General features: G+C 58.4%; 57 protein-coding genes and 1 tRNA gene (1 of these 58 running past the window's edge). 34 read left to right on the forward strand and 24 right to left on the reverse strand.

The window, feature by feature from the left end; genetic code table 11:
• Positions 1–73: 73 nt before the first annotated feature.
• From GHO42_RS13810 to pmbA, 6 genes are all read right to left on the reverse strand, one after another.
• Positions 74–967: a ZIP family metal transporter gene (locus GHO42_RS13810; protein ID WP_095001136.1), complete on the reverse strand. Its 894-nt coding sequence runs from the start codon at positions 965–967 to the stop codon at positions 74–76.
• A gap of 26 nt (positions 968–993) precedes the next feature.
• Positions 994–1,605 carry a superoxide dismutase gene (locus GHO42_RS13815; RefSeq protein ID WP_153326378.1) on the reverse strand — a complete coding sequence of 204 codons (612 nt, stop codon included), beginning with the start codon at positions 1,603–1,605 and terminating at the stop codon, positions 994–996.
• A gap of 1 nt (position 1,606) precedes the next feature.
• Entirely contained in the window at positions 1,607–2,056 is a 450-nt protein-coding gene (locus tag GHO42_RS13820) for a hypothetical protein (RefSeq protein ID WP_095001134.1), read from the reverse strand.
• 27 nt (positions 2,057–2,083) lie between these two features.
• Positions 2,084–3,460, reverse strand: a complete 1,377-nt coding sequence (locus tag GHO42_RS13825) for an aspartate ammonia-lyase (protein ID WP_153326376.1) — start codon at positions 3,458–3,460, stop codon at positions 2,084–2,086.
• On the reverse strand, positions 3,453–3,848 hold the full coding sequence (locus GHO42_RS13830) for a FagA protein (RefSeq protein WP_095001132.1): 396 nt from the start codon (positions 3,846–3,848) through the stop codon (positions 3,453–3,455). Before GHO42_RS13830 ends, GHO42_RS13825 begins: the two co-directional genes overlap by 8 nt.
• A gap of 141 nt (positions 3,849–3,989) precedes the next feature.
• Positions 3,990–5,336 carry a metalloprotease PmbA gene (gene pmbA / locus GHO42_RS13835; protein ID WP_095018242.1) on the reverse strand — a complete coding sequence of 449 codons (1,347 nt, stop codon included), beginning with the start codon at positions 5,334–5,336 and terminating at the stop codon, positions 3,990–3,992.
• A 107-nt stretch (positions 5,337–5,443) separates the two neighbouring features.
• On the opposite strand from pmbA, the gene yjgA reads away from it, so the two are divergent.
• Positions 5,444–5,965 (forward strand): ribosome biogenesis factor YjgA, encoded by a 522-nt coding sequence (gene yjgA, locus GHO42_RS13840; RefSeq protein WP_016781786.1) that lies wholly within the window; start codon positions 5,444–5,446, stop codon positions 5,963–5,965.
• A gap of 47 nt (positions 5,966–6,012) precedes the next feature.
• Here the strand turns inward: yjgA and tldD are convergent, their stop codons facing one another.
• From tldD to mreB, 8 genes are all read right to left on the reverse strand, one after another.
• A complete protein-coding gene (gene tldD, locus GHO42_RS13845; RefSeq protein WP_095001130.1) occupies positions 6,013–7,455 on the reverse strand; it encodes a metalloprotease TldD in 1,443 nt (480 codons plus the stop codon).
• A 155-nt stretch (positions 7,456–7,610) separates the two neighbouring features.
• Positions 7,611–8,438, reverse strand: a complete 828-nt coding sequence (locus GHO42_RS13850) for a carbon-nitrogen hydrolase family protein (RefSeq protein WP_153326374.1) — start codon at positions 8,436–8,438, stop codon at positions 7,611–7,613.
• A gap of 9 nt (positions 8,439–8,447) precedes the next feature.
• A complete protein-coding gene (locus GHO42_RS13855; protein WP_095026598.1) occupies positions 8,448–12,260 on the reverse strand; it encodes a YhdP family protein in 3,813 nt (1,270 codons plus the stop codon).
• A gap of 75 nt (positions 12,261–12,335) precedes the next feature.
• Positions 12,336–13,793 (reverse strand): ribonuclease G, encoded by a 1,458-nt coding sequence (gene rng, locus GHO42_RS13860; RefSeq protein ID WP_095001127.1) that lies wholly within the window; start codon positions 13,791–13,793, stop codon positions 12,336–12,338.
• Positions 13,794–13,849: 56 nt separating this feature from the next.
• Positions 13,850–14,455 carry a nucleoside triphosphate pyrophosphatase gene (locus GHO42_RS13865; protein ID WP_095018244.1) on the reverse strand — a complete coding sequence of 202 codons (606 nt, stop codon included), beginning with the start codon at positions 14,453–14,455 and terminating at the stop codon, positions 13,850–13,852.
• A 51-nt stretch (positions 14,456–14,506) separates the two neighbouring features.
• A complete protein-coding gene (gene mreD, locus GHO42_RS13870) occupies positions 14,507–14,995 on the reverse strand; it encodes a rod shape-determining protein MreD (RefSeq protein ID WP_095001125.1) in 489 nt (162 codons plus the stop codon).
• The gene (gene mreC, locus GHO42_RS13875; RefSeq protein WP_095001124.1) at positions 14,996–16,066 is read right to left on the reverse strand and encodes a rod shape-determining protein MreC; all 1,071 of its coding nucleotides are present in this window, start codon (positions 16,064–16,066) and stop codon (positions 14,996–14,998) included.
• A gap of 143 nt (positions 16,067–16,209) precedes the next feature.
• Entirely contained in the window at positions 16,210–17,247 is a 1,038-nt protein-coding gene (gene mreB / locus GHO42_RS13880) for a rod shape-determining protein MreB (protein WP_002555108.1), read from the reverse strand.
• 210 nt (positions 17,248–17,457) lie between these two features.
• Here mreB and gatC point away from each other — a divergent pair, with 210 nt between their 5' ends.
• The 6 genes from gatC to GHO42_RS13910 all read left to right on the forward strand — a co-directional run bounded on the left by gatC (position 17,458) and on the right by GHO42_RS13910 (position 23,816).
• On the forward strand, positions 17,458–17,745 hold the full coding sequence (gene gatC / locus GHO42_RS13885; RefSeq protein ID WP_016781778.1) for an Asp-tRNA(Asn)/Glu-tRNA(Gln) amidotransferase subunit GatC: 288 nt from the start codon (positions 17,458–17,460) through the stop codon (positions 17,743–17,745).
• 15 nt (positions 17,746–17,760) lie between these two features.
• The gene (gene gatA, locus GHO42_RS13890; RefSeq protein WP_095001123.1) at positions 17,761–19,212 is read left to right on the forward strand and encodes an Asp-tRNA(Asn)/Glu-tRNA(Gln) amidotransferase subunit GatA; all 1,452 of its coding nucleotides are present in this window, start codon (positions 17,761–17,763) and stop codon (positions 19,210–19,212) included.
• Positions 19,213–19,222: 10 nt separating this feature from the next.
• A complete protein-coding gene (gatB, locus tag GHO42_RS13895) occupies positions 19,223–20,668 on the forward strand; it encodes an Asp-tRNA(Asn)/Glu-tRNA(Gln) amidotransferase subunit GatB (RefSeq protein ID WP_153326369.1) in 1,446 nt (481 codons plus the stop codon).
• Between the two features lie 77 nt (positions 20,669–20,745).
• Positions 20,746–21,117 (forward strand): septal ring lytic transglycosylase RlpA family protein, encoded by a 372-nt coding sequence (locus GHO42_RS13900; RefSeq protein WP_095018247.1) that lies wholly within the window; start codon positions 20,746–20,748, stop codon positions 21,115–21,117.
• Positions 21,118–21,164: 47 nt separating this feature from the next.
• On the forward strand, positions 21,165–22,205 hold the full coding sequence (locus GHO42_RS13905; protein ID WP_095001120.1) for a calcium/sodium antiporter: 1,041 nt from the start codon (positions 21,165–21,167) through the stop codon (positions 22,203–22,205).
• Between the two features lie 138 nt (positions 22,206–22,343).
• Complete coding sequence (locus tag GHO42_RS13910) at positions 22,344–23,816, forward strand: PhoPQ-activated pathogenicity-related family protein (protein WP_153326367.1); 1,473 nt, start codon at positions 22,344–22,346, stop codon at positions 23,814–23,816.
• A 2-nt stretch (positions 23,817–23,818) separates the two neighbouring features.
• Here GHO42_RS13910 and GHO42_RS13915 read toward each other — a convergent pair whose 3' ends face one another.
• Together GHO42_RS13915 and GHO42_RS13920 are read right to left on the reverse strand one after the other, a co-directional pair.
• On the reverse strand, positions 23,819–24,760 hold the full coding sequence (locus tag GHO42_RS13915; RefSeq protein ID WP_095023081.1) for an AEC family transporter: 942 nt from the start codon (positions 24,758–24,760) through the stop codon (positions 23,819–23,821).
• Positions 24,761–24,824: 64 nt separating this feature from the next.
• Complete coding sequence (locus GHO42_RS13920) at positions 24,825–25,382, reverse strand: hypoxanthine-guanine phosphoribosyltransferase (RefSeq protein ID WP_095001118.1); 558 nt, start codon at positions 25,380–25,382, stop codon at positions 24,825–24,827.
• A gap of 164 nt (positions 25,383–25,546) precedes the next feature.
• Here GHO42_RS13920 and upp point away from each other — a divergent pair, with 164 nt between their 5' ends.
• Both upp and GHO42_RS13930 read left to right on the forward strand, forming a co-directional pair.
• Positions 25,547–26,185 (forward strand): uracil phosphoribosyltransferase, encoded by a 639-nt coding sequence (gene upp, locus GHO42_RS13925; protein WP_095001117.1) that lies wholly within the window; start codon positions 25,547–25,549, stop codon positions 26,183–26,185.
• 1 nt (position 26,186) lies between these two features.
• A complete protein-coding gene (locus tag GHO42_RS13930; protein ID WP_095001116.1) occupies positions 26,187–27,464 on the forward strand; it encodes a uracil-xanthine permease family protein in 1,278 nt (425 codons plus the stop codon).
• A gap of 106 nt (positions 27,465–27,570) precedes the next feature.
• On the opposite strand, the gene hemH is transcribed toward GHO42_RS13930, so the two are convergent.
• Positions 27,571–28,596, reverse strand: a complete 1,026-nt coding sequence (gene hemH / locus GHO42_RS13935) for a ferrochelatase (RefSeq protein WP_153326365.1) — start codon at positions 28,594–28,596, stop codon at positions 27,571–27,573.
• Between the two features lie 13 nt (positions 28,597–28,609).
• Positions 28,610–29,512 (reverse strand): TIGR01777 family oxidoreductase, encoded by a 903-nt coding sequence (locus tag GHO42_RS13940; protein WP_153326363.1) that lies wholly within the window; start codon positions 29,510–29,512, stop codon positions 28,610–28,612.
• A 192-nt stretch (positions 29,513–29,704) separates the two neighbouring features.
• Between GHO42_RS13940 and GHO42_RS13945 the strand changes: the two genes are divergently transcribed.
• The 10 genes from GHO42_RS13945 (at position 29,705) to GHO42_RS13990 (ending at position 39,334) form a co-directional block, all read left to right on the forward strand.
• Positions 29,705–30,691 (forward strand): NAD(P)/FAD-dependent oxidoreductase, encoded by a 987-nt coding sequence (locus GHO42_RS13945; RefSeq protein WP_095001113.1) that lies wholly within the window; start codon positions 29,705–29,707, stop codon positions 30,689–30,691.
• A gap of 172 nt (positions 30,692–30,863) precedes the next feature.
• Positions 30,864–31,832: a DUF523 and DUF1722 domain-containing protein gene (locus GHO42_RS13950; protein WP_153326361.1), complete on the forward strand. Its 969-nt coding sequence runs from the start codon at positions 30,864–30,866 to the stop codon at positions 31,830–31,832.
• A gap of 2 nt (positions 31,833–31,834) precedes the next feature.
• Positions 31,835–32,773 carry a MerR family transcriptional regulator gene (locus GHO42_RS13955; protein WP_095024931.1) on the forward strand — a complete coding sequence of 313 codons (939 nt, stop codon included), beginning with the start codon at positions 31,835–31,837 and terminating at the stop codon, positions 32,771–32,773.
• 8 nt (positions 32,774–32,781) lie between these two features.
• Positions 32,782–34,227, forward strand: a complete 1,446-nt coding sequence (gene phrB, locus GHO42_RS13960; protein WP_095018250.1) for a deoxyribodipyrimidine photo-lyase — start codon at positions 32,782–32,784, stop codon at positions 34,225–34,227.
• The gene (locus tag GHO42_RS13965) at positions 34,220–34,990 is read left to right on the forward strand and encodes an SDR family oxidoreductase (RefSeq protein ID WP_095018251.1); all 771 of its coding nucleotides are present in this window, start codon (positions 34,220–34,222) and stop codon (positions 34,988–34,990) included. The genes phrB and GHO42_RS13965 overlap by 8 nt, the downstream gene beginning before the upstream one ends.
• The gene (locus GHO42_RS13970; RefSeq protein WP_153326359.1) at positions 34,987–36,234 is read left to right on the forward strand and encodes an NAD(P)/FAD-dependent oxidoreductase; all 1,248 of its coding nucleotides are present in this window, start codon (positions 34,987–34,989) and stop codon (positions 36,232–36,234) included. The genes GHO42_RS13965 and GHO42_RS13970 overlap by 4 nt, the downstream gene beginning before the upstream one ends.
• On the forward strand, positions 36,231–37,031 hold the full coding sequence (locus tag GHO42_RS13975) for a DUF1365 domain-containing protein (RefSeq protein ID WP_095020519.1): 801 nt from the start codon (positions 36,231–36,233) through the stop codon (positions 37,029–37,031). The genes GHO42_RS13970 and GHO42_RS13975 overlap by 4 nt, the downstream gene beginning before the upstream one ends.
• Positions 37,018–38,289, forward strand: coding sequence for a cyclopropane-fatty-acyl-phospholipid synthase family protein (locus tag GHO42_RS13980; RefSeq protein ID WP_153326357.1), 1,272 nt, complete (start codon positions 37,018–37,020; stop codon positions 38,287–38,289). Before GHO42_RS13975 ends, GHO42_RS13980 begins: the two co-directional genes overlap by 14 nt.
• Positions 38,282–38,788: a DUF2878 domain-containing protein gene (locus GHO42_RS13985; protein WP_095018254.1), complete on the forward strand. Its 507-nt coding sequence runs from the start codon at positions 38,282–38,284 to the stop codon at positions 38,786–38,788. Before GHO42_RS13980 ends, GHO42_RS13985 begins: the two co-directional genes overlap by 8 nt.
• A 240-nt stretch (positions 38,789–39,028) precedes the next feature.
• On the forward strand, positions 39,029–39,334 hold the full coding sequence (locus GHO42_RS13990; protein WP_095001104.1) for a YkgJ family cysteine cluster protein: 306 nt from the start codon (positions 39,029–39,031) through the stop codon (positions 39,332–39,334).
• 10 nt (positions 39,335–39,344) lie between these two features.
• Here the strand turns inward: GHO42_RS13990 and GHO42_RS13995 are convergent, their stop codons facing one another.
• The 6 genes from GHO42_RS13995 to hemA all read right to left on the reverse strand — a co-directional run bounded on the left by GHO42_RS13995 (position 39,345) and on the right by hemA (position 44,678).
• Positions 39,345–39,863 carry an acyloxyacyl hydrolase gene (locus GHO42_RS13995; RefSeq protein WP_095001103.1) on the reverse strand — a complete coding sequence of 173 codons (519 nt, stop codon included), beginning with the start codon at positions 39,861–39,863 and terminating at the stop codon, positions 39,345–39,347.
• An 82-nt stretch (positions 39,864–39,945) separates the two neighbouring features.
• Entirely contained in the window at positions 39,946–40,737 is a 792-nt protein-coding gene (gene murI / locus GHO42_RS14000; RefSeq protein ID WP_153326355.1) for a glutamate racemase, read from the reverse strand.
• The gene (locus GHO42_RS14005; protein ID WP_095023086.1) at positions 40,730–41,485 is read right to left on the reverse strand and encodes a molybdopterin-synthase adenylyltransferase MoeB; all 756 of its coding nucleotides are present in this window, start codon (positions 41,483–41,485) and stop codon (positions 40,730–40,732) included. Before GHO42_RS14005 ends, murI begins: the two co-directional genes overlap by 8 nt.
• Positions 41,479–42,309 carry a peptide chain release factor N(5)-glutamine methyltransferase gene (prmC, locus tag GHO42_RS14010; RefSeq protein ID WP_095003172.1) on the reverse strand — a complete coding sequence of 277 codons (831 nt, stop codon included), beginning with the start codon at positions 42,307–42,309 and terminating at the stop codon, positions 41,479–41,481. Before prmC ends, GHO42_RS14005 begins: the two co-directional genes overlap by 7 nt.
• The gene (gene prfA, locus GHO42_RS14015) at positions 42,310–43,392 is read right to left on the reverse strand and encodes a peptide chain release factor 1 (protein WP_095003173.1); all 1,083 of its coding nucleotides are present in this window, start codon (positions 43,390–43,392) and stop codon (positions 42,310–42,312) included. It lies immediately after the preceding gene.
• A 2-nt stretch (positions 43,393–43,394) separates the two neighbouring features.
• Positions 43,395–44,678, reverse strand: coding sequence for a glutamyl-tRNA reductase (hemA, locus tag GHO42_RS14020; RefSeq protein WP_095003174.1), 1,284 nt, complete (start codon positions 44,676–44,678; stop codon positions 43,395–43,397).
• Between the two features lie 201 nt (positions 44,679–44,879).
• Here hemA and GHO42_RS14025 point away from each other — a divergent pair, with 201 nt between their 5' ends.
• The 15 genes from GHO42_RS14025 to sctL form a co-directional block, all read left to right on the forward strand.
• Positions 44,880–46,604: a tetratricopeptide repeat protein gene (locus GHO42_RS14025; protein WP_153326353.1), complete on the forward strand. Its 1,725-nt coding sequence runs from the start codon at positions 44,880–44,882 to the stop codon at positions 46,602–46,604.
• 3 nt (positions 46,605–46,607) lie between these two features.
• The gene (lolB, locus tag GHO42_RS14030; RefSeq protein ID WP_095023089.1) at positions 46,608–47,234 is read left to right on the forward strand and encodes a lipoprotein insertase outer membrane protein LolB; all 627 of its coding nucleotides are present in this window, start codon (positions 46,608–46,610) and stop codon (positions 47,232–47,234) included.
• Between the two features lies 1 nt (position 47,235).
• Complete coding sequence (gene ispE, locus GHO42_RS14035) at positions 47,236–48,096, forward strand: 4-(cytidine 5'-diphospho)-2-C-methyl-D-erythritol kinase (protein WP_371926134.1); 861 nt, start codon at positions 47,236–47,238, stop codon at positions 48,094–48,096.
• A gap of 37 nt (positions 48,097–48,133) precedes the next feature.
• A tRNA-Gln gene (locus tag GHO42_RS14040) sits at positions 48,134–48,208 on the forward strand.
• A 45-nt stretch (positions 48,209–48,253) separates the two neighbouring features.
• Positions 48,254–49,195, forward strand: coding sequence for a ribose-phosphate pyrophosphokinase (locus GHO42_RS14045; protein WP_019825119.1), 942 nt, complete (start codon positions 48,254–48,256; stop codon positions 49,193–49,195).
• A gap of 139 nt (positions 49,196–49,334) precedes the next feature.
• Positions 49,335–49,922, forward strand: coding sequence for a 50S ribosomal protein L25/general stress protein Ctc (locus tag GHO42_RS14050; protein WP_095003177.1), 588 nt, complete (start codon positions 49,335–49,337; stop codon positions 49,920–49,922).
• Between the two features lie 166 nt (positions 49,923–50,088).
• A complete protein-coding gene (gene pth / locus GHO42_RS14055; RefSeq protein WP_016781749.1) occupies positions 50,089–50,673 on the forward strand; it encodes an aminoacyl-tRNA hydrolase in 585 nt (194 codons plus the stop codon).
• A gap of 23 nt (positions 50,674–50,696) precedes the next feature.
• Positions 50,697–51,797, forward strand: a complete 1,101-nt coding sequence (ychF, locus tag GHO42_RS14060) for a redox-regulated ATPase YchF (protein WP_086798695.1) — start codon at positions 50,697–50,699, stop codon at positions 51,795–51,797.
• A 124-nt stretch (positions 51,798–51,921) separates the two neighbouring features.
• Positions 51,922–52,986: an aromatic acid exporter family protein gene (locus GHO42_RS14065; RefSeq protein WP_095003178.1), complete on the forward strand. Its 1,065-nt coding sequence runs from the start codon at positions 51,922–51,924 to the stop codon at positions 52,984–52,986.
• A gap of 250 nt (positions 52,987–53,236) precedes the next feature.
• Complete coding sequence (locus tag GHO42_RS14070; protein WP_095021222.1) at positions 53,237–54,154, forward strand: sigma 54-interacting transcriptional regulator; 918 nt, start codon at positions 53,237–53,239, stop codon at positions 54,152–54,154.
• Between the two features lie 296 nt (positions 54,155–54,450).
• Entirely contained in the window at positions 54,451–54,678 is a 228-nt protein-coding gene (locus GHO42_RS14075) for a hypothetical protein (protein WP_095019655.1), read from the forward strand.
• 97 nt (positions 54,679–54,775) lie between these two features.
• Positions 54,776–55,144 carry an EscI/YscI/HrpB family type III secretion system inner rod protein gene (locus tag GHO42_RS14080; protein WP_095003181.1) on the forward strand — a complete coding sequence of 123 codons (369 nt, stop codon included), beginning with the start codon at positions 54,776–54,778 and terminating at the stop codon, positions 55,142–55,144.
• Positions 55,145–55,152: 8 nt separating this feature from the next.
• On the forward strand, positions 55,153–55,908 hold the full coding sequence (sctJ, locus tag GHO42_RS14085) for a type III secretion system inner membrane ring lipoprotein SctJ (protein ID WP_153326351.1): 756 nt from the start codon (positions 55,153–55,155) through the stop codon (positions 55,906–55,908).
• Positions 55,905–56,450 carry a type III secretion protein gene (locus GHO42_RS14090; protein WP_095021243.1) on the forward strand — a complete coding sequence of 182 codons (546 nt, stop codon included), beginning with the start codon at positions 55,905–55,907 and terminating at the stop codon, positions 56,448–56,450. The genes sctJ and GHO42_RS14090 overlap by 4 nt, the downstream gene beginning before the upstream one ends.
• On the forward strand, positions 56,428–56,848 hold the 5' portion of the coding sequence (gene sctL, locus GHO42_RS14095) for a type III secretion system stator protein SctL (RefSeq protein WP_095021224.1). It continues 194 nt past the right edge of the window; 421 of the gene's 615 nt are visible here — the first part of the coding sequence; its start codon is at positions 56,428–56,430; its stop codon lies off the right edge, out of view. Before GHO42_RS14090 ends, sctL begins: the two co-directional genes overlap by 23 nt.

The following is a 56,848-nucleotide window of genomic DNA, read 5'->3' on the forward strand; positions in this document are numbered from 1 at the left end:
CGAAGGTTGTTCGCGAGCAGGCTCGCTCCCACGGCAGGAATTGATCGACTAAAGAGTATCTGCAGAGATCGATTCAACCAAGCGCCGTATCCATCACCATCATCAAACAAAAGCCGACACACAGCCCCAGGCTCGCCAGCTTTTCGTGGCCATTGCGCCGCGACTCGGGGATGACTTCCTGGGTGACCACCAGCAGCATCGCCCCGGCCGCCAATGCCAGACCCAACGGCAACAGCACCTCGGCCAAGTTGACCAGCCAGGCACAGAGCACCGCAAAGACCGGCTCAACCAGACCTGATGCCGCACCAATCAGGAACGCCTTGACCCGCGACATGCCCGCCCCTGCCAATACAAGGGCAATCACCAGGCCTTCCGGCACATCCTGCAACGCAATGCCCATCGCCAGGCTATCGGCATCCGGCATGCCGCCACCCGCCGACACCCCGACCGCCATGCCTTCAGGAATGTTGTGCGCCACAATGGCAATCACAAACAACCAGATGCGCGGCGCGATGACCGGCTCACCGGGGCGACTGACAAATACCTCCGGCCCGGCGCCCGAGACCTTGCGATCCACCAGAAACAGGCAGAATGCGCCCAGCAGGATCCCTGCACTTATAAGCCCGCTGGCGGGCCAGGGTGACAACCCCAGGCTTTGCGCTGCCGCAATGCCCGGCACAATCAGCGAAAAGGCCGTGGCCGCCAGCATCACACCGGCCCCAAAGCCCAGCAGAGTGTCACTGACCGCCACCGGCATTTTTCGAATAACCAGGACAGGCACGGCGCCTAACGCCGTGCCCAGTGCACACAACGCACCGCCCTGCAGCGCCCGCAGCAGCCGGGGCTCCAGATCCAGCCAGACCAGCCCCTTGGCAACCAACAGGGCCGTACCCGCCAACAGCAAAAGCGTACCGAAGGCATAGCGAAACATTCGAACGCCACCGACCGCTAAAATTTGCGTGCCCATAATCCGCCTGAATCCTTTCGTTGCGCTTAGCCAATCGCCGCTTGATAGCGTCGCGCCACTTCCGGCCAGTTGATCACGTTGTAAAACGCGTTGATATATTCCGGGCGGCGGTTTTGATAGCGCAGGTAATACGCGTGCTCCCACACATCAAGCCCCAGGATCGGCGTATTGCCGTTCATCAGCGGGCTGTCCTGGTTGCCGCTGCTTTCGATTACCAGCGTTTTTTGCGGGGTCACGCTCAACCATGCCCAGCCACTGCCAAAACGCGTCAGCGCGGCTTTGGTAAAGTTTTCCTTGAACACCTCCAGACCACCCAACTGCTCGTCAATCGCCTTGGCCAGCGCACCTTCGGGCTTGCCCCCGCCTTTAGGGCTCATGACTTCCCAGAACAACGAGTGGTTGGCATGCCCGCCACCCTGGTTGATCACTGCAGCGCGCAGCTTTTCGGGCAACTGATGAACACTGGCCACCAGTTTTTCCACCGGCCACTTGGCCCATTCGGTGCCCTCTACGGCCGCATTGAGGTTATTGATGTAGGTCTGGTGATGCTTGGTGTAGTGAATTTCCATGGTTTGCGCATCAATATGCGGTTCAAGCGCGTCATAGGCATAAGGCAATGCAGGCAAAGTGTAAGTCATTTCAATGTGCTCCTAAGTGATGGCCGCTAACTGTCGAGAACTCATGGCTGCTCTGAGCCACATTGCTTTTGAGCAACAGGTTGGAACGCGGGTACTCGCCGTACTCACTGATAAAATTCAAAAGCTCTACGTAGGTCTTGCTGCTCTGACGCAGCGCCGCTTCACGCAATGCTGTCGGCAGACGCGCGTTCTGCATGGTTTGCAACAATCGCTGATGAATCGCACAGAGGTACTCCACGCTCTCCTCCGGTTGATTGAGGCGCAAATGCAGGTCCGCCAGGTTGTGGTGTGAAATGACGCAGGCGGCCACTGCTTCGTCGGCATCACTCCAGCGCTCGAACAGCACCTGGGCCAGGGCCAGCGCCTGCAGATAATGCTCGCGGGCATCGACCAGTTCGCCTTCGGCGAAACAGCGGTTGGCTCTTTCGATCGTGCGTTTCCAGTGATCCATGTGAACCTCCAAAGCAGTGTCGATGGATTAAACGCCGCCGGCGGTGAGTTTCTCGGGGTCGAGAAGGACCTCAAGCTGGCTGCGTGACAAATCCGTGTATTCAAGTGCCACATCGATTACCGGGCGCCCTTGCTGGTAAGCGGTCTTGGCAATTTCGGCGGCTTTTTGATAACCGATGATCGGGTTCAGTGCCGTTACCAGGATCGGGTTGCGCGACAGCGCTTCCTTGAGCTTGGCTTCATTGACCTTGAAGCTGGCGATGGCCTTGTCAGCCAACAGGCGGCTTGAGTTGGCCATGAGTTCGATGCTGCTCAACAGGTTGTGCGCAATCACCGGCAGCATGACGTTCAGTTCGAAATTGCCGGACTGACCTGCCACGGTGATCGCCGCGTCGTTGCCGATGACCTGGGCCGCGACCATCGCCGTGGCTTCCGGAATCACCGGATTGACCTTGCCCGGCATGATCGACGAGCCCGGCTGTAACGCCTCAAGTTCGATTTCGCCCAGACCGGCCAGGGGGCCGGAGTTCATCCAGCGCAGGTCGTTGGCGATTTTCATCAGTGACACTGCCGTGGCCTTCAACTGACCAGAAACAGCCACTGCGGTGTCTTGCGAACCAATCAAGGCAAACAGGTCCTTGCCCGGCGTGAAGGCCACCCCGGTCAGCTCGCTGAGTTGCTGACTGAATAACGCAGCAAACTGCGGGTGGGCGTTAATCCCGGTGCCCACCGCGGTACCGCCCTGGGCCAGGGCTTGCAGAGCTGGCTGCAGGTTATGCAAATGCTCGATATTGGCCTTGAGCTGCTGCGCCCAGCCATTGAGCACCTGGCTCATGCGTACCGGCATCGCGTCCATCAAGTGGGTGCGCCCGGTTTTGACGTAGGCGTGAACCTCGATCGCCTTGCGCTCGATCACCTGCACCAGATGGCTCAGCGCCGGCAGCAACTGCTCGTGCAGGCCCAGTGCAGCGCTGACATGGATGGTGGTCGGGATAATGTCGTTGCTGCTTTGCCCGCAGTTGACGTGATCGTTGGGGTTCACCGGCTCGCCCAGCAGCCGCGTGGCCAGGGTTGCAATCACTTCGTTGGCATTCATGTTGGAGCTGGTGCCCGAACCGGTCTGGAAAATATCCACCGGGAAGTGCTCCATGAAATCACCGGTCAACAGGATCTGGGTGGCCTCGACAATCGCCTCGCCCTGGGCCGTGCTGATCTGCTTGAGTTCAACGTTGGCCAGGGCCGCTGCGCCCTTGGCCAGGATCAGGGCGCGAATGAATTGCGCAGGCATGCGTTGATGGCTGATGGGGAAGTTGTCGACTGCACGCTGGGTTTGCGCACCGTACAACGCGGATTCAGGCACACGCAACTCACCCATGCTGTCACGTTCGATACGAGTGTTACTCATCGGGAAATCCTTGCACCAGTTCTGTTAAAGAAATTGAAGGTTCGAGCTCGCAGGTTGCCAACTGCCAGGCAAAGCTTTGCCAGCGCTTGAGTCGGCAATTGCACAAGGCTTGGGTTTCGAGGTCGCGCAGCGGACGCCACGCGTTGTCCAGGCACAGATTGCGCCAGTGCCAAGGCAGCGCGGTGTCAGTGGCTGTATCTAGCATCAGGCGGAAGGTGGTGACCGCAATCAACCACGGGGAAGTGGCTGTACAGCCGGCAAGATAGCGGCCTTCAGCCAGGTAATGCTCGATCAGGCGCGGCTCGTCCGGCGCCAGCCCGCAGCGGATCTGGCGGCTCATCCAGCGCCAGCTTTCTAGATACGGCCCTTCACGCAACGCAGAACTCATGACCCAGGCTCACTCGATAATGAGATTCATTATTAAGCGATATTGATTATCAAAACAAGTCTGCTAAAGGACAGGATGCACAAACACAAAAAAGGCGTATCACCGCTGCAGTGATACGCCTTGGCATGGAACCGGCCAGTCTTAGCTGCCCGCCACCATCATGCGTTCAATCAGCACCGAACCGGTGCGGATGTTGCTGCGCAGCTCCAGATCGTTGCCCACGGCCACGATCTGTTTAAACATATCGCGCATATTGCCGGCGATGGTCACTTCCTGCACCGGGAACTGGATTTCGCCATTCTCGACCCAGAAACCCGCCGCGCCACGGGAATAGTCACCGGTGACCATGTTCAGGCCGCTGCCCATTAACTCGGTGACAAACAGACCACGCCCCATTTTGCGAATCAAGGCTGCCTGGTCTTCATCACCGTGTGTCACAAAGAGGTTATGCACGCCGCCGGCGTTGGCAGTGCTCGGCATGCCCAGTTTGCGCCCCGAGTAAGTGCTCAGGATGTACGAAACCAACTCGCCGTCCTTGATAAACGGTTTGGCGTAAGTGGCCAGGCCATCATTGTCGAACGACGAGCTGCCCATGGCGCGCATCAGGTGCGGGCGCTCATCCAGGGTCAACCATTCAGGGAAAATCTGCTGCCCCATTGCATCGAGCAGGAACGACGATTTACGGTACAGGTTGCCACCCGAGATTGCCCCCAGGAAGCTGCCGAACAGGCCGCCAGCCAGTTCGGCCGAGAACAGCACCGGCACCTCGCACGTCGGTACCGGGCGCGAGCCCAGTCGCCGGGCAGCGCGCTCGGCGGCGCGCTGGCCAATGCTCACGGCGTCCATCAACAACTCGCCCTGGCAATTGACGTCATACCAGTAGTCACGCTGCATCTGGCCATCGCCTTCGGCAATCATTACGCAGCTGAGGCTGTGACGGGTCGAAGCCGAGCCGCCGATAAAACCATGGCTATTGCCGTACACGCGGCAGCCCTGATGGGTGCTGAGGGTGGTGCCATCGGCATTTTTGATCCGGCTGTCGGCCTCAAATGCAGCGGCTTCGCAGGCCAGGGCCTTTTCAATGGCCTGCTCGGGGGTGATGTCCCAGGTGTGGAACACATCAAAGTCTTTCAGTTCACGCGCCATCAGGCTGGCATCGGCCAAACCCGAGCTTTCGTCTTCCGAGGTGTGTTTGGCAATCGCCAGGGCGGCGGCGACGGTTTCGCGGATGGCATCCGGACCGGTGGCCGAGGTGCTGGCCGAGCCTTTGCGCTGGCCTACATAGAGGGTGATGCCAAAACCCTGGTCACGGTTGAACTCTACGGTTTCAACTTCGCGCTGACGTACCGAGGTCGACAACCCCTGCTCCAGCGACACGGCGACTTCACAGGCGCTGGCACCCTGGCGCCTGGCTTCGGCGATGATTTGCTCGACCTGTTCCTGCAGTGCCGGCAAGGCCTGCGGGCCGACGCTTTGAACTGCACTCATGGTTTTCTCCACTCAAATTCTGTTTTCGGCAGGGCCGCCGAGCGACCGGGCCGGACAAGCGGCCCCCGACTGGTTATCATGGCGGCGTTTCTTTGCGGACTGCCACCATGGTTGATTCTTACGACGACGCCTTCGACGGCGAAAAAAGCAAATCGCAGGTCAAACGCGAGCTTCATGCTCTGGTTGATCTGGGCGAGCGTCTCACGACACTCAAGCCTGACTTGCTGAACAAAATGCCCCTGACTGACGCTATGCGTAAGGCTTTGGCAGATGCTCCAAAACACACGGCTCATATTGCGCGCAAGCGCCATATGATGTTCATCGGCAAACTGATGCGCGATCAACCGCTTGACGAAATTCTTGCCTTGATCGATCAAGTCGATGCCTCTTCTCGCCAGTACAACGAACGTTTTCACAACCTCGAGCGCTGGCGTGATCGCCTGATCGAGGGTGATGACGCTGTACTGGAAAAGTTTGTTGCCGAGTTCCCTGAAGCCGACCGCCAGCAAATGCGTTCGGTGATACGTCAGGCCAAACACGAGCTGGCTCATAACAAGGCACCGGCTTCAAGCCGCAAATTGTTCAAGTACATCCGTGGGTTGGACGAGACTCAACGCGGTCTGCGTTAAGCCTCGTACCCGTGAAGGTTGCCTGGCAACCTTCACGGGACCTCCCCTCAACCGCCCGTACCGCCTACAGTGATCGCGTCAATCTTCAGGGTTGGCTGGCCGACACCTACCGGCACCGACTGCCCATCCTTGCCACACGTGCCTACGCCGCTGTCCAGCGACAGATCGTTACCGACCATCGACACCTTGCTCATTGCTTCCGGCCCGTTGCCAATCAGGGTCGCGCCTTTGACTGGGCGAGTGATTTTGCCGTCTTCAATCAGATAGGCTTCGCTGGTGGAGAACACAAACTTGCCGCTGGTGATATCGACCTGACCACCACCCAGATTGGCGCAGTAGATGCCCTTTTTCACCGAAGCGATGATTTCGGCAGGATCGCTTTCGCCGCCCAGCATGTAGGTGTTGGTCATGCGCGGCATCGGCAAGTGCGCATAGGATTCGCGACGGCCGTTGCCGGTGCGCGCCACGCCCATCAGACGGGCATTGAGCTTGTCCTGCATATAGCCCTTGAGCACGCCGTTTTCAATCAGGGTGGTGCACTCGGTCGGGGTGCCTTCGTCATCCACGCTCAGCGAGCCACGGCGGCCCGCCAGGGTACCGTCATCGACGATGGTGCACAGTTTGGAAGCAACCATTTCGCCCATGCGTCCGCTGTAGGCAGAACTGCCCTTGCGGTTGAAGTCCCCTTCCAGACCGTGACCCACCGCTTCATGCAACAGTACGCCGGACCAACCCGAGCCCAGAACCACCGGCATGGTGCCTGCCGGAGCCGGTACCGCTTCGAGGTTGACCAGGGCCTGGCGCAACGCTTCACGGGCGTAACCCATGGCACGATCGTCAGTGAGGAAATAGCGGTAGTCGGTACGCCCGCCACCACCATGACCGCCGCGCTCGCGACGGCCATTCTGCTCAACGATGACGCTGACGTTGAAACGCACCAGCGGCCGGATATCTGCCGCCAGCCCGCCATCGGTGGAGGCCACCAGAATCCGCTCCCAGACCCCGGCCATGCTCACGGTGACTTGCTGGATACGCGGATCTAGGGCGCGGGTGGCGGCATCGACACGCTTGAGCAGCTCGACCTTTTCTGCGCGGCTGATGACTTCCAGCGGGTTGTCCGGGCCATACAGCTGAGCCACGTCCTGAGTGGTGAACGCCTGCACCGTGCCGTTTTGCCCGGCGCGGGAGATCGAGCGGGCGGCGCGGGCAGCCTGACCCAATGCTTCCAGGGTAATGGCATTGCTGTAGGCAAAGCCGGTCTTCTCGCCAGACTGGGCGCGAACACCTACACCCTGGTCGAGGTTAAAGCTGCCTTCTTTGACGATGCCGTCTTCCAGCGCCCAGGATTCGGAAATCTGGCCCTGGAAATACAGGTCTGCCGCGTCGATACCCGGCCCGGCCAGGTCGCCCAATACGCTTTGCAGGCTTTCGATGGTGACACCTCCGGGTGCCAACAGGTGTTCGCTGACTGAGGTCAACAACTCGCTCATAATCACTCCGTCTTGGCCCCTGCTTCAGCATCTTTAAGTGCTGAACCCTCGGGCCTGAAAAATCTGTTCTGTGGGAGCGGGCTTGCTCGCGATGGCATCGATGCGGGGCAACGGTTACACCCTGTCGCCTGCATCGCGAGCAAGCCCGCTCCCACTTAAATTAGATGGGCGTTGAACCGCCGATGGCTCACCACCGGCATGCGCGCCCTGATATCCGCCTGCTCAAGCGCATCGCGGCGGGCCAGCAACACCCCCTCGCCCTGCGCCTGCTCGGCCAGCACCCGCCCCCAGGGATCGATAATGGCTGCATGCCCCCAGGTTTCTCGCGGGCCCGGATGCACGCCGCCCTGGGCCGCTGCAAGGATATAGCACTGGGTTTCAATGGCGCGGGCGCGTATCAGTATCTCCCAATGGGCCGTACCCGTGACAGCGGTAAAGGCCGAGGGCGCGGTAATCAGTTCAGCGCCCGCAGTACGCAGCTCACTGTACAGCTCCGGGAAGCGCAGGTCATAACATACGCTCAGGCCCAGCTTGCCGACCGGGGTATCCGCCACGACCACACGCCTTCCATGAGCATAGTCATCAGACTCACGGTAGCGGCCACGGTTATCGGACACATCCACGTCAAACAAGTGCAATTTGTCGTAACGGGCCGCTTGCTCGCCCTCGGCGTCGATCAGCAATGAACAAGCATTGACCTTGGCTTCAGGCTGCCCCTCGGGGGGCAGAGGCAAAGTACCAGCCACTACCCATAACTTGAGGTCGCGGGCGGTCTGTTTCAACCAGGGCAGGATCGGGCCCTCACCCAACGCCTCGGCGCGGCCGATGGCGGCAGTATCGCGACGGCCCATCGCGGCAAAGTTCTCGGGCAACACGGCCAGTTGCGCACCGCCTTGGGCAGCCTCCTCCAGCAGGCGACGGGCCTGGGCCAGATTGGCCAGGACATCGCTCTGGCTGACCATTTGAATCACTGCCAGGGTCATGCTGCGCTCCTAGTGTTTCTCGAAAGGCTTGTCGAAGGTGATTTTCGGATCGTTCCACGGGCCCTGGATGCTGTATTGCACGCTGGCGAAGCGCGACACCTGGTCACCGATCAGCTTGTTGAGCAGGAACATCGCCCCGCCCGCTGCCGGCCCGCCCACCAACAGCGCTGCAAGGGGCAGGTTATTGGTCACGGGCAAGGTCACCAGCAGCTTGGCGTCGACCCGGTCGGTGACCATGTTCAATGTACCGTTAAGTTCCAGATTGGTGGACGGCCCGGTCATCAGGATCGGCTTGCCTGTGCTGTACACGCCGCTGCGGGCATTGAGCACGCCCTTGACCCGGTCATAGCTCAGGCCCTTGCCGAACAGGTCGGAGAAGTCCAGGCGCAGACGACGGCCAATGGCGTTGAAGTTGAGCAAGCCAAAAATGCGCAGCACCTGGGCGCTGCCGTCGACTTCCACAAACTGCCCCTTGTTGAGCGAGGCGTCCAGTGTGCCGGAGAAACGCTTGAGGCCAATCCACGCAGGCGAACCGGGCCAGTTGCCATCGATGTCCACATGAAAGTTGTCGCTGGTGACGCTGGGGGCAAAGCCCCAGTTCTTCAGCACCGTGGCCAGGTTGCCGCCGCCCAGGCGCCCCTGGTACCAGCTCTTGCTGTTACCCGCCACGCCTTCCCAGCCGCCCGAACCTTCAAGCAGCATGCCCTTGAGCCCCAGATTGAGACTGGTAAGGCTGATGCCACGGCTGTTGGGTCGAATGTTGAGTGACCAGGCACCAAGCAGGTCCGCCCCCTGGTAGAGCTGGCGAATAATGATGTCCAGAGCCGGTATTTTGCGCGGGTCGACCGCAGCCAGCGGGTCGGGGGCATTCTCGTCTGCCACCGTCTTGGGATCAGGCGCAGGCAGGCGAATGGTCTGCATGTTGACCACAATCGGCGCGTTGTTCGCATCCGGCAGGGTCACGGCGCCGATGGCCTGCTTGCTGTCGATTTGCAGCGCCCAGGAGGCGGCGACGCGCTTCATGACCAGGCGCACCTGATCCAATTGGGTGCCGAAGGCAATCAACTTGCCGACTTTAAAGTCCGCACTGCTGAGCAGTTGCTTGGCGCTGCCGCCGGGGTCATTGCCGGCATATCGTTCGACCAGCGCCTGCCAGGGGGCGACGTCCAGCTCCGACAGCACGCCGCGAATGCGCAGGCCCTTGGTCGTGGGCAAAACGGGTTTGCCATCGCCCAGGAACAACTCGCCACGCCCGTCTTCAAACTTGCCATTGGGGGCAGCAAAGGTCAGGTTGACCAGGTCGCCGTAGTCAAACCAGTACCGCCGCTCGGCGCCTTGCAGAGTCATGCGAAACACGCTGTTGCGGCTTTCATTGGCCGCCAGCCCGAAGGGTGCCGGCAAATCCACCACCGCGCCCTTGAGGCTGGAGCTGACGCGTAACTGGCTGTCGGCACCGTCCAGGGTCAGTTGCAACTGATAGGGCAAGTCACCGCTTACCGGGATCGGTTGATTGAACTTGAGCCAGTCCGTGAGTTTTTTCACCCCCACCTGACCGCTGGCCACCACCCGGGTGCTGATGCGGCCAGGCTTGCCGTCGGCAAAGATCTGCGCGGTGATCGGGCGATCGAACGCCCGGGCGCTGATGCCCTTGCCGCTCAGGCCCTTGGCACTGTCAAAGCGCAGGTCACCCTTGAGCTGGGTCAGTTCAAGCTCGGGTTCGCTGATTTTCAGGCGCGCCTTGTCGACGTTGAAGTCCACCAGGATTTTTGGCTCCACACCCTTTTCCAGCGGGATGTCCAGATCAACACGGCCCTTCAGCGAACCTTCACCCTGCCAGCCAGCGAACGTTTCTGCGGTACCTATCGGTGCTTCCTGAAGAATTTTCAGACCGTCCCCCAGCCCGCCCTCAAAGTCGCCATCCAGAAACAGATGGCTGACCTTGCCGGCAGGCACATGCGGGATGCTGACAGCCACGTTACGCACACGGGTGTCGAGTAGCTGACCTTTGCTGGCCATGATCCGCACACCGCTATCTTCAATAAACACATCGCCCGACACGTTACGCACATGGGGCCAGCCAGGCTGGAACGCCAGTTCTGCGCCATGCACCTTGAAAAACAGGCTGATATTGCGCGCCGCCGCAACGGCGTCATGGCTCAGCGAACCTTGATACTGGAAGAAGCCCTCTTCGACTGCGCCTTTGATAATCGCCGTGCTCAGCCACTCCGAAAGCGCCGGACTCAGTACTTCAGGCAGGTACTTGGGGGTAAAACGGCCGTCGCCATCTGTCAGGCCCACCCGCAGGTCCATGTAATCTTCCTGGGAATGGTCAAGGTGAATGCGGATCAAAAAGTCGGCCGCGATATTGCCCTCTTCCCCCAGCACTTTGATGTAGGGCGCAATCAGGGTGAAGCTGTCCTTGTTCAGGGTCCAGGTCAGCAGGGCATTGGCTTGCAGGTATTGCCAGGGCTTGGCGAAGATCGGGTCGAGGTGCAGCATGAAGTCTTTGCTGTCCAGGCGCAGTTCGCCCTTGCCCAGGTCGCCGCTGATCAGGCCACTGACATTGCGCGCCGCCGGAGCGCCGTGGGTGGCATTGAAGCCGACCTGCTCCAGATTGGCCGCAAAGCTGATTTTTTGATCGTCCGTGGCTGCTGGTCGATAATCAGCCAGCACATTGCGCAAGGTGCCGGTAACGCTCAATTGATCGATGACTTTGGCGACGGCTTCCGGCACGGGGGCCAGTGAGTCCATCAGCGGCGTGATCGGGGTCAGGTCCAGGCGGTCGGCCTGCAGGTGCCAACGCTCCTGCTCCTTGTCGGTGGCCGCGAACTGCTGCAGTTGCAGACGGGTTTCCCAACGGGTCTTGCCCAGGTTCATGGCCAGTGAGTCGAGCACCACCCTGAAACCCTGTTTGCCGCGCTCAGCCCAGGCATGCAGCGCCAGGTTCTCGATGGTCTCGGGTTTGCGATCGGCATAGGCACCACTGAACCGGGTCGCATTCAGGCGCGCCACCGCGCTCTGTACCGAGCCCTGGCTCCAGTTGAACCAGAACTCGCCTCCAGCCTTGAGCTCGGAGACTTTCCACGGTGCGATCAGCGTGGCCGGCAGCCACTTGGCCCAATCACTTTGCGGCAGGCTCACATAGGCCTGGGCCGCACCGTCACGCCAGTGGCTGGCCTGAACCTGTGTGCTGAGGCTCAGCGCCACGGGCTGGCCATCGGGCAAGGTCAGCCGCGCATCAAGACGCTGGTCCGACGCGCCGACGTCCAGCGTCAGCCCGACATAAGTCAGGGTCAGCGGGGATTGTTTGTAGGGTTCCAGGGTCACCTGGCTGTCGAGCACCGACAACCGCGCCACACGTTGCAGCTGGTTGAGCAACTGCTCAGGGTCAAGCGGCTGGTCATCCTGCACCGGCAGCCCTTCGAGTGCCCAGTGGCCGTGTTCATCCTGGCGCAAGCTCAGTTGCAGACCATTGAGTTGCACGTGACCAATACGGATATCACGGTTCAACAGGCTGGCCCACACATCGGGCACCACCTGCACTTCATCCAGACGCAGGGCGCTGTTGCCCTCACCGACCATGACGTCGTGGGCCTTCAATACCGGCGCCATGCCGCTCCAGCTTCCTTCCAGGCTGCCAATGGTCAATGGCATGCCCAGCGCTTCACGGGCTTTGCTCTGCACTTCAACGCGGTATTCGGCGATCAGGGGGGTCAATTCACGGCCGATACTGACGTACAACGCCGTCAGGACCAAAACCAGAGCGCACGCGCCCAGCCCCCAACGGGTCAGCGCGGCAAAAAAGCGTGTCAGACGCTCCATGTCAGGTGGCCCCTTAAATATTGATCGTAGGGGCCGGTTTCAGCCCCTTTTCGACGCTATGTGACGCTAGATACTTCAGAGCAGCACCACGTCGTATTGTTCCTGGGAGTACATGGTTTCGACCTGAAAACGAATCGTGCGACCGATAAACCCTTCCAGCTCCGCGACATTGCCTGACTCTTCGTCCAGCAAACGATCCACCACTTTCTGGTTGGCCAGCACACGATAGCCGGTCGCTTGATAAGCCCGGGCCTCTCGCAGGATCTCACGGAAGATTTCATAGCAGATGGTTTCGGGGGTTTTCAACTTTCCCCGGCCCTGGCAGCACACGCACGGCTCGCACAACACTTGCTCCAGGCTCTCGCGCGTACGTTTGCGGGTCATCTGCACCAGACCCAACTCGGTAATGCCGATGATGTTGGTCTTGGCGTGATCACGCTCCAGCTGTTTTTCCAGGGTGCGTATCACCTGGCGCTGGTGCTCTTCATCTTCCATGTCGATAAAGTCGATGATGATGATCCCGCCCAGGTTGCGCAGGCGCAATTGCCGGGCAATCGCGGTAGCCGCTTCGAGGTTGGTCTTGAAGATGGTTTCCTCAAGGTTGCGATGACCCACAAACGCGCCGGTGTTGACGTCGATGGTGGTCATGGCCTCAGCCGGGTCGACCACCAGATAACCGCCGGACTTGAGCGGTACCTTGCGGTCCAGGGCCTTCTGGATTTCGTCTTCAACGCCGTACAAATCGAAAATCGGCCGTTCGCCCGGGTAGTGCTCAAGGCGGTCGGCGATTTCGGGCATCAGTTCGGCAACAAATTGCGTGGTCCTCTGAAAGGTTTCCCGCGAATCGATGCGAATTTTCTCGATCTTGGGGCTGACCAGATCACGCAATGTACGCAGCGCCAGGCCCAGGTCTTCGTAGATCACCGTCGGCGCGCCAACCGTCTTGATCTGGGCACCGATCTGGTCCCACAAACGACGCAGGTAGCGAATATCCATCAGGATCTCATCCGCCCCGGCACCTTCGGCCGCCGTACGCAGGATAAACCCGCCGGCTTCCTTGATGCCTTCCTGGGCCACGCAATCACTGACCACCTGTTTAAGGCGTTCGCGCTCGGCTTCGTCTTCGATCTTCAGCGAAATGCCGACATGGGCAGTGCGCGGCATATACACCAGGTAGCGCGAGGGTATCGACAGTTGAGTCGTCAGGCGCGCACCTTTTGAACCTATCGGGTCTTTGGTGACTTGCACCACCAGGCTCTGGCCTTCATGCACCAGCGTACCGATGCTTTCAACGGCCTGGCCTTCACGCAGGGAAATTTCGGAGGCATGAATAAAAGCAGCACGATCCAGACCGATATCCACAAAGGCAGCCTGCATGCCGGGCAAAACCCTGACAATCTTGCCTTTGTAGATATTGCCGACAATGCCCCGGCGCTGGGTACGTTCGACATGCACCTCTTGCAGAACACCGTTCTCTACCACTGCCACGCGCGATTCCATCGGCGTGATGTTGATCAGGATCTCTTCACTCATGGCTGGGTCTCGTTCAGGCGTCATCACAGTAGTGCCACGTCTCGTAGGTGCCGTATTCAGCGCACGGTAAGGTTTTGCCAACAGGGTATGCCGAAATGCCCGAGCAGTTCTGCGGTTTCGCACACAGGCAGGCCCACGACGGCGGAATAACTGCCATTCAGGCCCGCCACAAACACCGCAGCCAAGCCCTGAATGGCGTAGCCACCGGCTTTGTCCAGGGGTTCACCGCTGGCCCAATACAGGCTGGCCTCTTGTTTGCTGATGTTTCTAAAGCGTACCTGACTGCGTACCACTCGGGTTTCACAGCGCCCGGCGTCAATAATCGCGATCGCGGTCAACACCTCATGCTCCCGGCCAGACAGCGCCATGAGCATAGCCAAGGCGTCGGCCTCGTCGACCGGTTTACCGAGAATGTGTTCATCGAGCACCACGGCCGTGTCAGCCCCCAGTACGCAAAACGCAGCGTCCGGCATGGTCGTCAGCAGTTGTTGGCGCCCGGCCTGGGCCTTTTCGCGCGCCAGGCGCTCGACATAGGCCACAGGGGATTCATTCGGGAGGGGAGTTTCGTCAATGGCTGCGCTGACCGTTTCAAACGGCACGCCGATCTGAGTCAACAACTCGCGTCGGCGCGGTGAGCCAGAGGCCAGATAAAGCGAGGTCATCAAGACATCTCCCTGTCGAGGTGCACAAACCAGGAAATGGCTCGTATCCGGTTAATTGATTTTGAAGCGTCTGCACAGCCCGCGCAGCCCGTAACTGACCCAGGGCCACAGCAGGGCACTGACCACACCCGGCAACACCAGCGCCAGCGTTGGCTGGCGATTGCCGGTCAACGCACTGAGCCACAGTTGGGCAAGCTGCGCCAGGCCGAACACAACCAGAAGCACCAGGCATTGCTGCCACATCGGGAACACCCGCAAGCGCTGCTGAAGGGACAGCACCAGAAAGGTAATCAGGGTCAGGGTCAGGGCGTTCTGCCCCAGCAACGTGCCATACAGCACATCCTCCGCCAACCCCAGGCAAAACGCGGTGACCATGCCCACTTTGTGCGGCATGTACAAGGCCCAGAAAGCCAGTAGCAATGCCAGCCAGAGCGGGCGCAGGATTTCCATGAACTGGGGCATGGGTGAAATACTGAGCAACAGGCCAATGGCAAATGTCAGCCAGATGATCCAGCCGTTACGCGAACGGGTACTCGCCATTTATTGCCTCTCCCGGGTAGTGGCCGGCACGGCGGCTGGCGGCTTGGCGGCAGGGGTTGCAGCGGGCGCAGGTTTTTTCACGGTCTTGGGCTCGGCAACAGCCGCCGGAGCTGGAGCCACAGCCGCCGGGATAACGGCCGCTGCAGGCGCAACCGGCTTGGGCACCGTCGCCGGAATGATCGGCGGCGGTTCACCGTTTTGTTCAGCCTGCTGAGCCTTGGCCGCATCGTTGGCCCGCTCTTCAGGGGTACGGCTGTCACTGAACACCAGCAGCAGGTAACGGCTGCGATTCAGGGCTGCCGTCGGCACGGCCCGCACAATGGCAAAGGGCTGACCCGAATCGTGAATCACCTCCTTTACCGTTGCCACCGGATAACCGGCCGGGAAGCGCTGCCCCAGGCCAGAGCTGACCAACAGGTCACCCACCTTGATATCCGCCGTGTCAGCAACATGACGCAGTTCAAGGCTCTCGGGGTTGCCCGTACCGCTGGCAATCGCCCGCAACCCGTTACGGTTGACCTGTACTGGAATGCTATGGGTGGTATCGGTCAGCAACAGGACACGCGAGGTGTAAGGCATCAACTCAACCACCTGCCCCATCAGACCGCGGGCATCGAGTACCGGCTGGCCCAGCACAACGCCGTCACGTTCACCCTTGTTGATGATGATGCGATGAGTGAAGGGGTTGGGGTCCATGCCGATCAGCTCGGCCACTTCGACCTTTTCGTTGACCAGCGCCGAAGAGTTGAGCAACTCGCGCAGGCGAACGTTCTGCTCGGTCAAGGCCGCCAGCTTTTGCATGCGCCCCTGAAGCAGAAGGTTTTCGGTTTTGAGTTTCTCGTTTTCAGCCACCAGCTCAGTGCGGCTGCCGAACTGACTGGCCACGCCCTGCCACAAACGCTGCGGCAGATCGGTGATCCAGTAGGACTGCATCAGTACCAGAGACATCTGGCTGCGCACAGGCTTGAGTAACGTAAAGCGAGCGTCCACTACCATTAGCGCGACCGATAGCACGACCAGCACCAGAAAGCGCACGCCCAATGAGGGGCCTTTGGAAAAGAGCGGTTTAATAAGCCGCTCCTCCCGGGCAGGTGTTCAATTTATTCATACGGCTTCAAGCGGCCTGGATGAAGATTGACAGAAGATAAACGCCAAAAGGCAGCACTGCAAAGTGCTACCTTCTGATGATAACGAAAGGGCTGCACCACGCGATCTTATTCGCTGGAGAGCAGATCCATCGTGTGTTTATCCATCATTTCCAGCGCACGGCCACCGCCACGCGCAACACAGGTCAACGGGTCTTCGGCAACAATCACCGGCAGACCGGTTTCCTGAGCCAGCAACTTGTCGAGGTCACGCAGCAAGGCGCCACCACCGGTCAGTACCAGGCCACGCTCGGCGATGTCCGAAGCCAGCTCTGGCGGAGACTGTTCCAGCGCGCTTTTCACGGCCTGAACGATGGTTGCCAGCGACTCTTGCAGAGCCTCGAGCACTTCATTGGAGTTCAGGGTGAAGGCACGTGGTACGCCCTCTGCCAGGTTACGGCCGCGTACGTCGACTTCACGTACTTCACCACCCGGGTAGGCAGTGCCGATTTCCTGTTTGATGCGCTCGGCAGTCGATTCACCGATCAGGCTGCCGTAGTTACGGCGCACATAGGTGATGATTGCTTCGTCGAAACGGTCGCCACCTACCCGTACGGATTCGGCGTAAACCACACCGTTCAGGGAGATCAGCGCGATTTCAGTGGTACCGCCACCGATATCGACAACCATCGAGCCACGAGCTTCTTCAACCGGCAGGCCCGCACCGATGGCCGCAGCCATTGGTTCTTCGATCAGGAACACTTCACGGGCACCGGCACCGAGTGCCGATTCACGAATGGCGCGACGCTCTACCTGAGTCGATTTGCAAGGCACGCAAATCAAGACTCGCGGGCTAGGTTGCAGGAAACTGTTTTCATGCACCTTGTTGATGAAGTACTGCAGCATTTTTTCGCAAACGCTGAAATCGGCGATAACGCCGTCCTTCATCGGACGAATGGCAGCAATGTTGCCCGGTGTACGGCCAAGCATGCGCTTGGCCTCGGTGCCGACAGCAACGACACTTTTCTGGTTACCGTGTGTCCGAATAGCCACAACTGATGGCTCATTCAGGACAATACCGCGCTCGCGCACGTAAATAAGGGTGTTGGCAGTGCCCAGGTCGATGGAAAGATCGCTGGAAAACATGCCACGCAGTTTCTTGAACATGGGAAAGGGACCCTAGGCAACGCGTGGGTAAAAAAGTGCGGCAAACTCTAACAACGACAGGGATTTTGGGCAAGGCGCCAATATGTTAAATTGGGCGCTTTTCTGAGCACCAACACCCACAATCGCGGCCATATGACCGTAGAAATGCGGTAGTGTTCCGACAATCTAACACACGGATAGCATCCGTCCTGTTTTCCACTGGAGAATCCCATGGCGCTAGACCGCTCCGACGTGGAAAAAATCGCACATTTGGCCCGTCTTGGCCTCAATGATGCCGATATTCCACGCACCACCGAAGCCCTTAACAGCATTTTGGGGCTGATTGATCAGATGCAGGCCGTCGACACGACCGGTATCGAGCCTCTGGCCCACCCACTGGAAGCCAGCCAGCGCCTGCGTGCAGACGTCGTGACTGAGAGCAATCATCGCGAGGCGTATCAGTCCATCGCACCGGCGGTCGAAAACGGCCTCTATCTGGTTCCGAAAGTCATCGAGTAAAGGGAAAGCGCCTGCATGCATCAATTGACTCTGGCCGAGATCGCCCGCGGACTCGCCGATAAAAAGTTTTCTTCCGAAGAGCTGACCAAGACCCTGCTGGCGCGTATCGCCCAGCTCGATCCTCAGCTCAACAGTTTTATCACCCTCACCGAAGACCTTGCCCTGGAGCAGGCCAAGGCCGCTGACGCACGCCGCGCCAACGGTGAAAGCGGTGCCCTGCTGGGCGCCCCGATCGCTCACAAGGACCTGTTCTGCACCCTGGGCGTACGCACCAGCTGCGCCTCGAAGATGCTCGACAACTTCAAGGCACCGTACGACGCCACAGTGGTAGCCAAGCTGGCCGCTGCCGGCGCCGTAAGCCTGGGCAAGACCAACATGGACGAGTTCGCCATGGGTTCGGCCAACGAATCGAGCTACTACGGCGCGGTCAAAAACCCGTGGAACCTTGACCACGTACCCGGCGGTTCGTCGGGTGGTTCGGCCGCCGCCGTTGCCGCCCGCCTGTTGCCTGCCGCGACGGGGACCGACACTGGCGGATCAATCCGACAGCCGGCAGCCCTGACCAACCTCACAGGCCTGAAACCGACGTACGGTCGCGTTTCGCGCTGGGGCATGATCGCCTACGCCTCCAGCCTCGACCAGGCCGGCCCGCTGGCTCGCACGGCCGAAGACTGCGCCATCCTGCTGCAAGGCATGGCCGGTTTCGACCCGCAAGACTCCACCAGCATTGACGAACCCGTACCGGACTTCAGCGCCAACCTCAATGGTTCGCTGAAAGGCCTGCGTATCGGCGTGCCTAAAGAGTTCTTCAGCGAAGGCCTCGACACGCGTATCGCCGAGCTGATCCACAACAGCATCAAGGAACTGGAAAAACTCGGCGCCGTGATCAAGCCGATCAGCCTGCCGAACATGCAGCACGCGATTCCTGCGTACTACGTCATCGCACCTGCCGAGGCCTCGTCCAACCTGTCGCGTTTTGACGGTGTGCGCTTCGGCCATCGCTGCGAAAACCCCAAGGACCTCACTGACCTGTACAAGCGCTCGCGCGCCGAGGGCTTTGGCCCGGAAGTACAGCGCCGGATCCTGGTGGGGGCCTACGCCCTGTCGGCGGGCTACTACGACGCTTACTACCTGCAGGCGCAAAAAATCCGTCGCCTGATCAAAAACGACTTCATGGCGGCATTCAACGAAGTCGACATCATCCTCGGCCCGACCACGCCTAACCCGGCCTGGAAAATCGGCGCTAAAAACAGCGACCCGGTTTCCGCCTACCTGGAAGACGTCTACACCATCACCGCCAACCTCGCGGGCCTGCCGGGCCTGTCGATGCCAGCCGGTTTTGTCGATGGCTTGCCAGTGGGCGTGCAGTTGCTTGCACCTTATTTCCAGGAAGGTCGCCTGCTCAACGTCGCCCACCAGTATCAGTTGAACACTGACTGGCACACGCGCTCACCTGCCGGCTTCTGAGGAGAAACATATGCAATGGGAAGTTGTGATCGGGCTGGAAATTCACTCCCAGCTCGCCACCCAATCGAAGATTTTCTCCGGTAGTGCCACCACCTTTGGTGCAGAACCGAACACCCAGGCCAGCCTGGTAGACCTGGGCATGCCCGGCGTATTGCCGGTACTGAACCAGGAGGCCGTGCGCATGGCCGTCATGTTCGGCGTGGCAGTAGATGCCGAGATCGGTCAGCACAACGTGTTTGCCCGCAAGAACTATTTCTACCCCGACCTGCCCAAGGGCTACCAGATCAGCCAGATGGAGTTGCCGATCGTCGGCAAGGGTCACCTGGACATCACTCTGGAAGACGGCACCGTCAAGCGGGTCGGCATTACCCGCGCGCACCTTGAAGAAGACGCCGGCAAAAGCCTGCACGAAGACTTCAGCGGCTACACCGGCATCGACCTGAACCGCGCGGGCACACCGCTGCTGGAAATCGTTTCCGAACCGGACATGCGCAGCGCCAAAGAGGCCGTGGCCTACGTCAAAGCCATGCACGCCCTGGTACGTTACCTGGGTATCTGCGACGGCAACATGGCCGAAGGCTCGCTGCGTTGCGACTGCAACGTATCAGTACGCCCGGTGGGTCAGGCCGAGTTCGGCACCCGCTGCGAGATCAAGAACGTCAACTCGTTCCGTTTTATCGAGAAGGCGATCAACAGCGAAATCCAGCGCCAGATCGAGCTGATCGAAGACGGCGGCAAGGTTATCCAGCAAACCCGCCTGTATGACCCGAACAAGGACGAAACCCGCGCCATGCGCAGCAAGGAGGAAGCCAACGACTACCGTTACTTCCCCGATCCCGACCTGCTGCCGGTGGTGATCGAAGATGCGTTTATCGAACAGGTTCGCGCCACCCTGCCAGAACTGCCACCGCAAAAGCGCGAGCGCTTCCAGTCGCAGTTCGGCCTGTCGGCTTACGACGCCAGCGTTTTGGCCTCCAGCCGCGAACAGGCGGACTACTTCGAAAAAGTCGTGAGCATCAGCGGCGACGCCAAGCTGGCGGCCAACTGGGTCATGGTTGAGCTGGGCAGCCTGCTTAACAAGCAAGGCCTGGACATCGACCAGTCACCGGTAAGCGCCGAACAGCTGGGCGGCATGCTGCAGCGCATCACGGACAACACCATCTCCGGCAAGATTGCCAAAGTGGTGCTTGAAGCAATGGCCAATGGCGAGGGCAGCGCTGACGAGGTCATCGAAAAGCGCGGTCTCAAGCAAGTCACCGACAGCGGCGCCATTGAAAAGGTGCTGGACGAAATGCTGGCGGCCAACGCAGAGCAGGTCGAGCAATACCGTGCGGCAGATGAAGCCAAGCGCGGCAAGATGTTCGGTTTCTTTGTCGGCCAGGCGATGAAAGCGTCCAAAGGCAAAGCAAACCCGCAACAGGTCAACGAGCTGCTGAAAAGCAAACTCGAAGGCTAAGCCACTCAACTGTGGGAGCGGGCTTGCCCGCTCCCACAGATTTTTGTGGTTATTTCCCGCAACAGAAGGATTCCCCCATGAAGCAGCTACTCGGCGCCTGCGCCCTGCTCAGCTTGCTCGCCGGCTGTGCCAGCCATGACATAGACCCCCGCGGCTATGACAAAACCGGCATTGCCTCCTATTACGGCGCTCGCCACCACGGCAAGCGAACCGCCAGCGGTGAACCTTTCGACCAAAATGCCCTTACCGCTGCCCATCCCGCCCTGCCTTTCGGGACGCGGGTACTGGTCACCAACTTGAGCAACGACAAATCCGTCGTAGTACGCATCAATGACCGCGGCCCGCATACGCGCAGCCGCTTGATCGATCTTTCACGCCAGGCCGCCAGGCAGTTGGATATGCTGCGCAGTGGCACGGCTAAAGTCCGGGTCCAGGGCTTGAGCGACTAAGCGAGGGGGTCACTATTTTCGGCTTGAACGCATTATCTGCGTGGAGCGTGCTGCAACTGTTCGGCGGCCTGGTGCTGTTGATTGCAGGTGCGCAGCTGTTGGTGCGCTGCGCAGAGCACATTGCGAGCAAATTGAAGGTACGGCCACTTCTGGTCGGCTTGACCGTGGTAGCAATGGGCAGCAGCGCACCCCAGATGACGGTCAGCCTGCAGGCCGCGCTCAATGACACCGCGGACATTGCCGTGGGCAGTGTCATTGGCAGCAATATTTTTAACATCCTCGTCACCCTCGGGCTTTCGGCGCTGATTATTCCACTGCGGGTGTCGCGACAGCTGGTGCGCCTGGACATCCCGTTGATGATTCTCGCCAGCATCATGGTGTTTGCACTGGCCCTGAACCATCAACTCGACCGCCTGGACGGCGCACTGTTGCTGGTCGGCTTGCTGGTGTACCTGTTCTTGCTGCTGCACCAATCCCGCCACAGCGGTCACCACCACCCCGGCCGCGACACCCCTCACGCTTCATGGCTACGCACACTCACGCAGATGGGCTGCGCCTTGCTCCTCCTCGGCTTTGCCGGCCACCTGCTGCTGGGCGCTGCCGTCGAGGTGGCGTCAGAGCTGGGCCTGTCCGAACGCATCATCGGCCTGACCATCATCGCCGTGAGTACCTCACTGCCCGAGCTGGCCACTTCCCTGATTGCTGCATTTCGCGGCCAGCGTGAAATTGCGGTGGGCAACGTCATTGGCAGCAACGTGTTTAACCTGCTGGGCGTATTGGGGCTCACCGCCCTGCTGGCGCCCGCGCCACTGTCGGTGTCGCCCAATGCACTGGCCTTCGACCTGCCGGTAATGCTGGGCGTCGCAGCGCTGTGCCTGCCGGTGTTCTATAGCGGCTATCGGGTGACACGGGTGGAAGGCTTGCTGTTTCTCGGTTTGTATCTGGCGTACGGCCTGCACGTAGTGTCATTCACCACCGGTATGCCGCTGGCAGGCAAGCTCGAGCATCTGATGCTGTTTTACATTCTGCCGGCTTTGTTGCTGTTTCTGCTGTTCAGCACTTTGCGTGCATGGCGCCGACAACATTGAGGCGTGGTGACTACCACTTAATGCAGGAACAAAACCTACAACAAAGACAGGTACATCCTGCTGAAGTATTTAGATAACTCCCGTAAACATGGAGGATGCCGCGCGATAACATGCGCCTCTGGTATTTACGGGCCTGCCATGAACTCACTTCGCTCCCTCGTTTTACTCGCCCTCACCTTGCTGACAAGCGGTTGCAGTTACGCATCGGATGCCGCGATGACCTGCTTCATCAACAACGGTCAAGATTTCAGTAAAGTATTGGGCTGCTACAAACAGGCTCAAGCTGATCAGGCGCTGACGCACAAGTTCATCGGCTCAACATTGTTTCCCGGGGTGGAAAGACGTCGCTTCGAGCTTCAGTCCCAGCGCTGGACAGGGCATGACTTCGCTCGCCCGACCGACTGGGTTCACACTGTCGATATCTATATTCCGCACGCTGCATTGAATAGCCAGGCACTGTTGATCGCCAATAACGGGATCAATATCCCTGCAACCGACAAACCCCTGCAACCTTCAACAGACTTTGCCGAAGAAATGGCACTCGGCATTGCCCGGCAAACGCAAACCATTGTGGTCTCTGTCAGCAATATCCCGAATCAGTACCTGACCTATGCCGATGATGACCTGGCGCGTCGCGAAGATGACAGCGTGGCCCATAGCTGGTCTCTGTTTCTAAAAAGCCCTGAGACCCGGCCATTTCTTTCGCTGCACATTCCCATGATGCTCACACTGGTCAAAGCCATGGACCTTGCCCAGCAGGAGCTCAAGCCATGGCAAATAGATCGTTTTATTGCCAGCGGCGCGTCCAAACGGGGGTGGGCGGTATGGATGACGGCGCTGACAGACTCGCGGGTGAGCGCAATAGCCCCCTTTGTTATCGATATTCTCAACACCAAAGCGGTTCTGAAACACACCTATGGTGCTTATGGTAAAAGCTGGCCGATTGCTTTCAATGCCTATCACCACGAAGGCATTACGCAACAGTTAGAAACGGCTGATTTCGACAAACTGATGCAGATAGAAGACCCTCTGCTCTATGTCAAATCATCAACCGACAGGATGACAATCCCCAAGTACATCGTGAATGCCAGCAGCGATGACTTTTTTCTCCCGGACAACGCACGGTTTTATTTTGACGCGTTGCCTGGAACAAAAATGCTCCGTGTCGCACCCAACGCAAACCATTACGGGATAAAGGCATTTATCGAGAGTTCGTTGATTGCTTTTACCAACCGACTGCAACAGAAACGTCCATTACCGACCCTAACAACCATCGAAAAAACCGAATCGGCAAGTTCAAAAATGCACCTTGGGTTTTCTGAACGCCCCACCAAACTGGTTCAATGGCGCGCGTTCAATCTCAATGATCGTGATTTCCGACTGGCCTGCGGTATCAGGTACGAAGCCACCCCGATTGTCATGACCGAAAACAACACGCTTACCGTTGAGTTGAACTCACCCGAAGAGGGCTGGAGCGCCAACTACATAGAGGCCACGATGGCCGACGGCCTGGTCATCAGTACGCCTGTACTGGTTTTGCCGCACACCTATCCGACCTGGACACCCAAACAAATCGGGCCTGCATGCAGAAACCTGAACGATCCAGCCTGAGATTAAATCCAGCCGCCCCACTGCAACACAAAAATCCCGATATTGGTGGTGATAGCCGCCATCAAGGTGGTGATCACGATAATCGCTGCTGCCAGCTCGTGATTACCATTGGCTGCCCGCGCCATGACATAACTGGCAGCCGCCGTAGGGCTGGCGAAGTACAGGAACAAAATCCCCAGTTCCGGCCCGCGAAAACCGCAGATCCAGGCGCCGAGGGTTGCCAGCAGCGGCATGCTGACCATTTTCACCAGGCTGGCGCTCAGCGCCATGTCGCCACTTTTGCGCAGGCTCGCCAATGACAGCGTGCCACCGATGCAAATCAGCGCCAGCGGCAAGGTCATCGCCGCCAGATACTCACCCGATGCCTGCAACCAGCCAGGCAAGCTGATCTTGAACAGCGCAAAGGGCACTGCAGCCAGAACACTGATGATCAGCGGGTTCTTGACCACACTTTTGCAGATACTCCACGGATCGGACTTGATGACCGGGCTATAAACCGCCAATACGATGGTCGACAGGGTGTTGTAGAGCAGGATCACCAGGCCGGCGAGCACTGCCCCCAGTGAAATCCCGTAGTCGCCGTACATGCTGGCCGCCAGAGCCAGGCCGATAACCCCGTTATTACCGCGAAAAGCGCCCTGGGTGTAGATGCCACGATCTTCCCGCGGGCAGCGCCAGATTGACCAGCCCCACGCCAGGGCAAAGCTGAGCAGGGTCGCCGCGACAAAATACGCCAGCACCTTGGGTTGCAAGGCAGCCCTGAGATCGGCGTGCAGAATACCCAAAAACAACAACGCCGGCATGGTGACGTTAAACACCAATGCCGACGCCGTATGGATAAAGTTGTCATTGATCCAGCCCACGCGCTTGAGCACCACGCCTAAAAAAAGCATGGCAAACACGGGAGCCGTAATGGAGAGCGTCTGAAGGAATATAGCCAGCATGTCGGCGCTCTCGTGAAGACAGGACAGGTTGAAGCCTTCCAGGGGTCAGCTTCAACGACCTTTATTACATACCTTTGACGGCATAAATGCCGGCAGCATTACGCCAGTAGCCTTTGTAGTCCATACCATAGCCAAACACGTAACGGTCAATGCAAGGCAAGCCCATGTAGTCGGCCTTCAGGTCAGGACGCGCCTTGCGGTCATGTTCCTTGTCGATCAATACCGCGGTATGCACCTGACGGGCACCGGCGTGTTTGCAGAAATCAACGATCGCGCTCAGGGTGTGACCTTCATCGAGGATGTCATCGATGATCAGTACATGACGGTCTATAAACGAGACTTCAGGCTTGGCTTTCCAGAACAGGTCACCACCCGTGGTTTCATTGCGATAGCGTGTCGCATGCAAATACGACGCTTCAAGCGGAAATTGCAGATGGGTAAGCAGCTTGCCGGAAAAAATCAGGCCGCCGTTCATCACACAAAATACCACTGGATTGGTCTCGGCCATTTCAGCCGTGATTTGCGCGCCAACGCGGGCAATGGCTGCCTCGACTTCAGCTTCGGTGTACAGGCAGTCAGCCTCTCGCATGATTTGACGGATATGCTCGAGATCAGCAGACATGACGCTCTCCAGGGGGTGTTGTGCAAGAAAAGCGGGCAAAGGTACGCATCCGCTTGGCTCAGATCAAGCATTTATGGACTAACGTGCAGTAATGTCTGTAGGACATCACCCCGGATTAGATTAATCTAGGCCGGTTTTTTTGCCTGCCCCCGGAGTTTTTCCCTATGCCTATCCGTGAGATACGCCATCCGCTAATCCGTCACAAACTCGGCCTGATGCGTCGTGCTGACATTAGCACGAAGAATTTCCGCGAGCTCGCTCAGGAAGTCGGCGCGTTGCTGACCTATGAAGCCACCAGTGACCTGACCCTCGAAACCTACGATATCGACGGCTGGTGTGGCACTGTTCAAGTTGAAAAAATCGCCGGTAAGAAAATTACCGTCGTCCCGATCCTGCGTGCAGGTATCGGCATGCTTGAAGGCGTCCTTAGCCTGATCCCGGGCGCCAAGGTCAGTGCTGTCGGCATTGCCCGCAATGAAGAAACCCTCCAGGCCCACACTTACCTGGAAAAACTGGTACCGGAAATCAACGAGCGTCTGGCGATGATTATCGACCCGATGCTGGCCACCGGTTCCTCGATGGTTGCCACCATTGATCTGCTGAAAAAAGCAGGCTGCAAGGAAATCCGCGCCATGGTGCTGGTTGCTGCGCCTGAAGGGATTGCTGCTGTTGAAGCCGCTCACCCGGACGTAACCATCTACACCGCCTCCATTGATGAGCGTTTGAACGAGCACGGCTACATCATTCCGGGCTTGGGTGATGCCGGCGACAAGATCTTCGGCACCAAGCAAAAGGACATTTAACATGCAGGACGAGTTCAACGACCCGCTCTGGCGCCAGATCATATCTGGCGCGCAGATGCTCTTCGTGGCCTTTGGCGCGTTGGTGTTGATGCCTTTGATTACAGGCCTGGACCCTAACGTTGCGCTGTTCACGGCGGGTCTCGGGACTCTGCTGTTCCAGATCGTGACCCGGCGCCAGGTGCCGGTCTTTCTGGCTTCGAGTTTCGCTTTCATTACTCCGATCATTCTCGCCAAGGGTCAGTTCGGCCTGGCCGCGACCATGGGCGGCGTGATGGCAGCCGGTTTCGTGTACACCTTTCTCGGTTTCGCGGTAAAGCTCAAGGGCACCGGCTTTATTGACCGCCTGCTGCCACCTGTGGTGATTGGCCCGGTGATTATCTCGATCGGCCTCGCGATGGCACCCATTGCTGCACACATGGCCATGGGTCGCGCTGAAGATGGCACCGAGCTGATTCACTATCAGACGGCAATGCTGATCTCGATGCCAGCACTGCTGACCACCTTGATCGTGGCCGTATTCGGCAAAGGGATTTTCCGTCTGGTGCCGATCATTGCCGGCGTGCTGGTAGGTTTTGGCATGGCGTTCTACTTCGGTGTTGTCGACACCGCCAAGATCGCCGCCGCCCCCTGGTTTGCGCTACCGCACTTCACCGCGCCCGAATTCAACTGGCAGGCGATTCTGTTTATCGTCCCCGTGGCACTTGCCCCGGCCATTGAACATATCGGCGGTGTCATTGCCGTAGGCAGCGTAACCGGTCGCGACTACCTGAAAAAACCGGGCCTGCACCGCACACTGTTCGGTGACGGCATTGCCACCACTGCAGCCGGCTTGCTGGGTGGCCCACCCAACACCACGTACGCCGAAGTGACAGGCGCGGTGATGCTGACCAAGAACTACAACCCGAAAATCATGACCTGGGCGGCGATCTTCGCCATCAGCCTGGCATTTATCGGCAAGTTCGGCGCACTGCTGCAAAGCATTCCAGTGCCGGTTATGGGCGGGATTCTGTGCCTGCTGTTCGGTTCGATTGCGGCGGTGGGCATGAACACCCTGATCCGCCATCAAGTCGACCTGAGCGAAGCACGCAACCTGGTAATCGTCTCGGTGACCCTGGTATTCGGGATTGGCGGCGTACTAATCGGTACGGGGATGGGGCCTGAGGACTTCGGTCTCAAAGGCATCGCGCTGTGCGCCATTGTGGCGATTGCGCTGAACCTGATCCTGCCGGGCAATGACAGCTGGAAGCACAAGAAAAAAGGTGACGGGCCCGTCATCTGACCTGTAATCCTTGTGGGAGCGGGCTTGCTCGCGATGGCATCACCTCTATCCAACAGATAGACCGCGTTGACTGCATCGCGAGCAAGCCCGCTCCCACAGGGGTTTTCTACAGGGCCAGCGGCGCCCTCTCACACAACGTGTTCAACGCCTGCGCCCACTTCGGGTGGTCATTGAGACACGGCACCAGCACCAACTCCTCGCCACCCGCCTCGATAAACTGCTCGCGTCCGCGATCGCCAATCTCTTCCAGGGTTTCAATGCAATCGGCCACAAACGCCGGGCACATCACCAGAATCTTCTTTACCCCTTGCTTGGCCAACGCATCCAGACGCGCCTCAGTGTAGGGTTCAATCCACTTGGCCCGGCCCAGACGGGACTGGAACGCCACCGACCACTTCCCTTCAGGCAAGCCCATGCGCTCGGCAAAGGCCTGTGCGGTGCGCAGACACTGCGCCCGATAACAGGTGGCAAGTACCGCAGGCGATGCATTCTTGCAGCAGTCATCATTTTTGAAGCAGTGATTGCCGGTCGGATCGAGCTTGTGTAAATGCCGCTCGGGCAAGCCGTGAAAGCTCAGCAGCAAGTGATCGTAATCCTGCTCCAGATGCGGTTGGGCACTTGCCACGAGAGCATCGAGGTATTCGGGCTGATCATAGAACGGTTGCAGGATGGAGAACTGGACAGGCAGCTTTTTGGCCTTTACCACCCGCTTGGCCTCTTCAATCACCGTGGTCACGGTGCTGTCGGCGAACTGCGGGTAAAGCGGCGCCAGAGTGACCTTTTTGATGCCCTGCGCAGCGATACGGGTCAACACGGTTTCAATCGATGGCTCGCCGTAACGCATTGCCAGCTCGACCGGGCCCTGGCTCCACTCTTTGGTCATGGCCTGTTGCAAACGGCGGCTCAGTTCCACCAGCGGCGAACCTTCCTTCCACCAGATCGAGGCATAGGCATGGGCCGATTGCTCGGGCCGCTTGATCAGAATCAGCGACACCAGCAAGCGTCGCACCGGCCACGGCAGATCGATGACGTACGGGTCCATTAAAAACTGATTCAAGTAGCTGCGTACATCCGCTACCGAAGTAGACGCCGGCGAACCCAGGTTAACCAGCAACAGCGCGTGATCGGTCATGCAACTTCCTATTTCAGGGGCGGGCGGCGACATCTTCGAGCGCCGCACGCAAATCGGTGAACTGAAAAGTAAAACCCGCTGCCAGCAGTTTTGCCGGTTGAGCCCGCTGACCACCCAGCAACAAACCGGCCATCTCGCCGAGCAGCACACGTAACACAAAGGCCGGCATGGGCATAAAGACCGGGCGGTGCAACACGCGACCCAGCACCTGAGCAAATTCGCCATTGCGTACCGGATGCGGCGCGCAGGCATTATAAGGACCGCTTGCGGCATTCTCATGCACAAGAAAATCAATCAGGGCGATTTGGTCATTGATATGAATCCACGGCATCCATTGCCGACCATTGCCTATCGGCCCGCCCAGCGCCAGCTTGAACGGCAACAACAGGCGCGACAAAAAGCCGCCTTCGGCCGCCAGCACCAGCCCCGTGCGCACCAGGACCACGCGCACCCCCAAAACCTGTGCCCGCTGAGCGGTCTCTTCCCAGGCAATACACAAGTGGCTAGCGAAATCCTCACTCACCGTCGGCGACTCTTCTGTCAGCTCGCGCTCACCACCGTCGCCATACCAGCCCACGGCCGAACCCGATACCAGCACTGAAGGCTTTTGCGCACGACTTTGCAACCAACCCACAAGGGTCTCGGTCAAGGTGATGCGGCTGCTCCACAACAAAGCCTTGCGCTTGCGGGTCCAGGGCCGATCGGCAATCGGCGCGCCGGCCAGGTTGATCACCGCATCAATCGGCTCCTCACCAAGCTCTTCAAGCAGGGCAATCCCTTTGACCTGGGCACCGCATAATTGAGCCACCTGTTCGGGGCGACGGCTCCACACACTGAGGCGATGGCCTTGCGCCAGCCAGTGACGACAGAGCTGACGCCCTATCAAGCCTGTACCGCCGGTCAGCAAAATGTGCATGAGTTGATCCTCACAAGGAGTTTTATCGGGAGCACTGGTCTATTTTTATATAAAGACCTTTTATCGGTCGTTGAGCTGATTTAAGAATAGGCCACATGGATCTGGAACAAACACTAAAACCTATACTAAAAAACATAATTGTACAGGTATTGCCGACGGCGTAGTCTGTGCAAACAGAGATCGGGGGCCACAATGACTGTACCCATCGCAATTATCGGTGCCGGCATAGCCGGGCTGTCAGCCGCAAATGCCCTGCACAAGGCGGGGCACGCAATTCAACTGTTCGATAAAAGCCGGGGCAGCGGTGGACGCATGTCGAGCAAGCGCAGTGATGTCGGAGTACTGGACCTGGGGGCTCAGTATTTCACCGCACGCGACCGCCGTTTTGTCGATGAAGTCCAGCAATGGCAAGCCGAAGGCTGGGCCGCCGAGTGGGAACCGCACCTGTACCACTATAAAAATGGCCTGTTAAGCCCCTCACCCGACGAGCAAACCCGCTGGGTGGGCACGCCGCGAATGAGCGCCATTACCCGAGGCCTGCTGGGCCATTTGCCCGTGAGTTTCTCCTGCCAGATCACCGACCTTATACGCGGCGAAAAACGCTGGCACTTGCTGGATGCCGAAGGTGAGGAACACGGCCCGTTCAGCCACGTCATCATCGCCACTCCGGCACCACAAGCCACGTCCCTGCTGGCCAGCGCACCCAAGCTCGCAAGCGCTGCTGCCGGTGTGAAAATGGAACCGGCCTGGGCCGTGGCACTGGCGTTCGAATCCCCCCTCGACACGCCCATGGAAGGCTGCTTCGTGCAAGGCAGCCCGCTGGACTGGCTGGCCCGTAACCGCAGCAAACCCGGGCGCGACAGCCAGCCTGACACCTGGGTCCTGCACGCCACCAGTGCCTGGAGCAAACAGAACCTCGACCTGCCCAAAGAGTCAGTGATCGAACATCTGCACGGCGCATTTGCCGAGTTGATGCACTTCCCTACTCCCGCACCGATTTTCAGCCTGGCCCACCGCTGGCTCTACGCCCGCCCTGCTGCGGCGCATGAATGGGGCGCGCTGGCCGACTCCGATCTGGGCCTGTATGCCTGTGGTGACTGGTGCTTGTCAGGTCGCGTGGAAGGCGCCTGGCTCAGCGGCCAGGAAGCAGCGCGACGGCTGATCGAGCATCTGGATTGAAGCCACAACACGTGCCGCAGCAGCTGCCGCAGGAACGAGCAGCTGCTACGCGGGATTAACAACGCTCCAAATACCTGTACAAGAAATTTGACTTGTACAACATCTGGCATATGATGAACTCAAGTTGTACATCACCAAAAAGATGTACAAGTAATTCTTGGAGGTTCGTCACATGCCCAGCCCCGCATCTGCCCGGCACAAACCCAAAATAGCCATCAGCGCCTGCTTGTTGGGGGCTGAAGTGCGGTTCAACGGCGGGCATAAAGAGTCACGCCTGTGCAGCCAGGCCCTGACCCAACACTTCGAATTTGTCCCGCTTTGCCCCGAGGTCGCCATCGGTCTGGGTATTCCGCGCCAGCCGGTGCGATTGGTGGGCAACCCCTTACAACCCCAGGCTGTCGGCACGGTCGACAGCACGCTGGACGTGACCCGGCCCCTGCACGACTACGGCGTGGAAATGGCCGCGGCGCACACCGATATCTGCGGCTACATCTTCATGCAGAAGTCACCGTCCTGTGGCCTGGAGCGGGTCAAGGTGTATCAGGACGGCGGACGCCCTGCCGAACTGAGCGGGCGCGGCATCTACGCCCGGGCATTCTGTGACGCTCAACCCGATTTACCCGTGGAAGAAGACGGCCGTTTGAACGACCCGGTGCTGCGGGAAAACTTCATGACCCGGGTGTACGCCTACAGCGCCTGGCAGGCACTGCTCAAACAGGGCGTTACCCGCCGCTCACTGACCGAGTTTCATGCCCGCTACAAATATCTGCTGATGGCCCATCATCCGGTGCAGTACAAAACCCTCGGCAACCTGCTCGGCAGCCTTGGCAAGCAAGACCCTATGGGCATTGCACTGCAGTACTTCAGCGAACTGATGAAAGCCCTGAAAAAATGCGCCACCCGCCGCACCCACACCAATGTGCTGCAACATATCAGCGGCTACCTCAAGCAAGCCATCAGCGCCGAAGACAAGCAGGAAGTCCAGCAACTGATTGGCCAGTACCTGCATGGCATCGTGCCACTGGTGGTCCCGCTGACCCTGCTCAAGCATCACTTTCGCCTGCACCCCCACCCGTACATCTCGCGCCAGGTTTACCTGCAGCCGCATCCGGAAGACCTCAGCCTGCGTAATGCCATCTGACCATGAATGATGACCTGATCATGTCCAACACCCCTGGTACGGACTACAGCCAGGCACTGGCCGAAGGCTGGTTGCCCATCCGCGAAGTGTCGCGCATCACCGGTGTGAATGCCGTGACCCTGCGTGCCTGGGAACGCCGCTACGGCTTGATCGTGCCGCACCGCACGGCCAAGGGCCATCGCCTGTTCTCGACCGAGCATATCCAGCGCATCCAGCAGATTTTGTTGTGGCTCAACCGTGGCGTGTCGGTCAGCCAGATCAAGCCGTTACTCAACGCGCCGCCGACTCTCGCCCCGGCACCTGACAGCGACTGGCAGGCGTGGCGGCAAACCATGATTGAAGCCATCAGTGAGCTGGCCGAACGCCGCCTCGACGACTGCTTTAACCAGGCAATGTCGCTCTACCCTGCCCGCCCGCTCTGTGAACAACTGCTGCTGCCTCTTTTGAACGAGCTGGAACAACGCTGGCAAGGGCAGTTCGGTGCGCAATTGGAGCGGGTGTTTTTCCACTCCTGGCTGCGCAGCAAACTGGGTGCACGGATTTATCACAACAACCGCTCGCTCAAGGGCGCGCCGGTACTGCTGATCAATCATTCCGACCTGCCCTTCGAGCCGCAACTGTGGCTGACCGCCTTGCTGGTCAGCAGCAGCCACTGCCCGGTCGAAGTCTTCGACGCACCTGTGCCCGGCGGCGAACTGGGCCTGGCTGTCGAGCATTTGAAGCCCCGCGCCGTGGTGCTGTATTCCAGCAAAACCCTCAATACCCATCAACTGCCCCGACTGCTGCAGGGTATCGACTGCCCGATCCTGATCGCCGGACCGACGGTATGCATCCACTTCGACCAGTTGTCCGTAAGTACAACCGAGATCGCAGGATTGTATCTGGCCCACAACCCGGTAGAGGCCCATCAACGCCTCAGCCAACTCGGCCTTTATCGCTAGGAAATGATATGCAACTGATCTGGCTGCGCACCGACTTGCGCCACGACGACAACACCGCCCTGAGCGCCGCTGCCAAACGCGGCCCCACCCTGGCCGTATACCTGATCAGCCCCGAGCAATGGCTGGCCCATGACGATGCGCCAAGCAAGGTAGACTTCTGGCTGCGCAATCTGCGCACGCTGAGCAACAGCCTGCAACAGCTCAATATTCCTTTGCTTATTCGTACTGCGCCCAGCTGGGACCAGGCGCCTGCGGTGCTCCTTGAGCTGTGCCAGCAGCACGGAGTTGAGGCGGTACACACCAACCAGGAATATGGCATCCATGAAACCCGCCGCGACCAGGCAGTTGCCCGGGCCCTTGAAGCTCAGGGCATCGAGTTTCACGGTTACCTCGACCAACTGTTGTTCCAGCCGGGCAGCATCCTCACGCAGTCGGGCTCGTACTTTCAGGTCTTCAGCCAGTTTCGCCGCATCTGCTACAACCGCCTGCACATGGCCTTGCCCAAGCTGGTTGCCAGGCCTGAAAAACAATCACCGCTGAATATCCAGAGCGACGTCATACCCAAGTCTGTCAGCGGTTTCGCCGTACCCAGCGATTCGCTGCGCGCATTGTGGCCAGCAGGCGAGGATCAGGCTCGCCAACGCCTGGCACAGTTTGCCGATGAGCAGATCCACTACTATCAGGACGAACGCGACCTGCCCGCCAAACCCGGTACCAGCCAGCTGTCGGCCTACCTCGCGGCAGGCGTGATCTCACCCCGCCAATGCCTGCACGCCGCATTGCAAAGCAACAACGGCGAGTTTGAAAGCGGCAGCCCGGGGGTATTTACCTGGATCACCGAGCTGCTGTGGCGCGAGTTCTACAAACATATCCTGGTGGGCTACCCACGGGTCTCACGTCACCGCGCCTTTCGTCCGGAAACCGAATACCTGCCCTGGCGCCACGCGCCGGATGAACTGGCCGCCTGGAAACAGGGCCGCACTGGCTTCCCGATTATCGACGCGGCCATCAGGCAACTGCTGGAAACCGGTTGGATGCACAACCGCCTGCGCATGGTAGTGGCTATGTTCCTGACCAAAAACCTGCTGATCGACTGGCGCGAGGGCGAGCGCTTTTTTATGCAGCATCTGATCGACGGTGATCTGGCCGCCAACAATGGCGGCTGGCAGTGGAGTTCATCCACGGGAACCGACTCGGTGCCGTATTTCCGTATTTTCAACCCGATCACCCAGTCCGAACGCTTCGACCCCGAGGGTAAATTTATCAAGCACTGGCTGCCCGAACTGGCCGAGCTGAACAAAAAACAGGTGCACAACCCCGCGTCGGTGGGCGGGCTGTTTGGCGTGGCCAATTACCCGGCGCCCATCGTCAACTTGAGCCAAAGCCGCGACCGCGCCTTGAGCGCGTTCAAAAATCTGCCCTCCCGGCAAATGCTGGAGGCCAGCCATGGCTGATCGGCGGCGGATCTGGCTCACGGGCGCGAGCAGCGGCATTGGTGCGCAAATGGCCGAAGAGTTGCTCAGTAGCGGCGCCCGGCTGGCATTGACAGCCCGCACGCTGGCGCCTTTGAAAGCCTTGTCCGACCGTTACCCCGGACAGGTCTTGCTGGTGCCCGGCGACCTGACCGACAGCCTGCAGGTACGCGAAATTGGCAAGCGCATCATCCAGGCCTGGGGCGCGCTGGACACCGTAATCCTCAATGCAGGCACCTGTGAGTATGTTGATGCCCGCCACTTCGACGCCGCACTGGTCGAGCGCGTGGTGCGCACCAACCTGCTGGCCAACAGCTATTGCCTGGAAAGCGCACTGCCACTGCTGCGCGCAGGCTCGCGCCCGCATCTGGTGGGAGTGGTCAGCTCGGTCACCTTATGGCCATTGCCACGGGCCGGGGCCTACGGTGCGTCAAAAGCCGGCCTGCGCTACTTGCTCGAATCGTTGCGCATCGATCTGGCCCAGGAACAGATCGATGTCACCCTGGTCAGCCCCGGCTTTGTCGATACCCCGCTCACTGAACACAATGACTTCCCGATGCCCATGCGCTGGCCTGCACACAAGGCGGCACGGCATATTTGCCAGCGCCTGGAAAAACGCCCGCTGGAGATCGCCTTCCCGACGCTGTTCATTGCCTCCTTGCGGCTGCTGGCAAACCTGCCAAAGCGCCTGCAAGTGGCGTTAGGCAAGCGTCTGGCACGTACATCCGACGGTAAGCCATCATGAAAATAGCGATCATTGGCAGCGGGATTTCAGGGCTGACCTGCGGCTACCTGCTGCATAAAGAACATGATGTCAGCGTGTTCGAGGCCAGCGACTGGATCGGCGGGCACACCCATACCGTCAATGTGAGCGTCAAAGGCCAAACCTATGCCGTGGACACCGGCTTTATTGTGTTCAACGATTGGACTTACCCTAATTTCATCAAATTGATGGAGCAATTGGGTGTTGGCTCCAAAGCCACTGAAATGAGTTTTTCAGTCCACGACACCGACAGCAACCTCGAATACAACGGCAATACCCTCAACAGCCTGTTCGCCCAGCGCAGCAACCTGTTGTCGCCCAGGTTCTGGGGCATGTTGCGCGATATTTTGCGTTTCAATCGCGAGGCCATTCGCGACCTGGACGAACAACGTATTGCCAGCAACACCCGGTTGGGCGACTACTTGCGACTGCGGGGTTATGGCTCGCGCTTTATCGAACACTATATCGTGCCGATGGGGGCTGCGATCTGGTCAATGTCACTGGTCGAGATGCAGGCCTTTCCATTGCAGTTCTTTGTGCGCTTTTTCAAGAATCACGGCCTGCTCAGCGTCAGCAATCGCCCGCAATGGCGTGTGATTGAAGGCGGTTCCAGTAGCTACCTAAAACCCTTGAGCGCAGGATTTGCCGACAGGATTCGCCGCAACTGCCCGGTTATCCAGGTTGAACGCAATGCCGAAAGCGTTCTGGTGCACAGCGTTGGTGGTACTGAATCTTTCGACAAGGTGATCTTTGCCTGTCACAGCGACCAGGCCCTGAAGCTGCTGGCCAAGCCCTCGGTTGCCGAACAACAGATTCTGGGAGCCATGCCATACGCCGACAACGAGGTCGTGCTGCACACCGATACCCGATTACTACCCGACCGAAAGCTGGCTTGGGCTAGCTGGAATTATCGCCTGGGCGGTGCAGGACAAAAACGTGCAGCCCTAACCTACGATATGAACATCCTGCAAGGGATTCAGAGCGAGACCACTTTTTGCGTCAGTCTCAACCAAACCGCAGCAATTGACCCGCTCAAAGTGCTGGCCAGCTACACCTATGCCCACCCGCAATACAGCCTGGACGCCGTCGCCGCGCAAGCGCGCTGGCAAGAACTGCTGGGCGCACAGCACAGCTACTTTTGTGGCGCTTATTGGGCCAACGGCTTCCATGAAGACGGCGTGGTCAGCGCCTTGCGCGTGGCCCAGGCCTTTGGTCAGCAATTATGAACAGCGCCCTGTACAGCGGCTGGATCGGCCATCGGCGCTTTGCTCCAAAGCCCCATGCCTTTCGCTATCAGATCGGCCTGTTGTATCTGGATCTGGATGAGCAAGACGCTGTACTGGGGCTTTCACCACTGGCAGGCAAAAGTCGCTTTGCGCCCTTCTCGTTTCGTGAAACCGATTACCTGAAAACCTTCACCGCAACCGGCATGCGCCTGATTGATGCGGTACGCCAGCAAGTTTCCAGCGCTTTGGGGTATACGCCGCAAGGCCCGATATGCGTGCTCACACAAGCCCGCAGTTGGGGGCTGTCCTTCAACCCGGTGAGCTTCTTCTATTGTTACGAAGCTGACGGAAAACTGGCCGCCCTCCTGTGTGAAGTCACCAATACGCCTTGGCGCGAACGTTATCACTATGTGCTTCCCGCCAATGGAGACGGTTTTTCCCACGTTGCCGTGGCCAAAGCCTTCCACGTATCACCTTTTCTGCCACGGGACCTGGAATACCACATGAGCTTCAGCCCGCCCCAGGCCCGGCTCGGGGTGCATATGGCCGACTGGCAAGGTGATCTGAAACTGTTTGATGCCACCCTCAACCTGCAACGCACTCCCCTGGACCGCCCGGGCCTGCACCGCTATCTGCGGCAGTTCCCGTGGATGACCGCCAAAACCTGCCTGGCCATTTACTGGCAAGCGTTGCGCCTGTTTCTTAAACGCACACCGATTTTTTCCCACCAGGCCGCCGACGGCGCCTTTCGCATTGCCGCCCTGCAACCCAAGGATCAACGCCATGAAGAGCCCTAGCCTGGTGAGCAAAACCTCACTGTCGACTACCCATAACCTGACCAGCGCACTACTGCGACGCGGGGTGCTGCGCCAGCTCAGTCAATTGAAAAGCGGGCATCTGGTGATCACCGAAAACGGTGAACGCCTGATCTTCGGTGACAGCGGCGCGGGCCTGGTCGGCGAGGTGCAGATTCACGATACAAGCGTCTGGGGCATGATCGCCAGCAACGGCTCGATTGGCGCCGGCGAAGCCTTTATTCATGGCTACTGGAGTTCACCTGACCTGACCAAAGTGATCCGCGTACTGGTCAGCAACCTGGACGTGCTTGATGCCATGGAAGGTGGCCTGGCCCGCCTGGGTCGCCCGCTGATTCGCGGCTTGCACTGGATCAATCGCAACACCCGCAAGGGCTCGCAAAAAAACATTGCTGCGCATTACGACCTGGGTAATGACATGTTCGAGCAATTCCTCGACCCGACCATGATGTATTCCGCCGCGCAGTTCTTAACGGCTGACGACACCCTGGAGCAAGCCCAGCTTAACAAGCTGCAGCGCATCTGCCAGAAGCTCGACCTCAAGCCCGCAGACCATTTGCTGGAAATCGGTACCGGCTGGGGCAGCATGGCGTTGTATGCAGCGCAACATTACGGCTGCAAGGTGACGACGACTACATTGTCCAAAGAGCAATTCGACTACACCCAAGCCCGCATCGAAGCGCTGGGCTTACAAGAGCAAGTAACGTTACTGCTGGAGGATTACCGCGACCTGACCGGGCAATACGACAAGCTGGTGTCGATCGAGATGATCGAAGCAGTCGGCCATCACTTCTTGCCCAGTTACTTCAAGCAATGCGCCCGCTTGCTCAAGCCCCACGGCCTGATGCTGCTGCAAGCCATCACCATTCGCGAGCAGCGTTACGAGCAGGCAAAAAGTAGCGTGGACTTTATCCAGCGCTACATCTTTCCCGGTGGTGCACTGCCTAGCGTGCAAAAAATGCTCGAAATTGTCGGCAAGGACACCGATATGAATCTGATGCATATGGAGGATTTTGGCCTGCACTACGCCAAAACCCTGCGCTTGTGGCATGAGAACTTTCGCCGCGCACACGGCCGTTTAACGGAATTGGGCTACGACGAATACTTTCTGCGCCTGTGGGAGTTTTACCTGTGCTACTGCGAGGGCGGCTTTCTCGAGCGCAGCATCGGCACCGCACAATTGTTGCTGGCCAAGCCGGCGGCCATGCCCGAACCATTGCTTGGCCGGTTCAATGCTTAAAAACCTGGTAAATGCCGGGCTGTTCCAGCTCGGCTGGTTTGCCTGTGTACTGGGAGGCAACAGCCTGTGGTTGCTGCTGGCCGCGGGCGCCCTGCTGGTGCATCTGCTGTTTATCAGCCGCTCATTGGCAGAAGTGCGCCTGGTAGTGGTCGTGTGCGTGCTCGGCAGTACGGTGGACAGCCTGTTGCTCAATGCCGATGTTTTCGCCTTCAAGCAGCCCGGCATAGTGATTCCGTTCTGGCTGATGTTGCTTTGGGCCCTGCTGGCCATCACCTTGAACCACTGCCTGGCGTGGACTGCCAAGCCCTGGTGGCGTGCTGTTTTGCTGGGAGCCATCGGTGGACCGCTGTCGTATTACGCCGGGCAACGTCTGGGCGCGGTGCAATTCCCGCTGGGCCTGTGGCCGACGCTGGCCGGGTTGAGCCTGTTGTGGGCTGGGTTGTTTGCGGTCCTTGTAGCGATTGCCGACAGGCTACGTCCGGTTGCGCAGCAAGCGTAAATCCTGAGAGCGAGTTTCATCTGGCAAACCGCAATGGCTGACTTTACGACGGCTGCGGCAGCTGCAAGGTCTGAAGGAAATTTTAACTGTGGGAGCGAGCCTGCTCGCGAAAGTCGTTCGCGAGCAGGCTCGCTCCCACAGGGAGGGTTGACCGGCAACAGAGTATCTACGGGGGGTTATACATCTGCGTTCATCAGCACATTCACACCTGATGCCAGCACTGCCTTACACTGCACGCCTATGACCAACATCCCCCTGACCGAAATTACCGAACCCGCCGTTACCTGTTCAACGTGCGCGGCATGCTGCTGCCAGCTGGAAGTGATGCTGATCACCGATACCGGTGTGCCCGAGCGTTTTATTGCAGAGGATGACTGGGGCGGCGAAGTGATGCTGCGCCTGGATGATGGTTGGTGTGCGGCTTTGGACCGCAACACCATGATGTGCACCATCTATGAGCTTCGACCACTGATTTGCCGCGAGTTCGAAATGGGCGAAGTCGAATGCCTCAATGAACGCCAGGGCATTGCCACGGCGTATCGCTAAATACCTGCCCCTACAGCGGCATGGTGTAGTGCAGCGCATAGCTTTCTACGCCGTCATTGGTGCTGGAGATCCCGGCATTGGAATAGTGGGTCGCACGTATCCCGACCTCATGACCACCGGCAAAGCGCAGGCCAAACCCCAAACGGTCTTCAAACTGGAAAGCTGTTCCCAGACGGTTGCCCTCCACTTCAGTGTGCGAGAACAACGCCACCCCGATCCCGGCTTCGAGATAGGGCTTAACGCTTCCACCGGCAAATTCGTACACCAGCACGGGCGAGAACGACAGGCTATTACTCGCGGATGACTTGTCACCTTCCCAGTAGGTGTAAGCCCCATCCCAATAGCCGGTCAGACGCCCCACATCACTTTGTAGCCAGCTTTTGTCCCAATCAGATTTCAAGCCCAGACGGTAGGTCATGGTCGATTCGCTGGTGTGCCCCACCGCAAATTCAAGCCCGGCAGCCTGTGCAGTAAAACTTTGCCCCAGTGCAGCGGCTGCAAGCGCAGCCAAACAAAACAGTCGCTTCATAAGAAAATCCTATTTTCATATGCCCATGTCAGTGGTTATGCGCTTCATCAGGCAGGTGTCATGAAGCATAAGTTCTGTTTTTTTACAGACCGAAGCTTCGCACAACGCCAGATTTATTCCACAACACAGGCAGGATATTTCCTAAGTGTTCAGGAGAAGCGCTGGTCCAGAACTGCGTTTCAGCAGGCGGGCCAGCTGCCAGCAAGCCGCGCTCAGCCAACAATCGCTTGAGCTGGCGCGCCACGGCGGCACCGGTGTCGATCAGGGTAATCGAACCAGGAAGCATCTGGCTTAGCAGAGGCTTGAGGAAGGGGTAATGCGTACAGCCAAGAATAATGGTGTCACAGCCCGCGGCCAGCAACGGTTCGACATAACCGCGCAACAAAGTGCGCAAGGTATCGCTGTGCAGGTCGCCGGTTTCGATCAGCTCCACCAGGCCCGGGCATGGCTGAGTGACAACCCGCACATCGCTGGCAAAACGATCGAGCAAGGCGGCAAATTTGGCGCTCTGCAATGTGCCGGTCGTGGCGAGTACGCCTACCACACCACTGCGGGTGGCCGCTGCCGCCGGTTTGACCGCTGGCTCCATACCGACCATGGGCCAGGTCGGGTAACGCTGACGCAAATCCGCCACCGCAGCCACCGTTGCAGTATTACAGGCCAGCACCAGCGCCTTGGCGCCTTGCTGCTGGAAAAAATCAGCCATTACCGCGCAGCGCTGACGAATGAATTCGGGGCTTTTTTCGCCATAGGGGATATGCCCGCAGTCCGCCACATAAAGCAGCGACTCGTTGGGCAATAGCGCGTGGATCTCCTTGAGTACCGACAAGCCACCGACGCCGGAGTCGAAAACGCCAATCGGCGCCTCATTCATGGCCAGTACCGCATACGCTGCAGGCCGGGTCGCGCTTGACCCGCAATTCGCGAAAACGCGTGCTCGAGGCATCGACCAGCAACAGCCGGCCCACCAGTGGCTCACCAAACCCGGCCAACACCTTGAGCGCTTCAAGGGCCTGCAAGCTGCCGATCACCCCCACCAGGGGACCAATGACGCCGGCTTCGCTGCAGGTCAGCTCCTCTTCGCTGCCATGCCCGTACAGGCAGTGATAGCAAGGACTGGCGCTCTGGCGCGAGTCAAACACCGACAGCTGCCCCTCAAGGCGAATCGCCGCGCCACTGACCAACGGCTTGCGCGCCGCAACACAGGCCTTGTTCACCGCTTCACGGGTGGCAAAGTTGTCGCAGCAGTCGAGCACCAGATCCACCGCGGCAACGGCGTCGGCCAGCGAATCGGCATCCAGCGCCGAGCGGTGGGCAACCAGCTTGAGATGCGGATTGATCAGGCGCAGTCGGCGCAACGCCGAGTCCACCTTGCTCTCGCCAACATTGGCAGTGTCATGAATGATCTGACGCTGCAGATTGGTCAGGTCAACGCTGTCAAAGTCAGCCAGATGCAGCTCGCCGACACCGGCGGCGGCCAGGTACAGCGCGACGGGCGAGCCCAGCCCCCCCAGCCCGACAATCAGCACACGGCTGTTTTTCAGCTTCAGCTGGCCATCGATATCAACCTGTTGCAACAGGATCTGTCGGCTATAGCGCAACAGCTCCTCGTCGGTCAGCACGGCAGGCGGCCCAATGTAATACGTTCGTGGCCGCCCAGGTCCGTGCGGCTTTCAACCTCGGCAAAACCTGCGTCCTGCAACAGTTGGCGCACAGCTGCAGCCTGATCGTAACCGTGCTCCAGCATCAACCAGCCACCTGCATTCAAGTGCTGCGCAGAAGCGGTAATGATCTGGCGGATATCGTCCAGGCCATCGGCACCGGCAACCAGAGCGCTTTCAGGTTCGAAACGCACATCGCCTTGCGCCAGGTGAACATCACCGGCAGCAATATAGGGCGGGTTGCTGATAATCAGGTCAAAACGCTGGTCGTCCAGCGCGCTGAACCAATGGCTGGTAAACACATTGACGTTGTCGAGCTGCAAACGCTGGCGATTGCGCTCGGCCAGAGCCACGGCCTCAAGCACGCGGTCAACTGCCGTAACGTGCCAGGCGGCACGTTCACTGGCCAAAGCCAGGGCGATTGCGCCGCTGCCAGTGCCCAGGTCCAGCACTTTGGCCGGGGTTGCGGGCAGCAGGGCCAGCGCGGTTTCCACCAGCAGTTCGGTGTCCGGGCGCGGGATCAGCGTATGCGGCGCCACTTCCAGATCAAGGTTCCAGAAACCCTGCTGACCCAGAATATAGGCCACCGGCTCACCGGCACGGCGGCGCAGCAAGTACTCGGCGAAGGTCAAGGCGGCTTCGCTGCTGACGATTTTTTCGGGCCATGTGTGCAGATAGCTGCGCGACTTGCCCAGGGCAGCGGCCAGCAGCAGCTCCGCATCAAGACGGGCCGTAGGTGAATCAGGCAGTTCAGCAGCACGCAACAAGCTGGCAATAATAGTCATTTATTCACCCAGGGCTGTCAGTTGATCAGCCTGAAACTCCGCCAATAAAGGCTCGATAACGGCATCAACGCCGCCAGCCAGTACGTCATCCAGGGAATACAGGGTCAGGTTGACACGATGATCAGTCACTCGCCCCTGCGCGAAATTGTAAGTGCGGATGCGCTCGGAACGATCCCCCGAGCCCACCAGCGACTTGCGCTCGCTGGCAATGGCATTGGCCGCGGCGCTGGTTTGCTGGTCATTCAATTTGGCCGAGAGCCAGGACATCGCCCGCGCCCGGTTTTTATGCTGGGAACGCTCTTCCTGACACTCCACCACAATGCCCGAGGGCAAGTGAGTAATGCGGATGGCCGAGTCGGTCTTGTTGACGTGCTGGCCACCGGCTCCGGAGGAACGGTAGGTATCCACACGCAAATCGGCCGGGTTGATCTCGATGGCTTCCTGCTCATCGGGCTCTGGCAGCACCGCCACGGTACAGGCCGAGGTATGGATACGACCCTGGGATTCGGTTGCAGGTACACGCTGCACGCGGTGTACACCGGACTCGAACTTCAGCTTGGCGTAAACATTCTCACCTTCGACACGGGCAATGACTTCTTTATAGCCACCATGCTCGCCGATGCTTTCGGACAGGATTTCAACCCGCCAGCCACGGCGCTCGGCGTAGCGCGAGTACATGCGAAACAGGTCACCGGCAAAAATCGCCGCTTCATCGCCACCGGTGCCGGCGCGAATTTCCAGAAACACGTTGCGCCCGTCATTCGGATCCTTGGGCAGCAGCATGCGTTGCAGGTCTTTTTCCAGTTCGATCAATCGCTCTTTGGCTTCACGAACTTCCTCGACCGCCATTTCGCGCATGTCCGGGTCGTTGTCCTTGAGCAACGCCTGGGCGCCTTCAAGGTCGGCCTGCACTTTGAGCCACTGCGCGTAAGCGGCAACAATGGGTTCAACTTCCGAGTATTCCTTGGAATAGGCGCGGAATTTGGTTTGATCGGAAATGACTTCGCCATCGCCAAGCAATGCGGTCAGTTCTTCAAAACGGTCCTGGAGGATGTCCAGTTTATTAAGCAGTGACGCTTTCATTACTATTTTTTATCCGCAGAGCTATGCGATGAGCCCTCACCGAGGGCAAAAAGTTCTTGGGCCATGGCCAGCGCATCGAGGCGGCCTTCGGCGGAAAGTTTTTTCAGTTGTACGCTGGGGGCATGAAGCAATTTGTTGGTCAGCCCGCGCGCCAGTTGTACCAGCACATCTTCCGGATTGCTGCCGTTGGCGAGCATGCGCTGGGCCTTTTGCAGCTCTTCGTCACGCAGGCGTTCGCTTTGCTGGCGGTAGGCCTTGAGCACATCCACAGCCGCCAGTTCACGCAGGCGCACCATAAAATCGTCAGCGCCTATGCTCACCAGCTCTTCTGCCGCCTGGGCCGCGCCCTGACGGCTCTTGAGGTTTTCGGCAACCACTTCATGCAAGTCATCGACGGTATAGAGGTACACGTCGTCCAGCTCACCGACTTCAGGCTCGATATCCCGGGGAACGGCAATATCGACCATAAAGATCGGTTTGTGCTTGCGCAGCTTCAGGGCGCTTTCGACCGCGCCCTTGCCCAAAATCGGCAATTGGCTGGCCGTGGAGCTGATCACGATGTCGCTGTGTACCAGCTCCTGGGGAATATCCGACAGCAGTACCGCGTGGGCGCCAAACTGCTCAGCCAGGGTACTGGCGCGTTCCAGGGTACGGTTGGCCACCACGATACGCTTTACTCCCAGGTCATGCAGGTGGCGGGCGACCAGGGTAATCGTCTCGCCCGCACCGATCAGCAAGGCCTGGCTGCGCTGCAGATCGCTGAAGATCTGCTTGGCCAGGCTCACCGCGGCAAAGGCCACCGAAACCGGGTTTTCACCGATGGCGGTGTCGGTGCGCACCTGTTTGGCCGAGTTGAACGTGGCCTGGAACAAGCGCCCCAACAACGGCCCGACCGTGCCCGCCTCACGCGCCACGGCATAGGCAGACTTCATCTGGCCGAGAATCTGCGGTTCGCCCAACACCAGCGAATCCAGGCCTGAAGCCACGCGCATCATGTGACGAACGGCTGCGTCGTCTTCATGGATATAGGCGCAGGCACGCAGTTCATCGAGGCTCAGGTCATGATAGTCCGCCAGCCATTGCAGCACACGGTCTGCCGAAAGGTGGTCCTGCTCTATATAGAGCTCGCTGCGATTGCAGGTGGAGAGGATCGCAGCTTCGCGACTGTCGGTTAGGCGGCAGAGCTGCTGCAAGGCCTCAACCAACTGCTCCGGAGTAAAAGCCACGCGCTCGCGGACGTCTACTGAAGCAGTCTTGTGGTTAATACCGAGTGCGAGGAAGGCCATTCAAGATCGCTGATGATGACAAGAAGCCGACAATTGTCCTACTTCGCCAGATTCAGAACAACCATTGCTGACTATTGTCTCTATAGTTAACGTCTGTTGAACACATCATCAGCCCCGGATATCGATAGTCGCACCTGTTATGGTTTGCACCATTGCATGTGTCATGATGCCCAGACCGCAGGTAAGTCGCCCATCTCTTATATGAATAGATCCTCCGCGTTGCTCCTCGCTCTCGTCCTTCTCAGTGGCTGCCAGGCTCTGGCCCCCACGTCCCCGGATGACTCATCCGCGGCAGAAGACGTTTCCTCCACCCCGGAAAAACCCACGGTCTACAGTTCGTTCAGCGAAGACACGCTGTACAGCCTGTTGAGCGCCGAGCTGGCCGGCCAGCGCAATCGTCTGGATATCGCCCTCGATAACTACGTGACGCAAGCGATCAACACGCAGGATCCGGGAGTTTCCGAACGCGCTTTCCGTATCGCCGAGTATCTGGGCGCCGACCAGGCCGCACTGGATACCTCGCTGATCTGGGTGAAAAACGCCCCGGACGATATCGAGGCGCAACGTGCTGCAGCCATTCAGCTGGCGCGCAACGGCCGTTATGACGAATCCCTGGTCTACATGGAAAAAGTCCTGCAGGCCAAGGGTGATACTCACTTCGATTTCCTGGCCCTGGCGGCCATAGAAACCGATGCGGATACCCGGGCAGGTCTGCAAAAAAGTTTTGACAGCCTGCTGGCCAAGCACCCGGACAACGGTCAGCTGATTTTCGGCAAGGCCTTGTTGATGCAACAGGACGGTGATGCCGAAGGCGCGCTGAAGCTACTGGAAAAGAACCCGCCGCAAAACGGCGAAGTCGCCCCGATTCTGTTGCGCGCCCGTTTGTTGCAAAGCCTCAACCGCGGCGATGAAGCGTTGCCCCTGCTGAAAAAAAGCGTCAGCCAGTACCCCGATGACAAGCGCCTGGGCCTGACCTATGCGCGCACCCTGGTCGAGCAGAACCGCATGACCGAGGCAAAAGTGCAGTTTGCCAGCCTGGTGGAGCAATACCCCGAAGACGATGAGCTGCGATTCTCGCTGGCACTGGTTTGCCTGGAAGGCAAATCCTGGGACGAAGCCGAAGGCTATCTGCAAGAGCTGATCGAGCGCGACAGCCATGTCGACTCGGCGCATCTGAACCTGGGCCGCATCGCCGAAGAACGCAATGATCCCGAGGGCGCACTGGTTGAGTACGCATTGGTAGGTCCCGGCAGCGAATACCTGCCCGCACAACTGCGCCAGGCGGACATCCTGATCAGCCATGGTCGCGGCGCCGAAGCCTCGAAAAAACTGGCCTCGGCCCGTGGTGCACAGCCCGACTACGCCATCCAGCTGTACTTGATAGAAGCCGAAACCCTGGCGGCGAACAACCAGACCGATCGCGCCTGGAACACGCTGCAACAAGCACTCAAGCAATACCCGGACGATCTCAACCTGCTGTATTCACGCGCCATGCTGGCCGAGAAACGTAACGATCTAGATCAGATGGAGCGGGATTTACGCGCCATCATCAAGCGTGAACCTGACAACGCCATGGCATTGAACGCCCTGGGCTATACGCTTTCGGATCGAACCACTCGCTACACGGAAGCCAAGGCGCTGATCCAGCAAGCCTATGATCTGAACCCGGACGACCCTGCTGTGCTCGACAGCCTGGGCTGGGTGAATTATCGCCTTGGCAATCTGGATGAGGCCGAACGCTTGCTGCGCCAGGCGCTGGAGCGTTTTCCTGATCAGGAAGTAGCCGCTCATCTGGGCGAAGTGCTGTGGGCCAATGGCAAGCAGCGTGAAGCGAAAAAAATCTGGGGCACTTTTCTTAAAGAAAATCCTGACAGCCCTATTCTGTGCAAAACCATTTTGCGCCTGACCGGATCAGAGACTCTTTAACTCATGTTTTATCGTCACTTGCGCCATCTCGTGGTTTTCAGCCTGATTGCCGTGCTCGCCGGTTGCGCGGGCTTCGGCGCCCGCGAATCCGTAGAAGGCCACGGCAGCCCTGCCCTGTGGTCAGCCCACAAACAGCAATTGACCCGGCTCGACGGCTGGCAAATCAGCGGCAAAGTCGGCATTCGCGCCCCTAAAGAATCGGGCAGCGCCACGCTGTTCTGGCTGCAGCGCCAGGACTATTACGACATACGCCTTTCCGGTCCGCTGGGCCGCGGAGCCGCTCGCCTGACCGGGCGCCCGGGCAACGTGCTTCTGGAAGTGGCCAATCAGGGCCGCTATGAAGCACCGACCCCTGAAGCGCTTTTGGGCGAACAATTGGGCTGGAGCCTGCCAGTGTCACATCTGGTCTGGTGGGTACGCGGCTTGCCTGCGCCCGGCAGCAAAAGCCGGGTAACATTGAATGCTGACAGCCGCCTGGCCAACCTGGAACAGGACGGCTGGAAAATCGAATATTTGAGCTATGTCGAGCAAAACGGCTTCTGGCTGCCTGAGCGGGTCAAGCTGCACGGCCCGGATCTGGATGTCACGCTCGTGGTTAAAGATTGGCAACCTCGCTTGTTGGGTCAATAAGATGCAAGACCGTCTGAATCGAAACACTCTGGTTTTGCCCTCCCCGGCAAAGCTTAATCTGATGCTGCACATTCTCGGTCGTCGCGAAGATGGCTATCACGAACTGCAAACGCTGTTTCAATTTCTCGACTACGGCGATGAAATGACCTTTGCCGTGCGTGACGACGGAGTCATTTGCCTGCACACCGAATTCCCCGGTGTTGCTCATGACGACAATTTGATCGTCAAGGCCGCAAAAAAACTTCAGGCGCAATCCGCTTGCCCGCTGGGGATCGATATCTGGATCAAAAAAGTGTTGCCCATGGGCGGCGGCATCGGTGGCGGCAGTTCCAATGCCGCCACCACACTGCTCGCGCTCAACCATCTTTGGCAACTGGCCTGGGATGAAGACCGGCTGGCAGCGCTGGGCCTGACTCTTGGGGCCGACGTCCCGGTTTTCGTTCGTGGCCACGCCGCATTTGCTGAAGGTGTCGGCGAAATTCTTACGCCTGCCGAGCCAGAAGAACCCTGGTATCTGGTGCTTGTCCCGCAAGTATCTGTAAGTACTGCAGAAATATTTTCAGATCCGTTGTTGACACGTGACTCTTTGCCCATTAAAGTGCGCCCCGTTCCCAAGGGAAACAGCCGAAACGACTGCGAAGCAGTAGTGAAGGAGCGTTATCCAGAAGTACGTAACGCTTTGAATTTGTTAGGTAAATATACCGAAGCAAAATTAACTGGAACTGGAAGTTGTATATTTGGGGCCTTCCCAAACGAAGCAGATGCTGATAAAGTGCTGCACCTTCTTACAGAGACCCTTACTGGGTTTGTAGCAAAAGGAAGCAACGTTTCGATGTTGCATCGCAAGCTGCAAAATTTGTAAAAGGAAACGGGTACACGGTACTCGTAGCAACAGATACAGGGGCGTCGCCAAGCGGTAAGGCAGCAGGTTTTGATCCTGCCATGCGTTGGTTCGAATCCAGCCGCCCCTGCCATTTCTTATACTCATCCAGGTTACCCTCAGCCTTCAGGTACTGCGCGTGTCCAAGATGATGGTCTTTACGGGGAACGCTAACCCCGATCTGGCTCGGCGTGTCGTACGTCAGCTGCATATCCCACTCGGTGACATCTCTGTCGGCAAGTTTTCCGACGGCGAAATTACCGCTGAGATTAATGAAAATGTCCGCGGTAAAGACGTTTTCATCATTCAGCCGACTTGTGCTCCGACCAACGATAACCTGATGGAACTCGTCGTGATGGCTGATGCCTTCCGCCGCTCCTCAGCGACTCGTATTACTGCTGTTATTCCTTACTTTGGTTATGCCCGTCAGGATCGCCGTCCGCGTTCCGCACGTGTGGCTATCAGCGCAAAAGTTGTTGCTGACATGCTTACCGTAGTCGGCATCGATCGTGTTCTCACGGTTGATTTGCATGCTGACCAAATCCAGGGTTTCTTCGATATTCCTGTAGATAACATCTATGGCTCCCCAGTTTTGGTGGATGACATCGAAGATCAGCGCTTTGAGAACCTTATGATTGTGTCCCCGGATATCGGCGGCGTCGTGCGTGCACGTGCTGTTGCCAAATCCCTGGGCGTCGATCTGGGTATCATCGACAAACGCCGTGAGAAAGCCAATCACTCTGAAGTGATGCATATCATCGGTGATGTCGAAGGGCGTACCTGTATTCTGGTTGATGACATGGTCGATACCGCCGGCACGTTGTGCCACGCGGCTAAAGCCTTGAAAGAGCATGGTGCTTCCAAAGTGTTCGCCTACTGCACACACCCTGTGCTGTCGGGTCGGGCAATCGAGAATATCGAAAATTCCATGCTGGATGAGCTGGTGGTGACTAACACCATCCCGCTGTCCGCTGCCGCACAAGCCTGTTCGCGTATCCGCCAACTGGATATCGCACCGGTTGTGGCTGAAGCGGTTCGCCGCATCAGCAACGAAGAATCGATCAGCGCGATGTTCCGATAAGGGCCCTGCCCTTTCAGGACTTCTGCTGACGAAAAGCGCCCCGCCCCAGCAATCCGTTGGGGCGGGGCTTTTTTGCCCATACCGTCCATGGCGCTGGTCGCAAACGCCAGGGCGGATGTGGTTATTTTGGAGATACAACATGAACGATTTTACTCTGAATGCTGAAGTGCGTTCCGACCTGGGGAAAGGTGCGAGCCGCCGCCTGCGTCGTCTCGCAAGCCTGGTTCCAGCTGTAGTTTACGGTGGCGAAAAAGCCCCTGAATCCATCAGCATGCTGGCTAAAGAAGTTGCCAAACTGCTCGAAAACGAAGCTGCTTACAGCCACGTTATCGAACTGACCGTTGGCGGCGTTAAGCAAAACGTGATCATCAAAGCTCTGCAACGTCACCCGGCTAAAGGCCACGTGATGCACGCTGACTTCGTACGCGTTGTTGCTGGTCAAAAACTGACTGCAATCGTACCGGTTCACTTCGTTGGTGAAGCGGCTCCGATCAAGAAAGGCGGCGAGATCTCCCACGTTGTTGCGGAAATCGAAGTTTCCTGCCTGCCAAAAGACCTGCCTGAATTCATCGAAGTTGACCTGGCTAACGCTGAAGTCGGCTCGATCATTCACCTGTCGGACATCACCGCTCCTAAAGGCGTTGAGTTCGTAGCTCTGGCACACGGTAACGACCTGGCAGTAGCCAACGTTCACGCTCCACGTGTTGCACCAGAAGCAGCAGAGTAATTCATTACTCTGTCGTTGGAGTCTTGAGAAACATCGCGAGCTAACACGCAGCGAGTAAAGCGGACAAGATCGCGAAGTTTACTCACGTAAACCCGCTTTCTTGTCCGTTTTCGCCGCTAACCGTTAGCGGCGATGTTATCCACAACTCCATAGAAGGGCCCTTGTCGTGACCGCCATAAAACTGATCGTTGGCCTGGGAAATCCAGGCACCGAATACGAACAGACCCGGCATAACGCAGGGGCCCTTTTTGTTGAGCGTCTCGCGGCAGCCAATGGGGTAAACCTCGTTGCAGACCGCAAATATTTTGGCCTGACCGGGCGCTTCAGCCACCAGGGTCAGGATGTTCGTCTGTTGATCCCCACCACCTATATGAACCGAAGCGGCCAGGCCGTTGCGGCGCTTGCCGGTTTCTACCGCATTGCGCCGGAATCCATATTGGTGGCCCACGACGAACTCGATCTCCCGCCAGGCGTTGCCAAGCTCAAGCTGGGCGGCGGCCACGGAGGTCACAACGGATTGCGCGACATCATCGCGCAACTGGGGAACAACAAAGATTTCTACCGTCTGCGGCTTGGCATTGGCCACCCGGGCGTCGCCAGCATGGTGTCCAACTTTGTCCTCGGTCGTGCGCCACGCGCCGAACAGGAAAAACTGGATGCCAGCATCGATTTTGCCCTCGGCGTGCTGCCGGATATCCTCGCCGGGGAATGGAACCGTGCGATGAAAAACCTGCACAGCCAGAAGGCCTGACTCTTTTTCCGAGGGGAAACACCATGGGATTCAACTGCGGCATCGTCGGCCTGCCTAACGTCGGCAAGTCCACCCTGTTCAACGCCCTTACCAAGTCCGGTATCGCGGCCGAGAACTTCCCCTTCTGCACGATCGAGCCGAACACCGGTATCGTGCCGATGCCCGACCCACGCCTGGACGCGCTGGCTGCCATCGTCAAGCCACAGCGTATCCTGCCGACCACCATGGAGTTCGTTGATATCGCGGGCCTGGTGGCTGGCGCATCGAAAGGTGAAGGCCTGGGTAACAAGTTCCTGGCCAACATCCGTGAGACCGATGCCATCGCTCACGTGGTCCGCTGCTTTGAAGACGAAAACGTTATTCACGTTTCCAACAGCGTTGACCCGAAACGCGACATCGAAATCATCGACCTTGAGCTGATCTTCGCCGACCTCGACAGCTGCGAAAAGCAACTGCAGAAAGTCGCGCGCAATGCCAAAGGCGGTGACAAGGAAGCCGTAGCCCAAAAAGCCCTGCTGGAACAGCTGATCGCCCACTTCACCCTGGGCAAGCCGGCACGCAGCCTGATCAAGAACATGGACGCAGATGAGAAAGCCATCATCAAAGGCTTCCACCTGCTGACCACCAAGCCGGTGATGTACATCGCCAACGTGGCTGAAGACGGTTTTGAGAACAACCCGTTGCTGGACGTTGTGCTGGCTATCGCTGAAGAAGAAGGCGCGATCGTTGTTCCGGTCTGCAACAAGATCGAAGCAGAAATCGCCGAGCTTGATGACGGCGAAGAGAAAGACATGTTCCTGGAGGCCCTGGGCCTTGAAGAGCCTGGTCTTAACCGTGTGATTCGCGCCGGTTACGAAATGCTGGACCTGCAAACCTACTTCACCGCCGGCGTGCAGGAAGTTCGCGCCTGGACAGTAAAAGTAGGTGCTACCGCCCCTCAAGCAGCCGGTGTGATCCACACCGACTTCGAAAAAGGCTTTATCCGCGCTGAAGTTATCGCCTACGACGATTTCATCAAGTTCAACGGGGAAGCGGGTGCGAAAGAAGCCGGTAAGTGGCGTCTGGAAGGCAAGGAATACATCGTTAAAGACGGTGACGTCCTGCACTTCCGCTTCAACGTGTAATACAGCACACGTATAAAAAACCGCGCCCAGGCGCGGTTTTTTTTGGCCTGGCGTTTGTGGCGCACTCCGGGGCGCAACAACGGTCTATGGTTAACGCCATCTCACCTCATGATCGGGAGCCTCAATGATTCCCCGCGCCAAATTCCTCAGCCGCTATACCGACCCCATAGTCGAAAAAATCAAGGCCCGCTGGTCCCTGGGCTGGCGAGACGCCCTGGCCTCAGCCATTGCCGCCGCACTGGCGTGGATTATCGCCCGGCATTTTTTCGGTCACATACACCCCGTGTTTGCCGCAATCAGTGCCGTGGTGTGCCTGGCTCCAGGCCTGCCCAGTCATGGCAAGCAAGCGGTGGGCCTGATGGTGGGTGTCGCCACCGGGATCATCGTAGGCGAAGCCGCCTTGTGGTTGCCGGATGCTTACCCGTTGGTGCGTATTGGCTTTGCCACCTTCTCTGCCATCGCCATCGCGGCACTCTATGGCCTGGGGGCCGTGGTGCCCATCCAGGCCGGTGTATCGGCGGTGCTGATGCTGGCCGTAGGCCCGGAAAGTGCTGGCGTGGTACGGATGCTTGATGTGGTCGTGGGCTCATGCGTCGGGCTGGTTTTCAGCCAGATACTGCTGACCCCCAACCCGATCGGCATTATCGACAGCTCCGCCAAGGAGTTGCTCGAAAAGCTGGCGTCGGGATTCGGTAAAAGCCTGCAAGCTCTCGAAGGACAAGATGCGGCCAAGGCTCAAAATGCCGTGCAGATATTTTCCAGGGCCCACGACAGCCTTATTGCCCTGGAGAACGGCATCAGCATGGCCCGCAATACCGCCCGCTGGACCTTGCGCGGGCGCTTTGTATCACGGGAAGTCAAAGACATTGCCAGCCGTTACGAGCGCCACGCCGTGCGTTTATACGCCAGCTCCCTGTTGTTTGCAGAAGCCTTTGCCGATGCCTTGCGCAAGGAACAGGGCCCGGCACCGTCCTCCCTCCACGAACGGCTGGCAAACGTTGCTTCAGGGTGCGCCTCGATCGCCAGCGACGATGAACACCCGGTACTCATCCCCGTAGCCGGCGATGAATCGGCCGATGTTGTGTCAGCACCATGGCAGCTGTGCATGCAGCACTTGAGCACCGTTGAAAGCGCCCTTCTGACCTTCGGATTTACGACTCAGGGCGATAGCAGAAAAAACCCTGAATAAAAATACGAATAAATACCCGTTTACCCTTACCTCCACGAAGTTCGATCCATGGAGGTAAGGCACGCTATCCCTACGCCAATAAATACTAATCCTTACCGTGTCTATGTGTTTTAGCTCTCGACAGGCGGCCAGTTCAGGCCTTGGTTTAAACCGTCAACACCTTCAAACTATAAAATAAAAAGCGTTGTTTATACCTGTTTAACATTGCGAATTTCCCCTACCAAAAAAACATGGCGCCGGAGTATATTCAATGGGATCCTTTCGCCCGGACAAAGAGCCTTCAAGCCTATATTTTTCCGATGACACACAACTTCACGCTACTGTCAGAAATGCGGCAGCACAAAATATCGACATAATGCTTCATGGTGAAACAGGCACAGGAAAAGATACATTGGCCGAGCATCTGCATACCTTATCCGGGCGCCGTGGTCGTTATATTGCACTCAATTGCGCGGCCATCCCCGAGAGTCTGGCGGAAAGCCAGTTGTTTGGTGTCACCCAAGGCGCATTCACCGGCGCCCTGCAATCACGTGCAGGATTTATAGAAGCTTCAGATAAAGGCACTCTGTACCTGGATGAAATAGACAGCATGCCGCTGGCTTTGCAGGCCAAATTGTTGCGCGTTCTGGAAACCCGTGGTGTTGAGCGATTGGGCTCGACAACATTCATCCCTGTGGACATGCGTGTGATTGCCTCGGCCCAAACCTCCCTTGCGAAGTTGGTGGCACAAGGTCATTTCAGGTGCGACCTGTACTATCGCCTGAATGTCGTGAACCTGCACTTGCCGCCTTTGCGAGAACGACGCGAATACATTACCCCCTTGTTTATGGAGTTTATTCAGCGTGAGGCCCGGCATTTCAACTCATCCATACCAGTACCGAACACTGCGCTGCTACAACAGATCATCTGTCATGACTGGCCGGGCAATGTCAGGGAGTTACGCTCCGCAGCAAAGCGCTTTGTGCTCGGGCTACCCCCGCTGGATACCTCTTCCTGTGAACATGAATCCACAATTCTAAATTTAAAAATGCGCCTGCAACAAATAGAAAAGCAGTTGATCGCAGATTGTTTGCGACGCCACTTTAATTGTATCGATTCTGTGGTAATCGAACTTGGGATTGCCAAGCGCACGCTGTACCACCGAATGAAACAATTAGACATTTACTGAGTAGTTCCCACTGGAACTGCCCACATGGATATCGACACTTAAATAGCGAACAGACGTTCTGTTGCACTCCCAATACCGAACCACAGAGGCACATACATGTTCCCTTTACTTTCACTTGTAATGCCCTTTGCGAGCCAGGTCCTCAACGCGCTTGGCGGATTTGGAAACACAAGAATGCCCCCTGCAAACCCGGCAAATACTCACACCAAAAATATCGATCACTCTCAAACGAACATATATATAAATAATAAAATTTCGTTCTGACCTTCCTGTAAAAAACCAAGAGGATACAGACCATGATTGGAGCAATAATTGGATTGATTGCAGGAATGTCGCGCGCTGCTGGCGACGACCCCCTCCAAGCGCAAAAGAATTTTGCGCGCGAACAAGAATGGAAAGCCGCCGCGGCCGCCATGCACAAAACGGGAGTTGACACGAGAAACGGCATAGCCGCCGGAGTAATGGACTCAAGTAGCAAGTCAATGAATGCAATCTTTGCAGGTGCCAAGGCCATCTCGTACTGATTTTATTCATACCGCCCCATCTCGAATGGGGCATCCGGCCAATCGGGGCGTGCAGCCACACAAGCATGCAACTACAACTCACAGCTTGAGGTTTCAAATGAAAACCCACTTTCCTTCGAAGCTCCCCCAGGCCGTCTTGAGTGCCTCTGAACTACCCTCGAACACCCCCGAACTGGCCGATATCCATTGGTTCAACGCCTCTTTGCTTGCCACGGCAACTAAAGCAACCAATACCGAGATATCCGATAAATTGACCAGCCACCCACTCAAACAGCGCTCTGCACTTTTAGCGGGTCTGTCGAGTACCGCCGCAAGGGCCCTGCAAAAAGCCAGTACCAGCACCGACCCCCTCGACATGCTCAAATCCACCCGGGCCCTGTCGGCGCTCCACCTTGAGACCGTGCTGAGCGCCAAGATGATCAGCAAGACGTCACAAGCCATCGAAAAACTCACCAATCTGTCTTAGGTAACCGCATGGCAGCGCGCCTGATCAAGAGCGTGTGTTTCCTGCTCGTGCTGGCCGTCACCGGTTGTGGTGAAAGCGTGGTGCTTCACAGCCAGCTCTCCGAACAGGAGGCCAATGCAGTCATTGCAGAACTGGCAGACAAACAGGTCCACGCTCAAAAAGTCCCCGATAAAAATGGCATTTCCATTCGTGTCAGAACAGAAGCTATCAGCCGGGCGATTAACTCGCTGTCGGCGGCTGGCCTGCCCAGAACAAAGCGCTCCACACTGGGTGATATTTTTCGCAAGGAAGGTGTCATTTCTACGCCACTTGAGGAGCGCGCCCGTTACATCTATGCGCTGTCACAAGAGCTTGAAGCCACACTGTCGAGCATTGACGGGGTGATAGTCGCGCGCGTGCATGTGGTACTGCCCGAGCGTGTGGCGCCAGGTGAGGCCGTGCAGCCCGCATCCGCTTCGGTGTTTATCAAACACGATGCCAGACTGGACCCCGACGGCATCCAGTCGCGGGTACGGCGGATGGTTGCCAGCAGCATTCCGGGCATGGCAATGACAATCGACAACCCGCACAAAATAACCACGGTTTTTGTTCTTGCCGCCGCGTTTCAGGACAACCAGCAACTGCTGTTCTTCGGACCTTTTCTGGTGCCGCAGCAAGACCTGGGGTTCTGGAAAAGCCTGTTCGCTGCACTGGTGACAGGGTGCCTGCTGGCAATCATTACGCCAGTTGTATGGTTAAAGCTGCGCAAAAAGGGCTCTGCATGAATGACATTGATGCCTGGGTACAGTGGTGGGCCTTGCCATGGCGCTACGCTCATCCGCACTGGCAGATCCTTGACGCATCGCCCGCCTTGCTGCGCAACCAGCATGCAGGCGCCAGCAAGAGCTTGGGTATCGCCCCCTGCCTGCCCTGTGCGCCCACAACCAGCCTGATGCAGCTGGCACTGGCGCAACCGGCGCACTATGACGCGTTGCTGCAAAGGGTCGAGCGTATCTGCCGCACTACACCTTCTGCTGCACGGGATGACACGCAGCGTTTGTGGTGCCAGCGCCTTGCCAGGGCTTTGCACACGCAGGACTGGCTCGAGCCCGCCGACGATCCCTTGCAACTGCTCAGAGCATGGCTCGAACCACCGGTCTGGCAGAGGTTGCGACTGCGCTTTGCCCCTGCACGGATCGAAACGCTGGAGCAAAAACCGGTGCCGGCCATTTCACCGGCCAAACTCCGAACGCTCTGGCAAACAGTGTTGTGGCACACACGACCCCGCGACGAGGGGCACAACCATGCTGACACGCCGCACGATTGAGCTGCAGCCAGGCGCAACCGGGCTGCCCCAGGTACTGATCAGCAGCCAGAACCTGATCGATTGCGGCCTGGCCAATGAGGTGCTGGCCCAGGCACGTGCCCAGGCAGACGAACTGCTGAGCAACGCTGAAAACGCTGCCGAAACGCTGCTGCAAAAGGCCCACAGCGAATTCTGGCAACAGGCCAATGCCCATCTGGCGCGTTGGCAACAGGAACATGGCGCCTTGTGCCAAGCGATTGAAACCAGCGCCTCGCAAGTGGTCAATCAGGCTCTGGAGCGATTGCTCGGTGAGGTGCCGCCACAGATGCGAATCAATGCCTTGCTGGCGCAACTGCTGCCAGCCCAATGCCCGCCATTGAATGCAACCCTGCGCTGCCACCCGCAGATGCTTGCACCTG

Origin of the sequence: Pseudomonas sp. FSL R10-0056 (assembly GCF_009600105.1) — a bacterium.
GTDB classification, from domain to species: Bacteria; Pseudomonadota; Gammaproteobacteria; order Pseudomonadales; family Pseudomonadaceae; genus Aquipseudomonas; species Aquipseudomonas bubulae.

Bases quoted from the DNA above. Each gene is read 5' to 3' on its own strand.
- rng (WP_095001127.1), bottom strand. From the start codon at position 13,793: ATGAGTGAAGAGATCCTGATCAACATCACGCCGATGGAATCGCGCGTG.
- tldD (WP_095001130.1), bottom strand. From the start codon at position 7,455: ATGAGCGAGTTGTTGACCTCAGTCAGCGAACACCTGTTGGCACCCGGA.
- phrB (WP_095018250.1), top strand. From the start codon at position 32,782: ATGCAACTGATCTGGCTGCGCACCGACTTGCGCCACGACGACAACACC.
- GHO42_RS14065 (WP_095003178.1), top strand. From the start codon at position 51,922: ATGATTCCCCGCGCCAAATTCCTCAGCCGCTATACCGACCCCATAGTC.
- GHO42_RS13915 (WP_095023081.1), bottom strand. From the start codon at position 24,760: ATGCTGGCTATATTCCTTCAGACGCTCTCCATTACGGCTCCCGTGTTT.
- mreB (WP_002555108.1), bottom strand. From the start codon at position 17,247: ATGTTCAAGAAACTGCGTGGCATGTTTTCCAGCGATCTTTCCATCGAC.
- murI (WP_153326355.1), bottom strand. From the start codon at position 40,737: ATGAATGAGGCGCCGATTGGCGTTTTCGACTCCGGCGTCGGTGGCTTG.
- GHO42_RS13930 (WP_095001116.1), top strand. From the start codon at position 26,187: ATGCAGGACGAGTTCAACGACCCGCTCTGGCGCCAGATCATATCTGGC.
- lolB (WP_095023089.1), top strand. From the start codon at position 46,608: ATGTTTTATCGTCACTTGCGCCATCTCGTGGTTTTCAGCCTGATTGCC.
- GHO42_RS13980 (WP_153326357.1), top strand. From the start codon at position 37,018: ATGAAGAGCCCTAGCCTGGTGAGCAAAACCTCACTGTCGACTACCCAT.
- sctJ (WP_153326351.1), top strand. From the start codon at position 55,153: ATGGCAGCGCGCCTGATCAAGAGCGTGTGTTTCCTGCTCGTGCTGGCC.
- GHO42_RS13955 (WP_095024931.1), top strand. From the start codon at position 31,835: ATGAATGATGACCTGATCATGTCCAACACCCCTGGTACGGACTACAGC.
- GHO42_RS13910 (WP_153326367.1), top strand. From the start codon at position 22,344: ATGAACTCACTTCGCTCCCTCGTTTTACTCGCCCTCACCTTGCTGACA.
- upp (WP_095001117.1), top strand. From the start codon at position 25,547: ATGCCTATCCGTGAGATACGCCATCCGCTAATCCGTCACAAACTCGGC.
- pmbA (WP_095018242.1), bottom strand. From the start codon at position 5,336: ATGAGTGCAGTTCAAAGCGTCGGCCCGCAGGCCTTGCCGGCACTGCAG.
- GHO42_RS13900 (WP_095018247.1), top strand. From the start codon at position 20,746: ATGAAGCAGCTACTCGGCGCCTGCGCCCTGCTCAGCTTGCTCGCCGGC.
- mreD (WP_095001125.1), bottom strand. From the start codon at position 14,995: ATGGCGAGTACCCGTTCGCGTAACGGCTGGATCATCTGGCTGACATTT.
- GHO42_RS14090 (WP_095021243.1), top strand. From the start codon at position 55,905: ATGAATGACATTGATGCCTGGGTACAGTGGTGGGCCTTGCCATGGCGC.
- GHO42_RS13865 (WP_095018244.1), bottom strand. From the start codon at position 14,455: ATGACCTCGCTTTATCTGGCCTCTGGCTCACCGCGCCGACGCGAGTTG.
- prmC (WP_095003172.1), bottom strand. From the start codon at position 42,309: ATGACTATTATTGCCAGCTTGTTGCGTGCTGCTGAACTGCCTGATTCA.
- GHO42_RS14080 (WP_095003181.1), top strand. From the start codon at position 54,776: ATGAAAACCCACTTTCCTTCGAAGCTCCCCCAGGCCGTCTTGAGTGCC.
- hemH (WP_153326365.1), bottom strand. From the start codon at position 28,596: ATGACCGATCACGCGCTGTTGCTGGTTAACCTGGGTTCGCCGGCGTCT.
- GHO42_RS13970 (WP_153326359.1), top strand. From the start codon at position 34,987: ATGAAAATAGCGATCATTGGCAGCGGGATTTCAGGGCTGACCTGCGGC.
- gatA (WP_095001123.1), top strand. From the start codon at position 17,761: ATGCATCAATTGACTCTGGCCGAGATCGCCCGCGGACTCGCCGATAAA.
- GHO42_RS13990 (WP_095001104.1), top strand. From the start codon at position 39,029: ATGACCAACATCCCCCTGACCGAAATTACCGAACCCGCCGTTACCTGT.
- GHO42_RS13825 (WP_153326376.1), bottom strand. From the start codon at position 3,460: ATGAGTAACACTCGTATCGAACGTGACAGCATGGGTGAGTTGCGTGTG.
- GHO42_RS14050 (WP_095003177.1), top strand. From the start codon at position 49,335: ATGAACGATTTTACTCTGAATGCTGAAGTGCGTTCCGACCTGGGGAAA.
- GHO42_RS13855 (WP_095026598.1), bottom strand. From the start codon at position 12,260: ATGGAGCGTCTGACACGCTTTTTTGCCGCGCTGACCCGTTGGGGGCTG.
- GHO42_RS13820 (WP_095001134.1), bottom strand. From the start codon at position 2,056: ATGGATCACTGGAAACGCACGATCGAAAGAGCCAACCGCTGTTTCGCC.
- GHO42_RS13850 (WP_153326374.1), bottom strand. From the start codon at position 8,438: ATGACCCTGGCAGTGATTCAAATGGTCAGCCAGAGCGATGTCCTGGCC.
- hemA (WP_095003174.1), bottom strand. From the start codon at position 44,678: ATGGCCTTCCTCGCACTCGGTATTAACCACAAGACTGCTTCAGTAGAC.
- GHO42_RS13950 (WP_153326361.1), top strand. From the start codon at position 30,864: ATGCCCAGCCCCGCATCTGCCCGGCACAAACCCAAAATAGCCATCAGC.
- ychF (WP_086798695.1), top strand. From the start codon at position 50,697: ATGGGATTCAACTGCGGCATCGTCGGCCTGCCTAACGTCGGCAAGTCC.
- GHO42_RS13945 (WP_095001113.1), top strand. From the start codon at position 29,705: ATGACTGTACCCATCGCAATTATCGGTGCCGGCATAGCCGGGCTGTCA.
- GHO42_RS13920 (WP_095001118.1), bottom strand. From the start codon at position 25,382: ATGTCTGCTGATCTCGAGCATATCCGTCAAATCATGCGAGAGGCTGAC.
- GHO42_RS13965 (WP_095018251.1), top strand. From the start codon at position 34,220: ATGGCTGATCGGCGGCGGATCTGGCTCACGGGCGCGAGCAGCGGCATT.
- gatC (WP_016781778.1), top strand. From the start codon at position 17,458: ATGGCGCTAGACCGCTCCGACGTGGAAAAAATCGCACATTTGGCCCGT.
- ispE (WP_371926134.1), top strand. From the start codon at position 47,236: ATGCAAGACCGTCTGAATCGAAACACTCTGGTTTTGCCCTCCCCGGCA.
- GHO42_RS14070 (WP_095021222.1), top strand. From the start codon at position 53,237: ATGGGATCCTTTCGCCCGGACAAAGAGCCTTCAAGCCTATATTTTTCC.
- GHO42_RS13995 (WP_095001103.1), bottom strand. From the start codon at position 39,863: ATGAAGCGACTGTTTTGTTTGGCTGCGCTTGCAGCCGCTGCACTGGGG.
- gatB (WP_153326369.1), top strand. From the start codon at position 19,223: ATGCAATGGGAAGTTGTGATCGGGCTGGAAATTCACTCCCAGCTCGCC.
- GHO42_RS13975 (WP_095020519.1), top strand. From the start codon at position 36,231: ATGAACAGCGCCCTGTACAGCGGCTGGATCGGCCATCGGCGCTTTGCT.
- GHO42_RS13810 (WP_095001136.1), bottom strand. From the start codon at position 967: ATGGGCACGCAAATTTTAGCGGTCGGTGGCGTTCGAATGTTTCGCTAT.
- GHO42_RS13985 (WP_095018254.1), top strand. From the start codon at position 38,282: ATGCTTAAAAACCTGGTAAATGCCGGGCTGTTCCAGCTCGGCTGGTTT.
- yjgA (WP_016781786.1), top strand. From the start codon at position 5,444: ATGGTTGATTCTTACGACGACGCCTTCGACGGCGAAAAAAGCAAATCG.
- GHO42_RS14025 (WP_153326353.1), top strand. From the start codon at position 44,880: ATGAATAGATCCTCCGCGTTGCTCCTCGCTCTCGTCCTTCTCAGTGGC.
- GHO42_RS13940 (WP_153326363.1), bottom strand. From the start codon at position 29,512: ATGCACATTTTGCTGACCGGCGGTACAGGCTTGATAGGGCGTCAGCTC.
- GHO42_RS14075 (WP_095019655.1), top strand. From the start codon at position 54,451: ATGATTGGAGCAATAATTGGATTGATTGCAGGAATGTCGCGCGCTGCT.
- GHO42_RS13830 (WP_095001132.1), bottom strand. From the start codon at position 3,848: ATGAGTTCTGCGTTGCGTGAAGGGCCGTATCTAGAAAGCTGGCGCTGG.
- prfA (WP_095003173.1), bottom strand. From the start codon at position 43,392: ATGAAAGCGTCACTGCTTAATAAACTGGACATCCTCCAGGACCGTTTT.
- GHO42_RS13815 (WP_153326378.1), bottom strand. From the start codon at position 1,605: ATGACTTACACTTTGCCTGCATTGCCTTATGCCTATGACGCGCTTGAA.